General features: G+C 59.2%; 44 protein-coding genes (1 of these 44 only partly in view). 29 read left to right on the top strand and 15 right to left on the bottom strand.

Annotated features, from left to right (window positions below; all coding sequences use genetic code 11):
- Together PMI28_RS22345 and PMI28_RS22350 are read right to left on the bottom strand one after the other, a co-directional pair.
- Positions 1–475: the 5' portion of an SDR family oxidoreductase gene (locus PMI28_RS22345; RefSeq protein ID WP_007983753.1), read on the bottom strand. 368 nt of this gene lie to the left of the window's left edge; 475 of the gene's 843 nt are visible here — the first part of the coding sequence; its start codon is at positions 473–475; the stop codon falls past the left edge of the window.
- Positions 476–662: 187 nt separating this feature from the next.
- Positions 663–1,646: an aldo/keto reductase gene (locus PMI28_RS22350; protein ID WP_033063137.1), complete on the bottom strand. Its 984-nt coding sequence runs from the start codon at positions 1,644–1,646 to the stop codon at positions 663–665.
- 936 nt (positions 1,647–2,582) lie between these two features.
- On the opposite strand from PMI28_RS22350, the gene bcsQ reads away from it, so the two are divergent.
- The 12 genes from bcsQ (at position 2,583) to PMI28_RS22410 (ending at position 23,638) form a co-directional block, all read left to right on the top strand.
- On the top strand, positions 2,583–3,743 hold the full coding sequence (bcsQ, locus tag PMI28_RS22355) for a cellulose biosynthesis protein BcsQ (protein WP_007983751.1): 1,161 nt from the start codon (positions 2,583–2,585) through the stop codon (positions 3,741–3,743).
- Positions 3,740–5,971, top strand: a complete 2,232-nt coding sequence (gene bcsA, locus PMI28_RS22360; RefSeq protein WP_007983750.1) for a UDP-forming cellulose synthase catalytic subunit — start codon at positions 3,740–3,742, stop codon at positions 5,969–5,971. Before bcsQ ends, bcsA begins: the two co-directional genes overlap by 4 nt.
- Positions 5,972–6,012: 41 nt before the next feature.
- Positions 6,013–8,271: a cellulose biosynthesis cyclic di-GMP-binding regulatory protein BcsB gene (bcsB, locus tag PMI28_RS22365; RefSeq protein ID WP_007983749.1), complete on the top strand. Its 2,259-nt coding sequence runs from the start codon at positions 6,013–6,015 to the stop codon at positions 8,269–8,271.
- A gap of 7 nt (positions 8,272–8,278) precedes the next feature.
- The gene (bcsZ, locus tag PMI28_RS22370; protein ID WP_081501389.1) at positions 8,279–9,520 is read left to right on the top strand and encodes a cellulose synthase complex periplasmic endoglucanase BcsZ; all 1,242 of its coding nucleotides are present in this window, start codon (positions 8,279–8,281) and stop codon (positions 9,518–9,520) included.
- Positions 9,496–13,356: a cellulose biosynthesis protein BcsC gene (locus tag PMI28_RS22375; RefSeq protein ID WP_007983747.1), complete on the top strand. Its 3,861-nt coding sequence runs from the start codon at positions 9,496–9,498 to the stop codon at positions 13,354–13,356. The genes bcsZ and PMI28_RS22375 overlap by 25 nt, the downstream gene beginning before the upstream one ends.
- Before the next feature lie 17 nt (positions 13,357–13,373).
- Positions 13,374–14,042: an SGNH/GDSL hydrolase family protein gene (locus PMI28_RS22380; protein WP_033063136.1), complete on the top strand. Its 669-nt coding sequence runs from the start codon at positions 13,374–13,376 to the stop codon at positions 14,040–14,042.
- A complete protein-coding gene (locus PMI28_RS22385) occupies positions 14,039–14,713 on the top strand; it encodes an alginate O-acetyltransferase AlgF (protein WP_007983745.1) in 675 nt (224 codons plus the stop codon). The genes PMI28_RS22380 and PMI28_RS22385 overlap by 4 nt, the downstream gene beginning before the upstream one ends.
- A gap of 19 nt (positions 14,714–14,732) precedes the next feature.
- Positions 14,733–16,142 carry an MBOAT family O-acyltransferase gene (locus PMI28_RS22390; protein WP_007983744.1) on the top strand — a complete coding sequence of 470 codons (1,410 nt, stop codon included), beginning with the start codon at positions 14,733–14,735 and terminating at the stop codon, positions 16,140–16,142.
- 216 nt (positions 16,143–16,358) lie between these two features.
- Positions 16,359–17,489, top strand: coding sequence for an alginate O-acetyltransferase AlgX-related protein (locus PMI28_RS22395; protein ID WP_007983743.1), 1,131 nt, complete (start codon positions 16,359–16,361; stop codon positions 17,487–17,489).
- A 273-nt stretch (positions 17,490–17,762) separates the two neighbouring features.
- Positions 17,763–19,016, top strand: a complete 1,254-nt coding sequence (gene mexE / locus PMI28_RS22400; RefSeq protein ID WP_007983742.1) for a multidrug efflux RND transporter periplasmic adaptor subunit MexE — start codon at positions 17,763–17,765, stop codon at positions 19,014–19,016.
- Positions 19,017–19,028: 12 nt separating this feature from the next.
- Positions 19,029–22,217 carry an efflux RND transporter permease subunit gene (locus tag PMI28_RS22405; protein WP_007983741.1) on the top strand — a complete coding sequence of 1,063 codons (3,189 nt, stop codon included), beginning with the start codon at positions 19,029–19,031 and terminating at the stop codon, positions 22,215–22,217.
- Entirely contained in the window at positions 22,217–23,638 is a 1,422-nt protein-coding gene (locus PMI28_RS22410; protein WP_007983740.1) for an efflux transporter outer membrane subunit, read from the top strand. Before PMI28_RS22405 ends, PMI28_RS22410 begins: the two co-directional genes overlap by 1 nt.
- Positions 23,639–23,813: 175 nt before the next feature.
- Here the strand turns inward: PMI28_RS22410 and PMI28_RS22415 are convergent, their stop codons facing one another.
- From PMI28_RS22415 to PMI28_RS22425, 3 genes are read right to left on the bottom strand one after another with little or no spacing between them, the layout of a single operon-like run.
- On the bottom strand, positions 23,814–24,779 hold the full coding sequence (locus PMI28_RS22415) for an HlyD family secretion protein (protein ID WP_007983738.1): 966 nt from the start codon (positions 24,777–24,779) through the stop codon (positions 23,814–23,816).
- Between the two features lie 4 nt (positions 24,780–24,783).
- Complete coding sequence (locus PMI28_RS22420; protein ID WP_007983736.1) at positions 24,784–24,984, bottom strand: DUF1656 domain-containing protein; 201 nt, start codon at positions 24,982–24,984, stop codon at positions 24,784–24,786.
- The gene (locus tag PMI28_RS22425) at positions 24,974–27,109 is read right to left on the bottom strand and encodes an FUSC family protein (RefSeq protein WP_007983734.1); all 2,136 of its coding nucleotides are present in this window, start codon (positions 27,107–27,109) and stop codon (positions 24,974–24,976) included. Before PMI28_RS22425 ends, PMI28_RS22420 begins: the two co-directional genes overlap by 11 nt.
- Positions 27,110–27,324: 215 nt before the next feature.
- Here PMI28_RS22425 and PMI28_RS22430 point away from each other — a divergent pair, with 215 nt between their 5' ends.
- Positions 27,325–28,380 (top strand): tetratricopeptide repeat protein, encoded by a 1,056-nt coding sequence (locus PMI28_RS22430; RefSeq protein WP_007983732.1) that lies wholly within the window; start codon positions 27,325–27,327, stop codon positions 28,378–28,380.
- Between the two features lie 218 nt (positions 28,381–28,598).
- Here PMI28_RS22430 and PMI28_RS22435 read toward each other — a convergent pair whose 3' ends face one another.
- From PMI28_RS22435 to PMI28_RS22460, 6 genes are all read right to left on the bottom strand, one after another.
- Positions 28,599–31,511, bottom strand: a complete 2,913-nt coding sequence (locus PMI28_RS22435) for an RHS repeat-associated core domain-containing protein (protein WP_007983730.1) — start codon at positions 31,509–31,511, stop codon at positions 28,599–28,601.
- Between the two features lie 118 nt (positions 31,512–31,629).
- Complete coding sequence (locus PMI28_RS22440; RefSeq protein ID WP_007983728.1) at positions 31,630–32,007, bottom strand: response regulator; 378 nt, start codon at positions 32,005–32,007, stop codon at positions 31,630–31,632.
- A 77-nt stretch (positions 32,008–32,084) separates the two neighbouring features.
- A complete protein-coding gene (locus PMI28_RS22445; RefSeq protein ID WP_007983726.1) occupies positions 32,085–33,266 on the bottom strand; it encodes a hybrid sensor histidine kinase/response regulator in 1,182 nt (393 codons plus the stop codon).
- Positions 33,260–33,853 (bottom strand): chemotaxis protein CheB, encoded by a 594-nt coding sequence (locus PMI28_RS22450; protein ID WP_007983724.1) that lies wholly within the window; start codon positions 33,851–33,853, stop codon positions 33,260–33,262. The genes PMI28_RS22445 and PMI28_RS22450 overlap by 7 nt, the downstream gene beginning before the upstream one ends.
- The gene (locus PMI28_RS22455) at positions 33,850–34,683 is read right to left on the bottom strand and encodes a CheR family methyltransferase (RefSeq protein ID WP_007983722.1); all 834 of its coding nucleotides are present in this window, start codon (positions 34,681–34,683) and stop codon (positions 33,850–33,852) included. Before PMI28_RS22455 ends, PMI28_RS22450 begins: the two co-directional genes overlap by 4 nt.
- Complete coding sequence (locus tag PMI28_RS22460) at positions 34,683–38,174, bottom strand: response regulator (protein ID WP_007983720.1); 3,492 nt, start codon at positions 38,172–38,174, stop codon at positions 34,683–34,685. The genes PMI28_RS22455 and PMI28_RS22460 overlap by 1 nt, the downstream gene beginning before the upstream one ends.
- Positions 38,175–38,431: 257 nt before the next feature.
- Here PMI28_RS22460 and PMI28_RS22465 point away from each other — a divergent pair, with 257 nt between their 5' ends.
- The 15 genes from PMI28_RS22465 (at position 38,432) to PMI28_RS22530 (ending at position 53,681) form a co-directional block, all read left to right on the top strand.
- Complete coding sequence (locus PMI28_RS22465) at positions 38,432–38,794, top strand: response regulator (protein WP_007983718.1); 363 nt, start codon at positions 38,432–38,434, stop codon at positions 38,792–38,794.
- 75 nt (positions 38,795–38,869) lie between these two features.
- Positions 38,870–40,162: a glycosyltransferase gene (locus PMI28_RS22470; protein WP_007983715.1), complete on the top strand. Its 1,293-nt coding sequence runs from the start codon at positions 38,870–38,872 to the stop codon at positions 40,160–40,162.
- A gap of 101 nt (positions 40,163–40,263) precedes the next feature.
- On the top strand, positions 40,264–41,154 hold the full coding sequence (locus tag PMI28_RS22475) for a hypothetical protein (protein ID WP_007983713.1): 891 nt from the start codon (positions 40,264–40,266) through the stop codon (positions 41,152–41,154).
- Between the two features lie 279 nt (positions 41,155–41,433).
- A complete protein-coding gene (locus PMI28_RS22480) occupies positions 41,434–42,300 on the top strand; it encodes a hypothetical protein (protein ID WP_007983711.1) in 867 nt (288 codons plus the stop codon).
- Positions 42,301–42,373: 73 nt separating this feature from the next.
- Positions 42,374–43,273: an AraC family transcriptional regulator gene (locus PMI28_RS22485; RefSeq protein ID WP_007983709.1), complete on the top strand. Its 900-nt coding sequence runs from the start codon at positions 42,374–42,376 to the stop codon at positions 43,271–43,273.
- A gap of 153 nt (positions 43,274–43,426) precedes the next feature.
- On the top strand, positions 43,427–43,846 hold the full coding sequence (locus PMI28_RS30480) for a hypothetical protein (RefSeq protein WP_007983707.1): 420 nt from the start codon (positions 43,427–43,429) through the stop codon (positions 43,844–43,846).
- A gap of 231 nt (positions 43,847–44,077) precedes the next feature.
- Positions 44,078–45,388, top strand: coding sequence for an ABC transporter substrate-binding protein (locus tag PMI28_RS22490; protein ID WP_007983705.1), 1,311 nt, complete (start codon positions 44,078–44,080; stop codon positions 45,386–45,388).
- 156 nt (positions 45,389–45,544) lie between these two features.
- Entirely contained in the window at positions 45,545–46,471 is a 927-nt protein-coding gene (locus tag PMI28_RS22495) for a carbohydrate ABC transporter permease (RefSeq protein ID WP_033063135.1), read from the top strand.
- Positions 46,472–46,479: 8 nt separating this feature from the next.
- Complete coding sequence (locus tag PMI28_RS22500; RefSeq protein WP_007983702.1) at positions 46,480–47,310, top strand: carbohydrate ABC transporter permease; 831 nt, start codon at positions 46,480–46,482, stop codon at positions 47,308–47,310.
- Between the two features lie 171 nt (positions 47,311–47,481).
- Positions 47,482–48,585 (top strand): ABC transporter ATP-binding protein, encoded by a 1,104-nt coding sequence (locus tag PMI28_RS22505; RefSeq protein WP_007983698.1) that lies wholly within the window; start codon positions 47,482–47,484, stop codon positions 48,583–48,585.
- 16 nt (positions 48,586–48,601) lie between these two features.
- Positions 48,602–50,074 (top strand): mannitol dehydrogenase family protein, encoded by a 1,473-nt coding sequence (locus PMI28_RS22510; RefSeq protein ID WP_007983695.1) that lies wholly within the window; start codon positions 48,602–48,604, stop codon positions 50,072–50,074.
- Positions 50,075–50,219: 145 nt separating this feature from the next.
- The gene (xylB, locus tag PMI28_RS22515; protein WP_007983693.1) at positions 50,220–51,725 is read left to right on the top strand and encodes a xylulokinase; all 1,506 of its coding nucleotides are present in this window, start codon (positions 50,220–50,222) and stop codon (positions 51,723–51,725) included.
- Between the two features lie 6 nt (positions 51,726–51,731).
- Positions 51,732–52,676, top strand: coding sequence for a carbohydrate kinase family protein (locus PMI28_RS22520; RefSeq protein ID WP_007983690.1), 945 nt, complete (start codon positions 51,732–51,734; stop codon positions 52,674–52,676).
- Between the two features lie 249 nt (positions 52,677–52,925).
- On the top strand, positions 52,926–53,195 hold the full coding sequence (locus tag PMI28_RS22525) for a DUF2790 domain-containing protein (protein ID WP_007983688.1): 270 nt from the start codon (positions 52,926–52,928) through the stop codon (positions 53,193–53,195).
- Between the two features lie 90 nt (positions 53,196–53,285).
- The gene (locus PMI28_RS22530) at positions 53,286–53,681 is read left to right on the top strand and encodes a hypothetical protein (protein WP_007983685.1); all 396 of its coding nucleotides are present in this window, start codon (positions 53,286–53,288) and stop codon (positions 53,679–53,681) included.
- Here the strand turns inward: PMI28_RS22530 and PMI28_RS22535 are convergent.
- Positions 53,678–53,944 (bottom strand): DUF1652 domain-containing protein, encoded by a 267-nt coding sequence (locus tag PMI28_RS22535; protein ID WP_007983683.1) that lies wholly within the window; start codon positions 53,942–53,944, stop codon positions 53,678–53,680. The genes PMI28_RS22530 and PMI28_RS22535 overlap by 4 nt on opposite strands.
- Positions 53,945–54,228: 284 nt before the next feature.
- On the opposite strand from PMI28_RS22535, the gene eco reads away from it, so the two are divergent.
- Positions 54,229–54,711, top strand: coding sequence for a serine protease inhibitor ecotin (gene eco / locus PMI28_RS22540; protein ID WP_007983681.1), 483 nt, complete (start codon positions 54,229–54,231; stop codon positions 54,709–54,711).
- A gap of 54 nt (positions 54,712–54,765) precedes the next feature.
- Here eco and PMI28_RS22545 read toward each other — a convergent pair whose 3' ends face one another.
- The 3 genes from PMI28_RS22545 to lpxO form a co-directional block, all read right to left on the bottom strand.
- Positions 54,766–55,917 carry a PQQ-dependent sugar dehydrogenase gene (locus PMI28_RS22545; RefSeq protein ID WP_007983680.1) on the bottom strand — a complete coding sequence of 384 codons (1,152 nt, stop codon included), beginning with the start codon at positions 55,915–55,917 and terminating at the stop codon, positions 54,766–54,768.
- 84 nt (positions 55,918–56,001) lie between these two features.
- A complete protein-coding gene (locus PMI28_RS22550) occupies positions 56,002–56,349 on the bottom strand; it encodes a hypothetical protein (protein WP_007983678.1) in 348 nt (115 codons plus the stop codon).
- 148 nt (positions 56,350–56,497) lie between these two features.
- Entirely contained in the window at positions 56,498–57,397 is a 900-nt protein-coding gene (gene lpxO, locus PMI28_RS22555) for a lipid A hydroxylase LpxO (protein ID WP_007983676.1), read from the bottom strand.
- Between the last annotated feature and the right edge of the window lie 274 nt (positions 57,398–57,671).

Raw genomic sequence — 57,671 nt, 5'->3', positions numbered from 1 at the left:
AGCCTTCGAGACCAAACTTCGCCGCCGCATAGGCCGTGCAGAACATGCCGCCAGCGATGCCCGCCGTGGAGGAAATGGTTAGCAACAGACCAGAACGCTGCTTGCGCATTACCGGCAGTGCTGCGCGAGCGACATTCATCGGACCGAACAGCAGCGTTTCGATCTGGCTGCGCACCTGTTCCGGGCTGAGCTCTTCGAAGAACCCTGCATAGAAGTTACCCGCGTTGTTGACCAGTACATCAATCCGTCCGAACTTGCCGATGGCTGCCTCGACGGCGTCTTGGGCGTCATCGGGACGGGTGACATCAAGCTTGATGGCCAACAGGTCTTCATGTTCACCGATTGCCGCCAGCACTTTCCTGGCATCACGGCCGGTGGCAACGACGGCATGGCCGGCAGCGAGTGCCGCTTTGGTGATGTCTACACCCAGTCCGCGGCCAGCACCGGTGATGAACCAAACTTTTTTCTCAGTCATGTGATTGTTCCTTTTCTAACGAGTGCCTATTGTGTCGAGCCTCTCCCTTTGGTTGCTGCATTAATTGGCGTATTCATTGCCTAAAATGACGGATCTTGTGTCAGTCCAACTCTCTTCGCTCTGACCTCTCGCAGCAGTTCTTCACGGCTCGTGTAGGGGTTCAGGCGATAAGCTTTCATGGCGTCGCTCACTCCGTCTCATCGACAACGCGCATCTGCATTTCATTCATGCGACCGCCGTGCACCTTGAGCCTGGACAGCGCCGTTTGGATCTCACTCAGGTCTGCGGACGTCAATTGAACGCTGACAGATGCCAGGTTCTCTTCCAGGTGATTCAAACTGCGCGTACCTGGAATCGGAACAATCCAGGGTTTCTGGGCCAGCAGCCAAGCCAGCGAGATCTGCGCGGGAGTGGCGCCCTTGCGTTTCGCAAACGCCTTGAGGAAATCAATGATCGGAGTGTTGGCAGCCAGATTCTCAGGGCTGAAACGGTCGAATCCGGCTCGCAGGTCCGTCTTCGGATCGAGCCGGGCTTGACCATTCAAGGTTCCGGGCAAATAGCCCATTCCGAGCGGCCCCCAGGGCACGAAACCGATCCCGAGCTGCTCGCACGCTGCAAGCACGCCGTTTCGTTCCACGTCTCGCTCCATCAGCGAGTACTCGGTTTGAACAGCCGTCACCGGCTGGACTGCGTGCGCCCGACGAATCGTGCTGGCGCTCGCTTCGGAGAGGCCGAAATGCAACGCCTTGCCCTCCTTGATCAGTTCCCGGATCACACCCGCGACCTCTTCGATCGGCACTGACGGGTCGACTCGGTGTTGGTAGTAGAGATCAATGTGGTCCGTGCGCAGGCGTTTGAGCGAACCTTCAATCACTGCTCTGATATGTTCAGGACGGCTGTTGAGACCGCCAGCTTCGATGTCGAAACCAAACTTGGTGGCAATGACCACTTGATCACGAAAAGGGGCGAGCGCCTCGCCGACCAGATCTTCGTTGGTATGCGGGCCATAGACTTCAGCCGTATCAAAGAAGGTGACGCCCTTTTCATAGGCGCTGCGAATCAGCTTGATGCCTTCAGCTCTGTCTGCCGGCGGGCCATAGTTGGCGCTGATGCTCATGCATCCCGAGCCCAACTCAGAGACAACCAGATTGCCGAGTTTGCGCTGCTGCATGACATGTCCTCCATCAAAGGTGCCATGAGTGCGGTCCGATGTGGTGGCCCACGACAACGGGCTGACGGCCAATCCAGTGCCAACGATGGCCGAGTTGATCAGCACGTCACGACGACTGAGGGTTCGTAGATTCTGGGAGCTTGATCCAGGAGTCTCTCTATCCTTTTCCATGGGGAGTCCTATTCGGTAGATCCAATGCTTGAAGTATGCGTCGACCAATAGCCCAAAGAGTTGCCCGATCTAGCTCTTTCATTGCCTGATTCAATCACCGATTCAAGAATTTCAAGCGTCTTGGTCGCGCTCGTGAAGCTCAACTCATCCATCAAATCGGGCAATCATTGAGGTTGTTGGGCTCACTTTTTTAGAATGAGCCCTAACTCACTCCGTCGGCGGAACCACCTGTGCGTCGAAAATACTCAACGAACTCTTGTCCAGCGTCTGGATAAACTTTTTCAATATAGAAAAGGAAAACCATAAGAGCGTTTCTTCTCCCGAGTTGTCTTGTTTCCAATCGCCTTCAATTCCAAAACAGCAAATAACACAGCGAACAAAGGTGGAGAGTGCAGGATCCGATTCTCGATACTTTTTTCTATAGGCCAGAGCTGTGTAAAGGGAGCTATTGCCTGAGCGCAGGGCTTATCAGCGAAGCATCTCTGTCCCGGTGTTTGTGGAACGAGTGTCCAAGTGCGCGTGGAATTTGCAAGTAGAGTAACTAATGAGCGCATTCTAACATTCACACTTTCCACGAATAACACAGTGCCTTAATAACGCTCCGGCAAGCACAAACAAGCATCAATGACTTTTTATAACATTCGTTGACACCCAGACGCAAACTCCCTAAAGTGCTGGCACTCTGCCAACACCAAGACGACACATCAACTTTGTCAAGTTAATGGAATGCTGAGTTTCTGAGTTATTTCATTCCTGGTACAACGCATGAAATATGTAGACGATATTACGAAACTCTTTACACGTTTTGGCGCCAACGCGGAGAGTTACCAGGAAATACAACCGAATTATAAAGATTTCAAAGACGACCCGGTTACACCAGCGGTGGCTGAGCCAGAGTCGTCGGCGGCATTGTCCTCCCCAACACCTCCTGTGTTTCTGCTGGACGAGCCACAGCCTTCCTTATTGATTGGCGTGCCGGTCGAGCCGGTGAAGAATGTTGTCCTCTCGCTACCTTCGCCCAAATCCCCTTCCCCGACCGAGCCACCTGCGAGTTCTGCTACGGGTGACCGTCAGCAATTGAGCGACCTGTTGCGTGAACTCAGCCAGGTTCGTCGAGACACTCTGTCAGAAACGACTCGCAAGCGGACCAAGGCGAAGGTCATTGCTATCGTTTCGGCGAATGGTGGCGTGGGTAGAAGCACCATCGTTGCTGGTCTCGCGAAAACACTTCGGCGCCCTGGCGGGCGAACCATCGCGATTGATCTGGACCCTCAGAACGCGCTGTCCAGCCACTTGGGTATCACCAGCCAGGCTCCCGGGCTGATTCAGCTCAAGGAACAGGACGCAGACTGGGGCGCTCATCGCCTGCCAGGCTTTAGCAATAGCGAATGCCTGCCCTTCGGCACTGGCGAGGTGAACGATCGCCGATTGCTCAAGCAGATGATGCTTGAAGATTCTGACTGGTTGAATCAGCACCTTGCGTCAATGAACCTCAGCGAAAACGATACCGTGATCCTGGACACTCCTTCGGGTGAGACCGTCTATTCGCAACAGGCACTCGACGCCGCCGATCTGGTGCTGGTGATGACGGTGGCCGACGCGGCCTCCTACCTGGCGCTGGACAGCATGACCCAGTGGCTGGAAACCAGCCGACGACGCGCGCAGCGGCAACGGTATGTGCTCAACCAACGGGATGACTCGCGTTCGTTCAGCAGGGACATGGGCGTGTTGTTTCTGCGGCGGCTCGGCGCCAACCTGATTGGGACGATTCGCCTCGATCACCAGTTCAACGAGTCGCTGGCCCATGGTCGGGACTTACTGCAATACGCACCTGAGAGCATTGGCTGTCAGGACATTCTTTCGCTGTCAGGCGCGGTCCATGCCCTGCTTTTCGCGGAGAATTCCAGCCAGCAGGACACGCCATGACCGTCCAGCTGAATCAGCTGCCTGCAAAGACTTGGTGGTTGCAGGGGCTACTGGATACTTTCCAGGCTCGCGTCAGTCGATGGCCCCTGATTTGGCGCCAGGGCCTGAAGATCTCAGGCGGGATGATCGCAGCGTTATTGGTGCTGGGTATCCTCACTGCGCCGCAGAATCTGTATTCCCAGGCCGTGTTTGCCGCTGTCTGTTTTGCCGCCAGCCTGATCATTCGCAAGCAAGCCGGGCGTCTGGCGATCCTGACCCTGATCACTCTCTCGCTGATCGCTTCGTTGCGCTATATGTACTGGCGCCTGTCCGACACCCTGGGCTTCGACACCTGGCAGGATGCCGTATTTGGCTACGGGCTGGTGCTGGCCGAACTGTATGCCTTGCTCGTCCTGGTCTTCGGCTATGTGCAGACCGCCTGGCCGCTGCACCGCAAACCGCAGTTTCTGCAACAGCCACCCGCTGAATGGCCGACCGTAGATGTCTTCATTCCCACCTATAACGAAGCATTGGGTATCGTCAAACTGGTGGTGCTCGCCGCTCAGGCCATCGACTGGCCCGAGGGCAAACTGCGGGTGCACGTGCTCGATGACGGACGCCGGGAGGAATTCAAGGTTTTCTGTCAGCAGATTGGTGTCAACTACATCACTCGCGACAACAATCAACATGCCAAGGCCGGCAACCTCAACGAGGCGCTCAAAGTCACCGATGGCGAGTTCATTGCCATATTCGACGCCGACCACGTGCCTACCCGCTCCTTCCTGCAGATCACGATGGGCTGGTTTTTCAAGGACCCGAACCTGGCGCTGCTGCAAACGCCGCACTTCTTCTATTCACCCGATCCGTTCGAAAAAAACCTCGAGACCTTTCGCTCGGTGCCCAATGAAGGTGAGCTGTTCTACGGTCTGGTGCAGGACGGCAACGACCTGTGGAACGCGGCATTCTTCTGTGGGTCCTGCGCGGTCATCCGGCGGACTCACTTGCTGGAAGTCGGAGGCATCGCCACCGAAACCGTGACGGAAGATGCGCACACGGCACTCAAGCTCAACCGCCGCGGTTTCAATACGGCTTACCTCGCCATTCCACAAGCGGCGGGACTGGCCACCGAAAGCCTTTCCCGGCACATCAGCCAGCGCATACGCTGGGCACGGGGCATGGCACAGATTTTTCGGACCGACAATCCGTTGTTTGGCAAAGGACTGAACCTGGGGCAGCGCATCTGCTACCTCAACGCCATGATGCACTTTTTCTACAGCCTGCCTCGCCTGGTGTTCTTGACCGCACCCTTGGCCTACCTGCTTTTCGACGCGCAGATTTTCCATGCGTCGGCGCTGATGGTCACGGTCTATGTGCTGCCGCATATTTTCCATTCCAGCCTGACCAACTCCGCTATCCAGGGGCGCTTCCGCCATTCCTTCTGGAACGAAGTGTATGAGTCGGTGTTGGCCTGGTACATCATGCGACCGGTACTGTTGGCCCTGATCAACCCTTCGCTGGGTAAGTTCAACGTGACCGACAAGGGCGGCACCATCGAGGATGACTATTTCAACTGGAAGCTCGCGCGGCCTTACATCGTCCTGCTGACCTTGAACATGATCGGCCTGGTGATTGGCGTGGTGAAACTGATCGGGAGTGATTCGGCCCAGGCCACTACCCTGCTGATCAACCTGGCCTGGACCGTGTACAACATCATCATTGTCAGCACCGCCGTGGCGGTGGCCACTGAGTCCTCTCAGGTACGCAACGAACCCAGGGTGCCGGCGGATCTGCCTGTGCGGGTCTATCGCGAAGACGGCACCACGTTTGATTGCATCACCCGGGACTTCTCACAAAACGGCGTGGGTCTGGCACTGCCACCGCAGGTTCAGCTCAGCGTCAATGAGACGCTGCGGGTCTGCATTCTGCGCACACCTCCCTCAAGCCTCTTTCCCGCAAAAACGATCTTCAGCAACGACAACGTGGCGGGTGTGCAATTCGAGGGTTTGACCCTGCGCCAGCAAAGTGAACTGGTGCGACTGACCTTTTCACGGGCCGACACCTGGGCCAACACCTGGGGTAACGGCCGCCTCGATGCGCCCATGTCGGCGTTGCGCGAGGTCAGCGGCATTGGCTTACGCGCCATCCTGCGCTTGTTCGTTGCAACTCTAAAAGACAGCCAGGCGCTGCTGCGCAAACGCCCGGACACTCCATCACCTATAGACTCCACCGCGGACACGCAACGATCTTGAATCCTTCCACTCGCCGGACCTTTCTTCCTCGTCACTCACTCATGCTGATCGCCTGCTCGCTAGCGGGCTGGAGCAGCTGGGCGTTGAGTGCTGCCGCCCAAATCAGCGCCACAGAGCCGGCAGTGATGCCGGCCGCGTCGTTGCCCGGGACCGATGCACCGGGCAACAGCTATACCCGCAGCCTCAAGGAGCTGGGTAAAAGCTATTCGATGACCCTTAAAGGCGTGGAGGCGACCGACAGTGTGAATTTCGATGTGCGCGCCGATGAAGTCGTCACGGCTGCGCAGGTCACACTGCAGTACAGCTACTCACCGGCGCTGCTGGCCGATCTTTCGCAAATCAACGTGCTGATCAACGATCAAGTGGCCGCCAGCCTGCCCCTCCCGAAGGAAGAGGCCGGCAAATTGCAGACCCGGACCGTGCAGATTCCACCGCAGACCATTACCGAGTTCAACCGGCTCAGCCTGCAGTTCATCGGTCACTACACGATGCAATGTGAAGATCCGTTGCACTCAAGCCTTTGGGCCAGGATCGGCAACGAGAGCCAGCTGAGCCTCCAGGTGTCCTCGATTCAACAGCCCAACGACCTGTCCGCGCTGCCGCGTCCCTTGTTCGATCGTCGAGACGCCTCGCCCCTGAAGCTGCCCTTCGTGTTCGCCGGGCGCCCGGGCGGCCCTGAGCTTGAGGCCGCCGGCATTCTGTCGTCCTGGTTTGGCGCCTTGGCCAGCTACCGCGGCGCAACCTTCCCCGCCGGCCTCACCAGCCTGCCGGCCAAAGGCAACGCCGTGGTGTTTGTCAGCGGCAGCGAATCGACGACTCTGAGTGGCTTACCGATCAAAGAGGCCACGGGGCCGACATTGACCCTCATGAGCAACCCGAATGATGCTCAGGGCAAGCTGTTGATCGTCTCCGGGCGCGATGGCGCCGATCTCAAGGTCGCCGCGACCGCGCTGGCCCTCGGTGGCTCGGCCTTTTCCGGGCAGAGCGTGGTGATCGACCGGATCGACTCGCTCAAGCCACGCCGGCCATACGACGCGCCTAACTGGCTGCCCTCCGATCGCCCGGTTCGTCTGGGTGAACTGGCCAAGCCCGCTGAACTCAATGTATCGGGTTATAACCCGGGACAAATGACGGTTGCGCTGCGCTTGCCACCCGACCTGTTCAACTGGCGTGAGCCCGGCGCGCAACTCGACCTTAAATACCGCTATACGCCGCAACCGGTCTCCACCAATTCCTCGTTGCTGATCAGTTTCAACGATACTTTTATCAAGTCGATCGACCTGCCTTCGATCGAGAAGCTCGGCAACAGCGACAGCCTGCTGTCGATGCTCAAAACCGACGACAGTCTGGCCCGCACGTCGCGCATGCTGTTACCGCTCAATTCAGTCGCGCTGCAATCGCGCCTGCAATTTCGTTTCATGTATGACTACATCAAACAGGGCGAATGCCGCGACATCATCATCGACAACATGCGCGGTGTAATTGACCCGGACTCGACCCTGGACCTCAGCCAATACGAACATTTCATGGCCATGCCCAACCTCGGGGTGTTCAAGGACAGTGGCTTCCCGTTCACCCGCATGGCCGACCTTTCCGAAACATCGGTGATCCTGCCCAACGAACCAGGCCCGGCCGAACTGAGCGCCTATCTGACCCTGCTGGGCCGCTTCGGCGACTCCACCGGTTATCCGGCCACCGGCGTGAAGGTGGTCCACGCCGACCAGGTGGCCGAGCAACGCGACCGGGATTTGCTGGTGCTTGCTTCGGGCAACAATCAGCCGTTGCTGGAGCAATGGCAAAGCCATCTGCCGGCCAAGGACGAGGATGCCGCGCAGTACTTTGAACTGTCTGACCTGCCCTTGCGTCTGCGCAACTGGGTCAGCCCGGATACGAAAGTCAATCTGCGCGAAGCGCGCAGCAGCTTCAGATTTACCGCTGACGATGGCAGTGCTTATCTGACTGGATTCGAATCGCCACTGAAGAGTGGGCGCAGCGTGGTGTTTATCGCCAGCGCAAGGCCCAACGGCTTGGCCGATGTGACCAACGCCCTGCTCCGCAACGAAGAGAACGCCCAAGAGTTGCAGGGCAGTCTGGTGGTGGTCAGGGGCAAGCATGTCGAATCGCTGGTCGCCGAGCAGGATTACTACGTCGGGAGCCTGGGCCCATTGCGCTATCTGCAGTGGTACCTCTCGCAAAACGTAATCGCGTTCATGCTGTTCACTCTCCTCGGGGTCCTGCTGCTTGCTTCAATGGCCTATCTGACCCTGCGCTTACGGGCTAAACGTCGTCTTGGCCAATGAACCGCGCATGCCTGTGTCGTCCATGAGCAGTCGGGGTGTTTCGCTTCGCCAGTGCCTGCGCGGTAATGCGCGCAGGTTGAGCGCTGTGCTTGCGTTCGCCCTGCTGGCGCCGGCGATAGCGGCCGCACAATCCTGCGAGCCGCCGGCCTGGCCACTGTGGCAAAGCTATGCAACGCGCTTCGTCCAGGCCGACGGCCGGGTTCTGGAATCGAGCCTTGAGAACAATCACAGCACTTCTGAAGGGCAGGCCTATGGCATGCTCTTCGCACTGATCGGCAACGATCAGCCACGCTTTGACAAACTCTGGCGCTGGACATCAGCCAACCTCGCAGGCTCCGCCACCGCCACCCGCCTGCCGGGCTGGTTATGGGGGCAAGGCAAGGACGGTCAGTGGCGCCTGCAAGACGCCAATTCAGCCGCCGACGCCGACCTGTGGATCGCCTACGCCCTGCTCGAAGCCGCACGCCTGTGGCATCGGCCGGACTATCACCAGGACGCCCTGCACCTGATGGCGACGATCGAAGCGCAATTGGTCGTCAAGCTGCCCGGACTGGGCCCGATGGTATTGCCCGGACCACAAGGTTTCGTCCAGCCGGACGCTCTCTGGCGCCTGAACCCCAGCTACCTGCCACTGCCACTGTTACGGCGGCTGGCCAAGGAAGCCCCCGCCGGGCCCTGGCAAGCGATTGCCAACAACACCGCGACGATGATTGCCCAATCAAGCCACCACGGTTTTGTCGCTGACTGGGTCGGTTATCAAGGCACTTCAGCGCAATCGGGAGTCTTCGTCAGCGACCCGATCAACGGCGACACGGGCAGCTACGATGCCATTCGCGTGTACCTCTGGCTGGGCATGAGTGATACCTCCGAACCGCTGGCAGCGCTCCTGCTCAAACGGCTGGACGGCATGGCCCGCAGCACTGTCGCGACAGGTTCCCCCCCGGAAACTGTTCAGGTTCTGCACGGCAGTGTTCAGGGTCAGAGCCCTTTCGGATTCCGCGCTGCGCTGATTCCGTACCTCCAGGCCAAGGGGCACCCCCGTTTGGCCGATCAGCAACGGCACCGCGTGGAACTCGCCTTGCGCGAGGCGCTGGCCAGGCCTGATGCCGACGCAGGTCCGCCGCGTTACTACAACTTCATGCTCAGCCTTTTCGCGCTCGGCTGGGCAGATAACCATTATCGATTCCGGGAAGACGGAACGCTGAAACTCTCCTGGGAGACCGCATGCACGCGCACCACCGCACGCTAGCCATCGCCGTCATGAGCGCATGGACGGCTGCTGCCCACGCTCAAAGTCCGACGCCACAGACATTGCTCGTCGAACAAGGCCAGTACTGGCAGTCGCGCAAGAACCCTCAACGCGCTGCGGAGGTCTGGCAAAAAGTCCTGCTGCTGGACCCGGTCCAGGTTGACGCACTGTATGGCCTGGGCCTGATTGGCGTGCAACAGGGCAACTCACAACAGGCGCAGCAAAATCTCGCCCGCTTGCAGGCCATCCAGCCTCCGCCTCGGCAGGCACTGCAATTGGCACAGGACATCGCCCTGGCCCAGCCGCAGAACCAGCAGCGTCTGGAGGAGGCTCGGCGCCTGGTCGATGCCGGTGAGCGCGACAAGGCGACCACGGTGTTTCGTTCGCTGTTCGATGGCCGTCCACCTCAAGGTACGATTGGCCGCGAGTATTACAACAACCTCGCCTTCAATCAGGCTGACTGGGCTGAAGCACGCAGCGGCTTTCAGCGGCTGCAACGTGAAATGCCCAACGATTCGATCGTCGCGCTGTTTTACGCCAAGCATCTGATCCGCCGTGAAGACAGCCGTGCCGAGGGCATTCGCGCTTTGGCCGCGCTGACCCAGCGTACCGACATTGCCGGTGATGCCGATGAAAGCTGGCGCCTGGCGCTGACCTGGATCGGCCCACCCAATCTCGCACAAGTGCCATTGTTCGAGACGTACCTCAAGACGCATCCGGATGATGGCGAAATCCGGGCGCAGATGAACAAGGGCAAGCAACAGGCAGCAACGACGGCCGGCAAGGAATGGCAACCGCCCGCCGACGTCGCGCACGGCCTGAAGGCGCTCAAAGAAGGTGATCAGGTCACCGCCGAACAGGCGTTTCAAGCGCGTTTGAACACCCGGCCCGACGATGTTGACGCGCTGGGTGGCCTTGGGGTTATCCGCCAGCAACAACACCGACTGGCCGAAGCGGAAAAGCTCCTGGGTCAGGCCACGCGACAACGCGACGGCAGCCATTGGCAAGCCGCGCTGAATGAAGTGCGCTACTGGTCGGCATTGCAACAGGCCCGCGACGCCCAGGCCAAAGGCCAGGCAGGCCAGGCACAGGTCTTGGTAAACCAGGCGCTGCAGCTCAATCCAAACGGGGCGGACGCCCGCCTCGCCCTGGCGGACATTCAGGCCAACGCGGGGCAGTTCGATGACGCTCAGCGTAACTATCGCCAAACGTTGAACCTGCGCCGCGACGACCCTCAAGCACTGGAAGGGCTGGTCAATGTGCTGCTCAAGAGCGGCAAGAACGATGAAGCCCTGCAACTGATCAACAGCCTGCCAGCCACCGGACAGACCAGGATCGGCCAGTCCGCACGCCTGCAAGCCTTGCGCGCGACGCAACTGGCCGCCCTCGCCGAACAACGCAACGACCTGCCCGCTGCGCGCAGCGCCTTGCAAGACGCGCTGCGCTACGAACCGGACAACATCTGGACGCGTTTCGCCCTGGCCCGCCTGAACCTGGCGATGGGCGAACCGCAAAAGGCGCGGGACCTGATCAACGCCATGCTCCAGGCCCACCCCGACAATGCCGATGCGCTTTACGTCAGCGCTTTGTTATCGGTGCAGATGGGTGAGTGGAAAGCCGCCCAGACAACGTTAGGACGCTTGCGCCCCGACCAGCGCACCGCGGACATGGAAGCGCTGGCCGCCGACGTCAGCTTCAACCTGCAACTCAGCCAGGTGATCGAATTGGGCAAGCGCGGACAGCGCCAGGAAGCCCTGACCTTGCTCGAGCGCATTCAACCGATGACCAACAACAGTCCAGACCGCACGGCGAGCCTGGCCTCGGCCTATGTCGACATCGGCGAACCGACCCGTGCGCTGGCCCTCATGCGCGGCCAGTTGCAAAACACCGCTGCGCCCTCGGCGGACTTCATCCTGCAATACGCCGCTGTGTTGCTTAAATCCGGAGAAGACGCACAGGTCAACGAGATTCTGCGCGATCTTCAGAGCAGGCCCCTGAACGCGCCGGCTCGCAAGCGTTTCGACGACCTGCTCTATCTCTATCGCATCCGCCAGGCTGATCAGTTGCGTGAGCGAGGCGATCTGGCCAACGCCTATGACACGCTGGCGCCCGCACTGGCGCAACGTCCCGGTGACAGCACTGCCGTCGCGGCCCTGGCGCGGATGTACGCGGCCAACCGCGACACGGCAAAAGCCCTCGATCTCTACAAACCGCTGTTACAACGTCAGCCAAACGACCCGCAACTGCTGTTGGGTGCCGCCGACGCGGCGGTGTTGGCACATGACGCGGCCTTTGCCGAACAGGCATTGCAACAGCTGCTCAAGACCGAATCCGGCAATCCTCAAACGCTGACAGAGGCTGCCCGCCTCTACCAGAACATGGGCAAGACCGGCACGGCGACCGATCTGCTGCGCAAAGCCGTGGCCATTGAACAGAGCGAGAAACGCAGAAGCCAGGGCGCCCAACTGGCAGGTTCAACAGTGGCGCCCAACCCTTTTGCCGGGGTGTCGGGCTCACGTAACGAAGCCAGTCGCGACACCTTGCTGGCAGCCATTCCGCCACCGGTACAAGAGAAGCCAGGCCGCATGACGTCCCACACCTCTTTTGTCATCGGCGCTTCGCCAAAACCGCAGCAAGCGAGCAATCCATTCGAGTCGCAACAGCCGCGCGCAGCACTCGTGAGCGAGGACATCAGCCCCGCGCAACTGGCGCTGAATAAAATCCTTCAAGAGCGCAGTGCCTACGTCACCCAGGGCGTGAGCATTCGCAGCAACAACAGTGAGTCGGGGTTGAGCAAGCTGACCGATATTGAAACACCGCTGGAAATCAATATTCCGCTGGATGAAAGCCGAATCGCGCTGCGCGTGACGCCCGTCTCGCTGAACGCCGGCAGCGTCAGCAGCGAAGCGCTGTCGCGTTTCGGTAACGGTGCGCAGAGCGGCAATGCCGGTTCGCAAAAAGCCGAAGGTGTTGGCCTTTCCGTCGCCATTCAACGGCCTGCTGACGGGCTCAAAGCCGATCTTGGCACCACCCCGCTCGGCTTCAAGTACTCCACCGCGACGGGCGGCATCAGCATTGATCGCCCCGTGAGCGACACCTCCAATGTCCGCTACGGCGTGAGCGTTTCCCGGCGCCCGGTGACGGACAGCGTCACCTCGTTTGCCGGCACCACGGACAAACGCAGCGGGCAGTCCTGGGGGGGTGTGACCGCCAACGGCGGACGCGGCCAGTTGAGCTTTGACGACAACGAAGTCGGCGCCTATGGCTACGCCTCCTGGCACCAGCTATTGGGCAACCATGTCGAGTCCAACAACCGCAGTGAGCTGGGCAGCGGTGTGTACTGGTACCTGCAAAATGCAACGGACAGCAAGCTGACCGTCGGCCTGAGCATGACCGGCATCAGCTACGCCAACAACCAGGACTTTTTCACCTATGGCCACGGTGGCTATTTCAGCCCGCAGACATTCTTCGCCCTCGGCGTGCCAGTGACCTGGGCACAACGCTCCGGACGCTTGACGTACCAGGTCAAGGGTTCGGTCGGCGTACAGCATTTTGAACAGGACAGCGCCGACTATTTCCCGACCGACAAAGCCCTGCAGACGGCCTCGGGCCTGCGCTACGCCGGGCAAAACAAAACCGGGATCGGCTACAGCGTCGCCGCGGCGGCTGAATACAAGTTCGCGTCGAACTTCCTGCTGGGCGCCAATCTGGGCCTGGACAACGCCCACGACTACCAACAACTCAGCGGTGCCCTGTCTTTGCGCTACCAGTACGAGGAGATCAGCGGCCCCATGAGCCTGCCGGTCAGCCCGTACACCTCGCCTTATTCCAACTGATCATTCTGGAGCTTTCGATGCCCACTTCTGCCCTTGCCGGCCTGACTCTTCTTGTTCTTGGGGAGAGCCACATGAGCCTCGCGGACCATTTGCTGGAGCCGCTGCACGACAACCTGACGCGCCAGGGCGCCCAGGTCCACTCCATCGGTGCCTGCGGCGCCAGCGCCGGCGACTGGCTGATCAGTAAAAAAGTCGACTGCGGCGCCGAGCGCAAAGGCAACGACAAGATCGTGATCAAGGGGCGCGAGGCAACCACCACACCGATCCAGGACCTGATCGCCGCTGACAAGCCCGACCTGGTGGTGCTGGTCATCGGCGACACCATGGCGTCCTATGACAAGCCAGTGTTTCCAAAGGCTTGGGCATGGCAAAGCGTCACCGGCCTGGCCAAGGCCATTGCGGCCACCGGGACCCGTTGCGCCTGGGTAGGCCCGGCCTGGGGTAAAGCCGGTGGCATGTACCAGAAAAATGATGCCCGCACCCAATTGATGTCGCAGTTTTTGGCCGCGAACGTGGCGCCTTGTACCTACATCGATTCGCTGGCGCTCTCCAAACCCGGGCAGTGGATCACCACCGATGGGCAGCACTTCACCGTCGCCGGTTATCAATCCTGGGGCAATGCGATTGGTGGTGCGTTGGCCAAACTGCCCGCCGATACCGTCAGCAGCACAGGAGCCGGCAAATGAGCCGATCCGCATGTGGCTGGGCGCTGTTCGCGCCCTTGATGCTGAGCCTGCACGCCCAGGCCGCCGACATTGCCCTGTACCCGACGGGCCCGGATCAGGACTCGGCCTTCCTGCGCTTTATCAACGCCGCCGACCGCCCCTTGCAGCTGCTGGCCGAAGGCTCGCGGGCCAGCCTCAGGCTCGAGGGTTCGAATGCCGTGTCCGACTACCTGCCCGTCCCAGCCAACCAGCCGATCAAGGGCACCCTGGAACTCAACGGCAAAAGCCAGCCGCTGGACATCCAGGTGGCGGCAGGCGAATTCGCCAGCGTGATCGCACTGCCGGACAGCGCTCAAGGTATCCGCCAGGTCGTCATCCGTGAGCAACCCGACGACTTCAATAGCCTGAGAGCCTCGCTGGCGTTTGTCAGCGCTGATCCAGCATGCACCCAGGCCGGTTTGCGCGCTGCGGGAAAAAACGCCGACCTGTTCAAGGAAGTGGCCGACGGCAGCGTACAACGCCGAGCGATCAACCCGGTCAGCCTGTCGGTTCAATTGGTCTGCGCCCAAACCAACGTCGGTGCCCCGCTTGACCTGGGCCAGCTCAAGGCCGGCGAGCGCTACAGCGTTGTGCTGCTGCCGGGCGTAAATGGCCCGTACCTGCTGCTGGCGACTGACGTCCTGGCCCACTGATCCGGATCGCGCCACCACCATGGTTTTTGCCTCTCTCGAGTTTCTGACGTTGTTCCTGCCGCTGTTCCTGTGCGCCTATGCAGTGTGCCCAGCGGCGTGGCGCAACGTCACGTTACTGATCGGCAGCTGGCTGTTCTATGGCTGGTTGAGCCCACGGTTCCTCGCGGTGCATGTGATCCTGACGATCACGGCGTGGACCGGTGGCCTGCTGATAGACGCCTTGCGGGAAGAAGGCAAAGGCCGCGTGCGGCTACTCGCGACGCTGATCGTGCTCAACACGGCGGTGCTGTGCTGGTACAAGTACGCCAACATCGTTGCCGGCACGTTGATCGATATCATCACCGGGTACGGCGTCCTGCCCCCGGACTGGCAGCGGATCATCATGCCGGCCGGGCTGTCGTTCATCGTCTTGCAGGCGATTTCCTATCTGGTGGATGTGCATCGCCGTACCGTGCCGGTTGAACGCAGCTTCATTGACTACGCCACTTACATTTCGATGTTCGGCCATTCGGTCGCAGGCCCCATCATTCGCTATGACTGGGTTCGGCGTGAGCTGAATCAACGTTACTTCAACCTGCAGAATTTCTCGCTGGGCGCACGCCGGTTCATGGTCGGGATGTGCATGAAAGTCCTGGTGGCCGACACCCTTTCGCCGGTGGTTGACGTGGCATTCAATGTGCAGAACCCAAGTTTCTCTGATGCCTGGATCGGCTGCCTGGCCTACTCCCTGCAACTGTTCTTCGACTTCGCCGGCTACAGCGCAATGGCCATTGGTCTGGGCCTGATGCTGGGTTTTCACTTCCCCGAGAACTTCGACCGTCCGTATCTGGCCAACAGCATCCAGGACTTCTGGCGCCGCTGGCATCTATCGCTGTCCAGTTGGTTACGTGACTATCTGTACATTTCGCTGGGCGGCAATCGCAACGGCACCTGGAAAACCTACCGCAACCTGTTCCTGATCATGGCCATCGCCGGCCTCTGGCACGGCGGTGATAGCTGGAATTATCTGCTGTGGGGCAGCGCCCATGGCATTGCGTTATGTGTGAACCGTGCCTGGAACAGCTCCACCCTGCCCCCGGTACCGCCGGTGCTGTCCCATGGGCTGACACTGCTGTTCGTCTGCCTGGCCTGGACACTATTCCGCGCCCCCGACTTTCACAGCGCGCTGAACCTGTATGCCGGACAGTTCGGCCTGCAGGGCATCGCCCTCGGTGACGAACTGTCCGTGACCCTGCGCCCGGTACACGGCCTTGCGGGTTTGCTGGGTGTGTTCGGTGTCGTCGCACCGTTAATGCGCCCTTACTGTGAGAAACAACTGGGCGGCATTGCGTTTTACACCGCCGCCCTTTGGCCCGTCGGCGGTTTCGTGCTGTCGTTCGCACTGATCGCCAGTCGCGAAACCGTACCCTTCCTGTACTTCCAATTCTGATGACGACGCCAAAGCACACCCCGCCCCCCGTAGCAGCTGACGAGCCTGCGAGGCTGCGTTCGAGGACCAAGTCCTCGCAAATCCTGCGCACACTGTTTGCATGGAAGAACTCGTTGCTTGATTTAACGACTGCTTCGCAGTCGAACGCAGCCTCGCGGGCTCGGCAGCTGCTACGGACACGGTGCTACGCCGTATTTCAATGTTGTGGAGATACCTATGCCCACTCAGCCAGATGATCTGGCGACACGCAGCAGTCGGTTGGCAGGCTTGGCGCTGCTGATATTCCTGTTCGTCGGACTGCTGTCCTCTGGCGGTCTGATCGTTTCAGGGCAGATCTCGCTATTACCCGATAAAGTGCTGACCCCGCAGTTTTTTGACGGCGATATCACACACCGGATTGCCAAGGAACTGTCAAACGCTCAACTGCCCACGACCTTCGCCGAGCTGGAGCGCGGTGTCAGCTGGCTGCTCCTGAGTGACACCGGGCCAAGGGTTCGCTCGGGTTGTCCTGACTGGTTATTTTTGGCTGATGAGCTCAAGATCAATCATCAAGCACAGCGCAATGCCGATGCCAAAGTCCAGGCAGTGATTGATCTGAAGCAGCAGCTCTCGCAACGAGACATCAGCCTGCTGGTGGTCATCGTTCCAGACAAGAGCCGCATCGCTTACGAGCAGCGTTGCGCACTGCAGCGCCCAGCCGCTCTCGAAGGGCGCATCCAGGCCTGGACCTCGAAGCTGGACATGGGTGGCGTGTCGAATCTGGACCTCACCGGTGCGCTGACGCCACTGGGGGCCAGTGCCTGGTTGCGCACCGATACGCACTGGAGTGAATCCGGCGCGAAGGCGGCGGCCAATGCCATCACACAGCGCCTGAAGACCCTGGGCATCAGCGCAACGCCACGCAGGTCGTTCGACGAAAGTCATGCCCCGCTCGCGGTGCGACCTGGCGATCTGGTCCATCTGGCGGGCATCGACTGGCTGCCGCTCAAATGGCAGCCCGCCCCCGAAATGGTCGCCCAAACCAGCACCCACGAACTTCCTGTTGCGTCAGTCGCCAGCCCTGACACTGAGGCAGACCTCTTTGGCGATGCCGACCTCCCCAACACCGCGCTCATCGGCACTTCATTCTCGCGCAACTCCAACTTCGCCGGGTTTCTGCAGCAGGCACTGGGCGCCCCCGTGGGTAACTTCGCCAAAGACGGCGGAGCGTTCTCTGGCGCTGCAAACAGCTACCTCAACAACCCGGCCTTCAAAGAAACGCCGCCAAAGCAGATCATCTGGGAGATCCCGGAGCGGGACCTGCAATCGGCTTACATCGACCCCATTGTCTTTCGCCCGTTGCGATAGGCCATGCTCTGCCGTGTAGCAAACGACGACGTGATCGTCAGAATTCTTCATGACGCCATGGAGTCACTCGGTTTCGAGTCGAACTTTTGCATCCAATGCAACACACAATTGTCATCAAACCAGTTGATGGCGACCAAACGCAGGGCGCAGTCTAGAGGGCTGGCTTGGTCCTTATATCATTCCGAATGATAGTTACCTTTGGCCCATTCGATTCGTGAGATATAAGCTCGCCGCGCATTATTCGCCAATCTCAACACATTGGCGGATGCATCCATGGAACAGTCACTCAAACATTTGCGCTTCCCGTTGGCTTTGTTGGCCGTCGTGGTGATCAGCGCTTGCGGCAAGGCCCCGGAAACCGCCGCCACGATGCCGGCAGCCAAGGTCAGCGTGGCCAAGGTGCTGGAGCAACCGGTCAACGAGTGGGACGAATTCACCGGGCGCCTGGAAGCCCCGGAAACTGTCGAGATTCGTCCACGGGTCTCCGGCCAGATCGATGAAGTGGCGTTCACTGAAGGCGCGCTGGTCAAGAAAGGCGACCTGCTGTTCCAGATCGACCCGCGTCCGTTCCAGGCTGAGGTCCGCCGCCTCGAAGCACTGGTTGCACAATCGCGCGCCAATGCCACCCGCAGCGAAAACGAAGCCCAGCGTGGTGAACGCCTGCGCACCAGCAATGCCATTTCCGCCGAACTGGCCGATTCGCGTACCAGCGCCGCTCAGGAAGCCCGCGCCGCCGTCGGTGCCCTGCAAGCGCAACTGGACCTGGCCAAGCTGAACCTGAGCTTCACCCGCGTCACCGCACCAATCAGCGGCCGCGTCAGCCGTGCCGAAATCACCGCCGGCAACCTGGTGACCGCCGACACCACCCCGCTCACCAGCGTGGTTTCCACCGACAAGGTCTACGCCTATTTCGATGCTGACGAGCGTGTGTTCCTCAAGTACACGCAACTCGCTCGCCAGGGCAAACGCGGCGACACCACTCCGGTGTACATGGGCCTGTCCAACGAAGACGGCAACCCGCACCAGGGCCAGATGAACTTCGTCGACAACCAGGTCAATCCGAAAACCGGCACCATCCGTGGTCGCGCGGTGTTCGACAACAGCGATGGCAGCTACACCCCGGGCCTGTATGCACGTCTGAAACTGGTGGGCAGCGGCACCTACAACGCCATGCTGATCAACGATGAAGCGGTCGGTACCGACCTTGGCAAAAAGTTCGTGCTGGTGATGGATGCCGACAACAAGACCGCCTACCGCGCAGTGGAACTGGGTCCGAAGCTTGAAGGCTTGCGCATTGTGCGCAACGGCCTGAACAAGGACGACACCATTATCGTCAAGGGCCTGCAACGGGTACGTCCTGGTTCACCGGTCACGCCTGAAGTGATTCCGATGGCCAGCGAACAAACCCTCGCGGCACTCGCACAACAACGCCAAGCGCTGGAAGCCAGCAACCTGCCCCAAGTCGCGCCTGTCAAGGTTGCACCGGGTACGGCTGTGAAACTGGCCGCCACGACCCCACGCGGTTAAGGGATTTCCAAGATGAATTTTTCCCAGTTCTTCATTTCGCGGCCGATCTTCGCAGCGGTTCTATCGCTGCTGATCCTGATCGCCGGTGCGATCTCGCTGTTCCAGTTGCCGATCAGCGAATACCCGGAAGTGGTGCCGCCGACCGTGGTGGTGCGCGCCAACTTCCCGGGTGCCAACCCTAAAGTCATCGGTGAAACCGTGGCCGCTCCGCTGGAGCAAGCCATCACCGGCGTCGAGAACATGCTGTACATGTCCTCGCAATCCACCGCCGACGGCAAGATCACCCTGACCATCACCTTTGCCCTGGGTACCGACCTGGATAACGCACAGGTGCAGGTGCAGAACCGCGTGACCCGGACCGAGCCGAAACTTCCCGAGGAAGTGACGCGCATCGGTATCACCGTGGACAAGGCATCGCCCGACCTGACGATGGTTGTGCACTTGACCTCGCCGGACAAGCGCTACGACATGCTGTACCTGTCCAACTACGCCCTGCTCAACATCAAGGATGAGCTGGCGCGCCTGGGCGGTGTCGGCGATGTGCAGTTGTTCGGCATGGGCGATTACTCGCTGCGAGTGTGGCTCGACCCGAACAAAACCGCTTCACGCAACCTGACTGCAACCGACGTCGTGACCGCGATTCGCGAGCAGAACCGTCAAGTGGCGGCCGGTGCATTGGGTGCGCCTCCTGCACCGAATGCCACCGCATTCCAATTGTCGGTCAACACCCAGGGTCGTCTGGTTTCCGAGGAAGAGTTCGAGAACATCATCATTCGCTCTGGCGACAACGGTGAAATCACTCGCCTCAAGGACATCGCCCGGGTTGAGCTGGGCTCCAGCCAGTACGCCCTGCGTTCGCTGTTGAACAACCAACCGGCCGTGGCAATCCCGATCTTCCAACGCCCGGGCTCCAACGCCATCGAGATCTCCAACGAAGTGCGGTCGAAAATGGCCGAGCTGAAGAAGAGCTTCCCCGAAGGCATGGACTTCAGCATCGTCTATGACCCGACGATCTTCGTGCGCGGCTCCATCGAGGCGGTGGTTCACACCCTCTTCGAAGCACTGATCCTCGTGGTACTGGTGGTCATCCTGTTCCTGCAAACCTGGCGCGCCTCGATCATTCCGTTGGTGGCGGTGCCGGTATCGCTGATCGGTACTTTTGCCGTGATGCACCTGTTCGGTTTCTCGCTCAACGCCCTGTCGCTGTTCGGCCTGGTATTGGCCATCGGTATCGTGGTGGACGACGCCATCGTGGTGGTGGAGAACGTCGAGCGGAACATCGAGCTCGGACTGACGCCGGTCGAAGCCACCAAACGCGCCATGCGTGAAGTGACCGGCCCGATCATTGCGACGGCGCTGGTGCTGTGCGCGGTGTTCGTCCCTGCGGCATTTATCTCCGGCCTGACGGGTCAGTTCTACAAGCAATTCGCCCTGACCATTGCCATCTCGACAGTGATCTCGGCCTTCAACTCGCTGACCCTTTCGCCAGCACTGGCCGCGGTATTGCTCAAAGGTCATGACGCGCCGAAAGACCGTTTCTCCAAGGTGCTGGACAAGATCTTCGGTGGCTGGCTGTTCCGTCCGTTCAACCGCTTCTTTGAAAAAGCCAGCCACGGTTATGTCGGCACGGTTGCCCGTGTGATCCGCTCAAGCGGTATCGCCCTGCTGCTGTACGCCGGCCTGATGGTCCTGACTTTCTTCGGTTTCTCCAGCACACCGACCGGTTTCGTACCCGGCCAGGACAAGCAATACCTGGTGGCCTTCGCGCAACTGCCGGATGCGTCGAGCCTGGACCGCACCGAAGACGTGATCAAGCGCATGTCCGAGCTGGCCCTGAAACAGCCTGGCGTGGAAAGTGCCGTGGCCTTCCCTGGCCTGTCGATCAACGGCTTCACCAACAGCCCGAACGCCGGCATCGTGTTCGTGACCCTGAAACCGTTCGACCAACGTAAAGACCCGAGCATGTCCGCCGGTGCGATTGCCGGTGCCTTGAACGGCCAATACGCGAACATTCAGGAAGCCTACATGGCGATCTTCCCGCCGCCGCCGGTACAAGGCCTGGGCACTATTGGTGGTTTCCGCCTGCAAATCGAAGACCGGGGCAACCTGGGCTACGAAGAGCTGTACAAGGAAACCATGAACATCATCGCCAAGAGCCACAGCGTGCCGGAACTGGCCGGCCTGTTCACCAGCTATACGGTGAACGTGCCGCAGGTCGATGCCGCCATCGACCGGGAAAAAGCCAAGACCCACGGTGTGGCCGTCAGCGACATCTTCGACACCCTGCAGATCTACCTGGGTTCGCTGTATGCCAACGACTTCAACCGCTTTGGCCGCACCTATCAGGTCAACGTTCAGGCCGAACAGCAGTTCCGCCTCGAATCCGACCAGATCGGCCAGCTGAAGGTGCGTAACAACAAAGGCGAGATGATCCCGCTGGCGACCTTCATCAAGGTCAGCGACACCTCGGGCCCGGACCGCGTGATGCACTACAACGGCTTCATCACCGCTGAAATCAACGGTGCGGCAGCCCCCGGCTACAGCTCCGGCCAGGCCGAAAAAGCCATCGAGAAACTGCTCAAGGAAGAACTGCCGAACGGCATGACCTACGAATGGACCGACCTGACGTACCAGCAGATTCTGTCCGGCAACACCGCGCTGTTCGTGTTCCCGCTCTGCGTACTGCTGGCGTTCCTGGTACTGGCGGCTCAGTACGAAAGCTGGAGCCTGCCGCTGGCGGTGATCCTGATCGTACCAATGACCCTGCTGTCGGCCATTACCGGGGTGATTGCCTCCGGTGGTGATAACAACATCTTCACCCAGATCGGCCTGATCGTACTGGTGGGCCTGGCCTGTAAGAACGCGATCCTGATCGTCGAGTTTGCCAAGGACAAGCAACTGGAAGGCCTCAACCCGCTGGCTGCGGTTCTGGAAGCCTGCCGTCTGCGTCTGCGGCCGATCCTGATGACCTCCTTCGCGTTCATCATGGGTGTTGTGCCGCTGGTGTTCTCCAGCGGTGCCGGTGCCGAAATGCGCCACGCCATGGGTGTAGCGGTGTTCTCCGGGATGCTCGGCGTGACCTTCTTCGGTCTGTTGCTGACGCCAGTGTTCTACGTACTGATCCGTAACTTTGTCGAGCGCGGCCAATCGCGCAAAGCCGCCAAGGCGCAGAAACTGGATAAGCAGCTGGAGTCTCATTGATGAGTTTGAAAGCCTTTCTGCCGAGCCTGCTGGTACTGGCCCTGAGTGCCTGTGCCGTCGGCCCGGACTACAAGACCCCAGCCACGGAACCGGCGAACATCACCACCGCCACCGACGGCGCGGCCGGTCAGAAAAACTTTGACCGTTCGCGTTTCGAAGGCATCTGGTGGCAGCAGTTCGAAGACCCGACGCTCAACCAGTTGGTGACCGAATCGCTCAAGGGCAACCGTGATTTGCGCGTCGCCTTTGCCCGCTGGAAAGCGGCCCGGGCCATCCGCGATGACATCAGTAACGACAACTTGCCGGTCGTCAGCAGTCGTGTCAGCAGTGACTTGGGCAAGGGCCAGATTCCCGGCCAGACCACCGACCGGGTCAACAGCGAACGCTACGACCTCGGCCTGGACATGGCCTGGGAGATCGACCTGTTTGGTCGTATCCAGCGCAACCTGGAATCAGCGAATGCCGAGCAACAGTCGCTTGAAGCCGATCTGTATCAGCTGCAAGTGACCATGATTGCCGAACTGGTGGATGCCTACGGTCAACTGCGCGGTGCGCAACTGCGGGAAAAGATCGCCCTGGCCAACCTGGAAAACCAGCAGGAGTCGCGCAAGATCACCATCAACCTGCGTGATGCCGGCGTCGGCGATCAGCTCGATGTCGAACGTGCCGATGCCCGCCTGGCGTCGGTCGAAGCCAGCGTGCCGCAATTGCAGGCTGAGCAGGTTCGGGAGAAGAACCGTATCGCCACTTTGCTCGGTCAGCGCCCGGACAAATTGGCCGTGGACCTGAGCCCGAAAGACTTGCCGGCGATTGCCAAGGCCTTGCCGATCGGTAATCCGGGTGAACTGCTGCAACGCCGGCCGGACATTCTCAGTGCCGAACGCAAACTGGCGTCGGCCACGGCGCGGATCGGCGTGGCCAAGGCGGATCTGTTCCCGCAAGTCAGCCTCAGCGGCTTTCTTGGCTTCACCGCCGGGCGTGGTTCGCAAATCGGTTCCTCGGCGGCCAATGCCTGGGCGCTGGGCCCGAGCATAACCTGGGCGGCGTTCGACCTGGGCAGCGTGCGCGCCCGTTTGCGCGCCGCCGATGCCGATGCCGAAGGCGCCCTGGCGACCTACGAGCAGCAAGTGTTGCTGGCCCTGGAAGAATCGGAAAACGCGTTCAGCGACTACGGCAAACGCCAACAGCGCCTGATCTCGCTGATTCGTCAGAGCGAGTCCAGCCGTTCGGCCGCCGACCTGGCGGAGATCCGCTACCGCGAAGGCACCGCCGATTTCCTCGTATTGCTCGACGCCCAGCGTGAACGCCTGGCCGCCGAAGACTCCCAGGCCCAGGCTGAAGTCGACCTGTATCGCGGCATCGTCGCGATCTACAAGGCCCTCGGCGGTGGCTGGCAGCCGGAGACGGTCGCGAGCAATTAACCCGATGGCTTAAAGCCCCTTTGGTTGGCCGCAACCAACCAATTCCTTCGCCCTGCGTCTCATTCGGTCGCGGGGCTTTTTTTGCCTATCAAAAACAACACATCCCACACAGGGGGGTATTAAGCAATTTCAGCTGCTACAGATCGCATTACCGCTTAACTGACTGGTATTAGGGTTAATGCGGGTCTTTTGATTTGTGGTTTTCCTGGACGGTCACGGTGGCCGTGGTCCCCGCCCTGAGCTTGTCTTTACCGGCATAGTCGGTGTCGATCTGGATCCGCACCGGCACCCGCTGCGCCAGTTTGATCCAGGTGTAACTGGGGTTGATGTTGGCCAGCAGGCGGCCGCCCGGCAGGTTTTCCCGGTCGGCAATGGCGAAGGCAATGCTCTGCACTTTGCCGCCGAACGTCTCGCCACTCATCAATTCGATTTTGACCCGGTCGCCCTCCCCGATCCGCGGCAACTTGGTTTCTTCAAAGTAGCCACTGACATAGAACGAGTCGCTGTCCACCAGCGCCAGTAATGGCCCACCGGCCGAGGCGTAGTCGCCCTCCCGGGTAAGAAGATTGGTGACGTAGCCGGTCACCGGGGATACAACATGGGTACGCTGCAAATCGAGTTCAGACTGGGTCAATGCCGCGATGGCCAGTTGCACGTTGGCCTGGGCTAACACCAGATTTGCCTGATTACGCAGTAAATCAGCCTGGGCAACCGATACATCGGTGTTGGCTTTTTCCCACTCTTCCCCGGAAATCGCCGAACGGTCCTTGAGCGTACGCCGCCGCTGCTCTTCGCTCTGTCGTTGTTTGAGCAATGCTTCGCTGGCGGTAATAGTCGCCTGGGCCTGCCCAAGTGAGGCTTTGGCCACCTCCACCGCGCGTTTGGCATGCTCCACCGCAAGGGTGTAACGCGCCGGGTCGATCTCCAGCAGGGCCTGGCCCTTGTCCACGTGTTGGTTGTCCTGCACGGCCAGGCTGACGATTCGCCCCGAAACATCGGCGGACAAGGTCACCACATCGGCACGCACCCTGGCATCCCGGGTCCAGGGGGCGCGGGTGTAATGCTCCCAGGCGAACCAGCCCAGGATGAAGGCCAGAAGTACCACCGCAACTGTCGAGAGTCGGGAAAGGATGTTCTTCAAGGCATCAGGCTCCCATCACCAGAATCAATGTAGCGCAGACGCAGGCGTACAACGCGCCTTCAAACAACGCTTCGTGCCAGACAAACCGCAGCACTCCGAGGCGGCGCAACGTCCAGTCCAGCAACAGAAAAATCGGCAGGCCCAGCAGCAGTGCCTGGGCAATCGGGGGCAGATAGGCACCACCCACTTCCAGATCAATGGGCAAGGACGGGATCTCCTTCAAGGCCTGAGGCTTCAAAATAACGGCGATAACGTTCGACGAACGACACTACGATCAACAGCGCTACACGCATGCGAAACACTGACCACAAGTGTTCATGGACATTGGTATGCAAGGCATCCAGTTCGTCGCCCAAGGTGTGGAGGCTGTCCAGCACCTGAGTCACTTCGATTCCGGGCCGGCCGGCGACCAGTCTCCCGGTGTCCCGGACCGTCGAAAACAAGCGGTTTTGCACTGGCGGGCTCAGCAGTGCGTTGTTCTGCCCTTGTTGCCTGAGCTGGCTCAAGGCAATGCCCAGTGCCATACAGGCCAGGCTGACTTGAAACAGCTCACGCGATTGTGGCTCCTGGGTCGCCGGCAGCAACCCCAGCATCATGGTCAGGCGATCAACCATGCGGCTTTCGAAAGCAAACTGCTGTTCATCGCTCGCCGAGGTTTTCAGCAAGGCGTGCACCTGCTCGCAGTTTTCTCTGTAGAGCCGGCGCATGCGTAAATCCGGCCTGAACGGAAAGATCAGCGCATAGACACTCAACGCCAGCACGGTCGCGCAGGTGTAGGCCCCGGCAAACTCAAACCACTGGATGGCGGTGTTTTGACCAATCCCCACGTTCAACGGGCCGAGCAACAGAAAAGTCGTGAGCCCCAGGCCTATGCCGGTACCTGTGGTGGGTGGACTGGCCAGCCCCACCGCGACGGCGTAGAGCAAAGGCGCCAGCAGCAAGGCAAGCATCTCGAAGTTGCTGATCATCGGGACAAACATGAACTGAAGAAGCGCCGAGGCCACCAATGCCAGCCCGAATCCCCTTGCATAGCTTTGAACCGCCAGCAACGGCCGTGGAAACGTCGACATCAGCGAGCAAAGGATTCCCAGCAGCACCATTCCGCCTCGCGCACCGTCCCAGCCGGTTTCGATCCAGATCAGGCCGGCAATCAACAGCGCGGAAAAGGCCCGGACGGCATTCATGGTCGCCAGGGTAAAATCCAGATGCAGCGGGTTTTCACGCCCGCGAAACACACTGCTGGCGGGCCGCCCGCTCTGGATCGCATCGCTCAATTCCAGAATCTGCTCCAGTTGCTGCAGCAGACGCGCTTGCTCCCAGCGCAGCGACCAGGCCAGCGAGCGCAAGGTGGCCGGCAGCGGCTCGGTCAATTGTTCGGCCCTGTACGCCAGCTCATCGAAGCGTTTTTGCAGCGACGTGAAGTGATGGCGTTGTTCACTGGACAGCGAACGCCCCTGCTGCGCCAGTTCATCGAGAAAGGCCAGTTCTTCGGCGCGTAATCGTTGAATTTCCTCGGGCAACTCGCCCTCCCAGCGCTCGGTCAACAACAGCCGCTGATGGCGCAGAGCGGTCAGCCGTGCGGTCAACAACACCAGTTCATTGCCCAATAGTTGCACCAGGCCGTTGGCACTGCGTAACCGTGGCGCATCGAAGTACATGTGCCGACGCACGCCCTCCAGGCCGCTGATCTGGCCCAACAGCTGCATTTGCCGGTGCTGGAAATCCGCTTCGCTTTCTTCGGTGCGGATGACGGCGCTGGCATGGGTAGCCAGCAACCGGGTGATTTGATCGATCCTGGCGAAATAATCCCGGGCCACGGCTTCCGGCCTGGCAGTGAGCAGGCTGACCACGCACACGCAGGCGACGGCCAGCAAGGTTTCGGTGAGGCGCGTCACCGCCAGCAAAAAGGTGCCATCCTGATCGGGAATCGCCAGCAACGCGATGACCACGGCGGTGTAGCCACTGAGCACGAATGCCCCGGAACTGGTGTAGCGCAACAGCGTGCCACCGGCGGTGCACAGCGCCAGCCACAGGGCCAGGGTGGTGATGAAAGGCAGCGGTGCCTGCGGAAAAATCGCCATGATAGCCACCGCGACAACCGCGCCCATCGTGGTGCCGATCACCTGGCCAAAGCTGCGCGCCAGCACCATGCCACCCAGTGGCTGGCTGATGATGACCACGGCCATGATCGACCATTTGGGCTGATCCAGATCGAACAGGAACGCCAGGTACAGGGTCAACAAACCGGCCGCTATGGTTCGCAGGGCAAACAGCAACACCCCGGGTCCGGGGTTGAGCATGGCCTTGAAGTACTGCAGCAACGCTTGCATGGGAACGCTCGTCGAGACACCTCCAGCAAGCGTAGTCACTGCAGCGGTGCCAAGAGAGGTTTTGCTGTCGACACAGCCTGTAGGCCCATTCTTTGCCGGCTGAAGGTTTTTTCAACCGTTTGAATCGAGCGTAAACGTCGTCAAGGTTTGACTCAACGCGTTGCCTGACCGAAGCTTGCGCCTTTGCAAAAGCTCGCCAGCTTCCGGATTCCTGCATGCCCAAGTCCCGCCGCTATCTGTTTATCAGCCTCTTTGCCCTGCTCGTCATCGGCCTTGCGTGGTTTTCCCTTCGCGATACCACCCCGGTGGTTCCCGAAGCTATCCAGCATGGCTACAGCGAAGCGCTGGCGGCAGCCCGGGCCGGCAAGCCAGGTGCCGCGCGCGTGCTCTATCAGCAATTGGCCCGTCCGGACCTGTCCCCCAAGCGTCGTGTCTGGCTGCATGCCGAGCTGCCCAATTATCCAAGCTCGGTGGCCCTGAAACTGGCGGATGCCGACTTGCAGAACGAATCGCCCGAGGTGCGTATCGCCGCGATCAAGAGCATCAGCGGCCTGGTACCGAGCGGCCAGCGCAGTTTATTGCTGGGGCCATTGCTCGACGACAGCGAACAAAGCGTACGACTGGCCGCAATCAACGCGCTGCTGGGGTTGTCCCCGGATGAACTGGGTTTGTATTTCGGGCCACTGGAGCAAGCCATCGACGCCTGGGAGCAAGTGCTCAAGAACCCACCGCAAAGCGCCGACAACCAATACCAACTGGCCCGCCTGCACCTGCACAATGCCGAGCTCAAGGAAGCGCAACTGGCGCTGGACAACACCCTGCACCTGGCGCCAGACAACCTGCCGGCGCTGGTGCTGCAAATCGAGGTGCTCGATAAACAGGGCCAGAACGACGCCGCCCGGCAGCTGTTGGCCAGGCAACTCCAGGCGCAACCCGATTCAGCCTACCTGCAACATGCCCTGGGGCTCTGGATGCTGCATCACGAGCAAAGCGAATTCGCCCTGCTCGGCCTGTCCAAGGCCGTCGAACTTGAGCCGAACAACCGGGATTACCGCTACGACCTGGCTACCACGTTGCACGGCGAGCAGGAGCTGGAAGCAGCGCAGAAACAATTGCAGGAAGTTGTTCAGCGCCATCCGAATGACCGCAAGGCCCGGGTGTTGCTGATTAATTACTGGAAGGAAAGCGGTCAACTGCAAAACGTGCAGATCCTGTTGGCGCAACTCGAGCAGATGAATCCCGATGATCCGGCGTTGCAACAAGGGCTTTAACCCCGACGGAAATTTCGTTGATTACGTGATACTCAGTGTCACCGACACCGGCCTTGGCATGCCGCAAAGCATCAACTGCGCCTTCGCCCCCTTTCACCAGCCTTCGTCCGGGTATGCCGTTAATTACCAAGCCGTTTACCTTCGATCTCTTGATGGCGAAGGTGCGGGAGATGATTTGCTACTTGTAGCGTTCGCTCATGATCAATATGCCTCAATCGCTAAACTGTGGCCAAAAACTTACGGGTTCCCACCATGTTGTCTACTGCTCGTTGGCGATAGCCATTCTGGACCCTCTGTCCTATCAACGGATCGAGTTCGGCGATCGGATTGACCGTATGCAAAATGCTATCCGCGACCGGATGTGTTTGCGTAAAACTTTCATGACCTGCACCTTCGAGGCTTACAACTACCCAGTCCATTGAATTCGAGTACGTAATATCCATAAGCACGTTGTGCCCAAATTGTTTCAATCCGGCATCAAGTTCTTCCCAGCCTGGAAAACTCAATTCGCTACTCGGAATGTAACTGGTATCCACATTACCCAGACGGCGAATAGCGGCACCAGCAATCTGCTTGATACTTCCGGTAATAAAACCTTGAAGCACAGGGTTTAGCCCGGAAACCTGCGGTAGATAGGCTCCCTCAAGAACTCCGGTAGCGAGGTTCACTCCCCCTTCGAACACCACCGACCAACCCCCTGACGGTGTGTTGTTCTGTATGGATGGTCCAACTCCTGATGTGAAGCTAGACATTCCAGCTTCGAAGGCTCGACTGGTGGTGCGAGCTAAACTCCCCAAAGGGTCAGGACTTAAATAGCCTGATGCCGCGCCCATTCCGGCACCCAGCACATATCCAGTGAATCTGATGGGAACCGTCGCAAAGCGGCTCCTCAATCGATGGTTTCTTATATAGTTTTCCGCCAAGCCGCCGCCGGCGTATCCATGGGCTACAGCGCTCATTGCAGCATTAGCGCCTCGCAATGTAGAGCCCGCTGTTGTTTCCAACAGGGTTGAGACTCCTACACTGGCGAGTTCACCTGTGGCGCTTGCTACCCCTCCCCGAACCACGTCTGCAACACGAGCACCGACCCATTGAACGGTCGACGTCCTCTGTGCAGCCTGGCCCCCCTGTTCCATTAACGATAAATCGTTACCCGCCAGCCCATGCACATCCACAAAGCGAACAGGATTGCCCCCCACCATCCGATACAGGTTCAACCCATCTATCGCTCCCGCCGGATCGGCACTCAACCAACGCTGTCGCCACGGCATGTAATACCGAAACCCGTAGTAATACAGCCCCGTCGCGTCCCGTTCCTGCCCTGAATAACGGACTGTCTTGTAGCTGGCCTCAACCCGGTCCCGACCTGCCCACCAGGCTGTGCCGCCGTAGGGATAGTAGCTTTCCTGGCTGATGATCCTGGCGTCTTGATCCAGTTCCAGTGTGCTGGATTCCTGATGATCGGCAAGACAGTAACGCAACTGATGCCGGGCACCGTCCGGTGGCGATCCCCTTTCCCAGTGCAGGATCCGCACGGTACATCTACCGCTCTGGACACTGATGACATGCAGGGTCTCATCCGGAGTTGTACGAATCTCGACCCCCGGCAAGTAGCGGGTCTCATGGATACGGATCAATGTGCCAGTATCAGCCGTACGGATTTTTCGCACACGCTGGTCATCGCCGTCATAGATATAGATCTCCGAGTCAGCCGGTTCATTCTCCCGCACCACCTGATCGACCTGACGCAAGCGGTTGCGTGCGTCCCAGTGCAGAGTCTGTCCCCGTTGAAGCACATTGAGATTGCCGCAGGCGTCATAAGCTGCATCAATTTCACTGTCCCCGGGTGATTCGATGCCATCGCTCCAAGGCAAACTTCGGTTGCTCAAGGTTGCAACGGCCGTTCGCTCGGTTCGATTTGCGCTGTCAGCGTGGTGATGCAGAACCTCCAGGTTGCCACCGGCGTCGTAGTCGAACGTCTGGAGATAGTTCTCAAGCTGGCCAGGATCCGGTGGCGAAACGAAAGCCGGCAAATGGGGGCCGCCGGGGGCATTGCATCGCTGTCGGCCGCGGGCTTCGATGAGTTGGCCGAGGGTGTCGTACTGCCAGGTATTGATCGCGGCAACGCTCTGATTGCGCGAGTAACGGATCGACTGAGTGGCGTCAGTCATACGAATCGGGTTACCGACGGGATCATAGGCATACGTCAGACTCTGCAACGGCGGCTGACTTGCCAGCTGCGCTTGCAGCGTTGCCAGCCGCCCATCCTCGGGAGCGAAAACGGCGCGTGTTACCACGCCGTTGCCGGCCTTTTGCTGCACGATTTGTCCGAAGGCGTTGTATTGAATGTCCCCCGCCAGGGTGATTTCATCATCGGTGTTGGCCAGCCTGATGCGGGTTTTGAACAACTCACCGGCAACGGTCTGACGCTGCTTTTGCTCGTTGCCCAAAACGTCAACATGCCGTACCCACTCACCAACGCTGTTAAAGCTCATTTGCGTGAGTGCTCCTTGAGGCTCGAGCAATTTGTCACGTTCGGTTTCGTTCTCCGGCCAGTCGGGTACCTGAAGGTGGGCCAGAAAACGTCGGGTTTGATGCAGAGGTGCACCGAGCACACCAAACTCGGTGAAGTACTGAGTGCCCGCACAGTCATCGTGGCGGATCAGTTGACCGCAGCGATTGTGTCTGACGGACTCCTCCAACCCGTCACCGTATGCAAAACAAGCCGTTTGCTGCTCTTCGCCCATCGCTGACTCAAAACCGCGCGCAGGGCGCAGTGATGAATCGTAGGTCATGCGCAGGTAATTACGTTTCTGATCCCAATCTTCCAGCCTTTGCCCGGCAGCACCGTAAAGACTCAACCGCCACCCGGCATCCACGCTGATGGAGAGCATGGGCAGCCCGCTCAGGGTGGTGATCGTGGTTTGATTGGCGGGCGCTGCCCCATCGTATTCATGAAGGGCAAAAAGCCGCGGGTCACGGCTGTGACTGGCGCGGTTGCGGGTACTGTAGATATGTTGGGTGATGCGTGCCTGAGGGGCTTGCTGGTCCGAACGCCGGTGATAGGCAATTTCACGTACGACGGCGCGACGCGGATCATTCACTGAGAGTGCCGGTGTATGTCTGTGCATTGCCTTCGCTCCGGATTGACATGCAAGAATTAGCCGCATGACATCCGAAACGTTTATCTGCTGATACACCACCACCGTCAACTGTCAGAAATTACAGGTACAAGAGCCAACAGCGCACTTACGAAAGCATGTCCTGCATCAGTTCCTGCAATTTATCCAGATCGAACGGCTTTTCGAGAATCGGCGCCTTGCGCGTGATCGGGCTGTCCGTCTCGCGGATTTCCTGGGCGTAGCCGCTGATGAAAATCACCTTGAGTTCCGGTCGCAGCTTCACCGCGGGCTCGGCGATCTGCACGCCGGAGATGCCACCGGGCAGGCGGAAGTCGGTGATCATCATGTCCAGGTGCGGTTTGCTCGCCAGGATTTCAAACGCCTGCTCGCCGTTTTCGGCCTGCAATACGCGGTAACCCTCGCCCGACAGATAAGCGGACAGCACCATCAGAATCGAGGGATCGTCCTCGACGACGAGTACTACATCTTGTGCATCTTCGCTCATGGGAAGCCTTTGTTCGGTCAATTGCTGCTGATACGACCGTAGGGTCGATCAGAGGTTGCGTTTATCTGGCTGTTTTCCTACAGCGGCAGACAAACGCGAAACAAGGCGCCTTCGCCAATCCTGCTCTGGACGGTAATAGTACCGCCATGGGCGGTCACAATCTGTTCTGAAATAAACAATCCCAGGCCCAGTCCGGCGACGACGTGTTTGGCCGATACCCGTTCGAACTGCTGGAATATCCGCTCCTGGTTTTCTTCGCTGATGCCGATCCCCTGGTCCTGCACGTCCACCAGCGCCCGGCCCTCCTCACTGTATACCTTCACCGAGATCGGGCCTTTGGCCCCGTAACGCAAGGCGTTGGTCAACAGGTTGGAAATGACCTGTTCTATACGAAACTCGTCCCAATTTCCGATCACCGGTTGCCCGGCATCGAGTGTGACCGACGACTCGGCGGCGTCGATCTGCGGGGAAAAATTCTGCAACAATTCCCGAACCAGCGCCGATAGATCAAAGCACGTCGGCCGGATCGACAACTTGCCGGTGCGAATGCGCGAGACATCCAGCATGTCTTCGATCAAACGTATGAGGCTTTTGATCTGCCGCTCGTCGCGGTCGACCATGGCGTGAATTTTGTCCAGGGTGAAGGCGGCGGCGTTGTCCCGGGCCAGGTGCATCTTGCGCAACTGGGTTTCAAGGATCAGGCCGTTGAGCGGCGTGCGCACTTCGTGGGCGACGATGGACATGAAATCATCGCGCATACGCACCGCCTGCTCCAGTTCCAGCTGGGTGTCTTGCAGCTGCTTGAGCAGGGTCTCCTGTTCGCGGCGACTGTGCTCCAGGGCCAGCACTTGTTCCTTCATCGCCTTGCTCTGGCGATACAGGTCGACAAACACATTGACCTTGCTCTTGACTGCGTGGATGTCCAGCGGCTTGTGCAGGAAGTCCACGGCACCGCTTTCGTAGCCTTTGAACGCGTAGTTCAGTTCGCGTCCGGCGGCACTGACGAAAACGATCGGGATGTTTTTGGTTTTTTCCGTGCCACGCATCAACTCGGCCAGCTCGAAGCCATTCATTCCGGGCATCTGCACATCGAGGATGGCCATGGCGAATTCGTGTTGCAACAGCAGGGACAAGGCTTCGTCGGCGGACAGCGCCTTGTACACGATTCGGTCTTCACGCTTGATCAGCGCTTCGAGCGCCAGCAGATTCTCCGGCAGATCGTCGACGATCAGCAGTTTGGCCTTGATATTACTTAGCATGCGATTCGTTCCAGCTCGACAAGCAAACGGCCGATGCCGCGTACAGGAAGTATGTGATCCGGCTGGAGCAGATCCAGCGCAGCCTGGGGCATGGTGGCGACTTGGGCTGATTGCGGGTCTTGCACGATGGTCATGCCACCACGCTTTTTGACCTGGACCAGCCCGCGCGCGCCGTCGCGGTTGGCACCGGTGAGCAATACCGCGGCCAGATGGGCTCCGTATGCATCGGCGGCCGATTCGAACAGGTAATCGATGGCAGGTCGCGAATGATGCACTCGAGGCTCCAGGCTCAGGGAGAAGCTGCGGTCCTGCTCCACCGACAGGTGATAACCGGGCGCGGCGAAATACAGCGTGCCGACCTCGACCGGGGTCTTGTCGCACGCCTCCAGCACCGGCAGGGCAACCCGGCGGGAAAACACGTCCGCCAGTTGGCTGCAGCGCTCATCCGGCAGGTGCAGCACGACAATCACCGGCAGTGCGAAACCCTCGCGCAGCGGGCCGAGGATGTTCAACAGCGCCTCGACGCCACCGGCGGAGGCACCGATCACGATCGCCTCGATCGCCGGCAGGTTCGTTGCACTGTTCATGATTTTCGGTAGATCCGTTCTTGTTTGACCAGCGGCTCGAACTGATTGCCGAAGGCTGAGAAATCCGGGGTTTCCTTACTGCCCAACACCAAAAAACCGCGATGGCACAGGGACTCATGAAACAGTCCAAGCGCTCGATCCTGAAGTTTTTTATTGAAATAAATCAATACATTACGACATGAAATTAATTGAGTTTCTGAAAATACACTGTCCGTCGCCAGGCTGTGATCGGCAAAGGTCACGTTCTCACGCAACGTCTTGTCGAAAATGGCGTACCCATAAGCCGCCGTATAGTAGTCGGCAAATGAACTCCGGCCACCGGCCTGCTGGTAATTCGCAGTGTAGGCGCGGACATTCTCCATCGAGAAAATCCCTTGCTTGGCTTTTTCCAGAGAGCGCGGATTGATATCCGTAGCGTAGATGATCGTGCGGTCGAGCAGGCCCTCTTCACGCAGCAGAATGGCCATCGAATACACCTCTTCACCGGTGCTGCATCCGGCGATCCAGATTTTGATCGAAGGGTAGGTCCTGAGCAGCGGCACCACTTCCTTGCGAATGGCCAGAAAGTGCGAAGGGTCGCGAAACATCTCACTGACCGGAATGGTCAGCAATTGCAGCAATTGCATGAACGCGGCGGGATCGTGCAAGACCTTTTCCTGCAACGCCGAGATGGTATTGCACTCGAACTGACTCAACGCATGGTTGACCCGGCGTTTGATCGAAGCGCCGGAGTAATCGCGAAAATCGTAGCTGTACTTGAGGTAGATCGCCTCGATCAACAACCGCAATTCGATTTCGCTGTTTCGCTCCCCTGAATAATTGCGCTCCACTAGATACGTTCCATCTTCGGTAACCAGACACGAATCAGCGAAAACAGGCGGTCCAGGTCGATGGGCTTGGCCAGGTAATCGTTGGCGCCGGCCTGCAGGCAGCGCTCCTGATCGTCCTTCATGGCCTTGGCCGTCACCGCAATGATCGGCAACTTGCGCCAGCGCGGGTCCTTGCGGATTTCTACGGTGGCTTCAAAGCCATCCATCTGCGGCATCATCACGTCCATCAACACCAGATCGATGTCTTCCACCTCATTCAATCGTTCAATCGCTTCGTGGCCGTTGCGGCCAATGACCACGACCGCGCCCTTTTGCTCCAGCGCGCTGGTAAGGGCGAAGATGTTGCGCACATCGTCATCCACCAGCAGCACCTTGCGGCCCTCGAAGACCTTGTCGCGACTGCGGGCGACCTTGAGCATCTTCTGCCGCTCATGGGACAACCGTGATTCGACTTTGTGCAGAAAAAGCGTCACCTCGTCCAGCAGCCGCTCCGGCGAGCGTGCGCCCTTGATGATGATCGAGCGCGAATACTTGCGCAGTTCGGCCTCTTCATCCCGGGTCAGGTTGCGCCCGGTATAGACGATGACGGGAGGAAAGGAGCAGATGTCTTCGGTAGACATGCGCTTGAGCAGGTCATTGCCGAGCATGTCCGGCAGCTTGAGGTCGATGATCATGCAATCGAAGACGGAGGCCCGCAGCAGGTCCAGCGCCTCCTGCGCCAGGCCAACGGCGGTGATTTCGATGTCATCGTCGCCGATCAGGCGGGCAATGCTGTCGCGTTGCAAATCGTCATCTTCAACCAGCAACACGCGCTTGACCTTCTGGGTCAGCTTCGCCTCAAGGCGGCCGAACACGTCCTTGAGTTCCTCGCGGGTGGTCGGTTTGACCGCATAGCCAATGGCGCCCATGTGCATCGCCGCTTCAACCCGGTCCTCGACCGAAATCACATGCACCGGGATGTGCCGGGTTTCGGCGTGCTCCTTCAAACGTTGCAGCACGGTCAGGCCGGAATGATCCGGAAGCCGCATGTCCAGCAGGATCGCATCGGGAATGAACGCCTTGGCCAGGTCATAACCTTCGTCGGCGCCATGGGCCACCAGGCATTGGTAACCCAGTTCATGGGCAAGGTCGTAGAGGATGTGCGCAAAGTTCGGCTCATCCTCCACCACCAGAATGCAGCGGCTGGTGAACGGACCGTTGTGGCGATCGTCGTCAAAACGCGGAATGTCGACGTCGGCAATCAATGGCGACAACGTGGGTGGCGGTACATTCGGTGCAGCCGCCACAGGAACGGCTCGCATCGGTTCGACAGGCACTTCGCCCGGTTCCACGTACTGCTGCGGCAAGACCAGAGTAAACACACTGCCCTGCCCCGGCGTGCTGCTCATGCTGATGGAGCCGCCGAGCAAGGCCGCCAGATCACGGGAAATCGACAAACCCAGCCCGGTGCCGCCGTAACGCCGATTGCTGGTGCCATCGGCCTGACGGAACGCTTCGAAGATGCTTTCGTGCTGATCCGCCGCAACGCCGATGCCGGAATCGCGCACGGTAAACGCAATGCCCTCGTTTGGCGCCATGGCGACGGCCAGGCTGACGCTGCCTTTTTCGGTGAACTTCACGGCGTTGGACAGCAGGTTCTTGAGGACCTGCTCCAGGCGTTGACGGTCGGTGAACAGCATCTGCGGCGCACCGTCCTGCATATCCACCTGGAAATCCAGCTGCTTGTCCGTGGCCAACGGCTGGAACAGGCCGCGCAGGCCATCCACCAGACGCGCCACGCTGGTGTTCTCCGGGCGGATTTCCAGCTTGCCAGCCTCGACTTTGGAAATATCCAGAATGTCGTTGATCAGGTTAAGCAAGTCATTGCCGGCGGAGTAAATCGACTCGGCGAACTTGACCTGCTCGGCGCTGAGGTTTTCCTCTGCATTTTCCGCAAGCAGCTTGGCCAGGATCAACGAACTGTTCAGCGGTGTGCGCAGTTCGTGGGACATGTTGGCGAGAAATTCGGACTTGTACTTGCTCGAACGCTGCAATTCCAGCGCGCGCTCTTCGAGCTGGATCTGCGCCTGATTGAGTTCGGTGTTCTTCAGGTCCATGGCGTCGCGCTGCTCAGCCAGCACTTCTGCCTGCTCGGCGAGTTGTTCGTTGGTCTGCTCCAGCTCCACCTGCTGGGTTTCCAGGTGCGCCTGGGATTCCTTGAGAATCCGCGACTGTTCTTCGAGCTCTTCGTTGGCGGTCTTGAGCTCTTCCTGCTGCACTTGCAGCTCTTCATTGAGCTGCTGGGTTTCAGCCAGCACTTCCTGCAAGCGCTGGCGATAGCGTGCGGCCTCGATGGACGTGCCGATGTTGCTGGCAATCAACTCCAGCAACGCGACATCGCGGTCGGTCAATGGACGCAGGAAACCCAACTCAATCACGCCATTGACCCGGTCGTCGTCGCTGGTTGGCACCACCAGCACACTGCGCGGCAAGCCTTCGCCGAGGCCGGAGCTGACCTTGAAATAATCCCCCGGCACCTCGTCCAGGCGAATCAGCCGTGCCTGTTGCGCCACCTGGCCGACAATGCCTTCGTCGCTATAAATCTGCTGCTCACGATCTTCCTGCTCACGGGAGAAGCCGTAGGTCGCGATGCGTTTGAGGCCGCCATGGTCTTCACGGACATAAATGGCTGCCACGGCGGAGCCCAGGTACTGCGCGCAAAATTGCAGAATGTTGCGACCCAGCATGTTCAAGCTCAATTGCCCCAGCACTTGCTCGGCCAGTTCGGTCTGGCCGTTGCGCAGCCAGGCCTGCTGCTCCAGGCGATGGGCGCTGGCCTGCTGGGCAGCGAGGTTGACGCTGTAGTTTTGCGAAAGGTTGAGCAAATCGCGACGCCCGACATACGCCAGCAACCCACTGACACCGGCAATGAACAACAGATAGAGGCTGATGCTCATGACCGTGGTACGTCGCACTTCTTCATTGCGCGATGTGCGCAATTGTTGTTCCGCGTCGATCACGTCCTCGAACTGCTTGCGAATTTCATCGGTCAGTCGCTTGCCACGGCCGGCCTTGACCACGGCGCGAAAGTCACCGCTGCTGCGCTGCAAATCGATCAGCGATTGCGCGTAATGGGCCCACTCCTGCTGCAGTGCCTGCAACCGCAGCAAACGGTCGGTCTGCACCGGGTTGTCGGCGGTCAGCTCGAGCAAGGTGTTGAGCGCCACGGCAATTCGCGGCTTGGCGGTTTCGTAGGGTTCGAGGAAATGTTCGTCGCCACTGAGCAGGAAACCACGCATCCCGGTTTCCAGGTCCACGGTCAACTTGACCGCTTCATTGGCGTTATTGATCACCCGGTCGGTGTGTTCCACCCACTGGATCGTCGACAGTAAATAGGTGATCAGCGAAACGAAAAACACTGCACTGATGAGGCCCAGACCCAAGGGCAGGCTGATGTTGCGGCTCAGGAGTTTACGAAATCGTTGCTCATCAACCGAGGACGCAGGGGTCATGGGGAAGGCCTTGTCGAACTGTCAGAGTGCAAGGAGTTTGCCCCAAAACTCGCACACTGATCCAATTTTCTGACATGTTATCGCGCAAGGTCCTACATTCCACTGCGCCCCCCAAAGCAGCGGGTTATCCTTGCCTGACCTGCGCCGCCATTCTTTTTTCCATCGCGTTGGGAACTTGTCGGGATCCGTCACTTACTCATGCAAGAGGCCGCTGATTTCGAGCGACTGGCAGCGCCAATTTTTTCGGGAATCTCACTATGTCATCCGCCAACGCCTCCATCATCCTCGTCGTCGAAGACGATGCCACCGTGCGCATGCTGATCGTTGATGTGCTGGAGGAGTTGGATTTCAAGGTGCTTGAAGCCGATGGCAGCGAACAGGCGCTGGAGAAGCTCAAGGACCTGAATCAACCGATTGATCTGATGATGACGGATGTGGGCTTGCCGATCATGGACGGCCGCGAACTGGCCAATGAAGCGCGTGCTTTGCGTCCAACCCTTCCGGTCCTTTTTGCCAGCGGGTATGCCGAAAGCATCGATGCACCGGCAGGAATGCATGTGATCGGTAAACCGTTCTCCATCGATCAGTTGCGCGACAAAGTTAAAAGCATTCTCGGCTAACCCTGCGCCCTGCTGTGGTTTAATGCGCACCGTTTTTCATCCCTGCCCTGTATCCGCTTCAAGGAATTCCCGTCAATGATTCAACCCCACGCAACCAAAGTCCTGGTCATTGGTTACGTCTGGCCCGAGCCCCGCTCTTCGGCAGCCGGTGGGCACATGATGCAAATCCTTGAAACGTTCCTGCAGCAAGGCTGGGACATCACCTTCAGCAGCCCCGCCGGTACCGGCGAGCACCGCGCCGACCTGGCACCACTGGGCATTCGCGAAGTGCCCATCGAATTGAACAACAGCAGTTTCGACACGTTCATCAGCGAACTCGCCCCGGATGTGGTGCTGTTCGATCGCTTCATGATGGAAGAGCAATTCGGCTGGCGTGTCGAAAAACACTGCCCGAATGCCATGCGGGTGCTGGAGTCTTCCGACCTGCAAAGCTTGCGTGATGCCCGTCATCAGCGTCTCAAGGACCGCCTGAAGGCCAGCGACGACAACAACGACTTCAGCGAAATGTTTGCGCCCGCGTTACGCGAAGAGTTCGAATTCATGGCTGATACCGACCTGGCCAAACGGGAGATCGCGGCAATTTATCGATGCGACTTGACCCTGATGGTTTCGCAGGTGGAAATCGAATTGCTGGTCGAGCAGTTCAAAGTACCGCGCAACCTGTTGCACTGGTGCCCGCTGATGGTCGAACTGCCGACCCGGTCGCCCGTTCCATTCGAAAACCGGGCGAACCTTCTGCACATCGGCAATTTTCGCCATGCACCGAACTGGGATGCCGTGCTCTGGCTGAAAACCACGATCTGGCCGTTGATCCGCGCTCAGCTGCCCACGGCGCAACTGCACATCTACGGCGCATACACGCCGCCCAAGGCCACCGCGTTGCACAACGCCGCCCAGGGGTTTCACGTCATGAACTGGGCCGAAGATGCGTTGCAAGTCATGTCGGCCACGCGGGTGTGCCTGGCGCCGTTGCGTTTCGGCGCCGGTATCAAAGGCAAGATCGTCGATGCGATGCTCTGTGGTACGCCCAATGTCACAACGCCCGCGGGTGCGGAAGCGATGTACGGCGAAGAGGCTTGGCCCGGTGCCATAACCCGGACCGCACGGGAGTTCGCCGACTGCGCCGTCCGGCTTTACAACGACAAGGCGCAATGGTTGAACGCCCAGGCTCAAGCGCAAACCCTGCTGGCCGGTCGTTACCAGCAAGCCCTTCACGGCCCGGCGTTGATCGAAAGACTGGTTGAATGCCAACAACATCTGGCCAACATCCGCAGGGACAACTTCACCGGCAGCATGTTGCGCCATCATCAACACAAAAGTACCCAATACATGGCGCAATGGATCGAGGCCAAGAATCGCCTCAACTAGCCGCCCTGTGCGATACATATCTACCGCATTGATCACCAATGAGCGGATATCCTTTGGCCTTCACCGCCCCACGGACGGGGTGACCGGCAAAAGGAATAGCCATGACGCACAACAAAACAGGATTGCTCGACAAGCAAACCTGGATGAGCAACACCCTCGACATCAATCAACTCAAACTCACCGATATCGTCTGGCCTGGCGTACATAACGCCGGCATGGACAAAAAGGCGTCGAATTACGATGCGGTGACCGGCAACTGGACCAGCTGTCAGAACGACACTTTTTCCTGGCAACTGGCCAATGGCGCCCGCGCCTTTGATATCCGCCTGGGCTACACGGCCGGCGCGGCTCGATCCGGGTTTTACTTTCACCACAACGGCTTTCGCTCGCATCGCGTCCTGGACGATATGATCGACGCGGTGCTGCTGTTCCTTGATCGAAACCCGGACGAATTCATCGTGCTGGACTTCCATCAACTGGCGGACGGCAACAAACCCTTCGACCATAAAAGGCTCAGTGACTGGCTCGTGCGTCGTCTCGGGCTTCGGGCCGTCCTTCCCGGCGACGGACTCAAGACAGTGGGAGCACTGAAAAGTGCGAGTCGGCATCGCCGTGTTGTCATGGCGGCGCCCGCCCTGGCGGAACTCGATGGCGATTACTTCTGGCCGCGAATCCCGCACAAGTGGCGTGACAGCACGTTTTCCGACACCACCGAGCTGCAACGCCACATCGCGCAAAACCTGGAAGATGCGCCCTATGAGACATTCCTCTGGTCATTGTCCGCGATCACCTACTCGCTGCTGGGCGGGCCCGGGCGTATAAAACGGCAGATCAACGACTGGTTCAACACTACGGGAAACTGGGTGACGCGTTGCAGCATCATCAGTACCGATTTTTTCGATGAATCCGAAATCGTCCGTTACTGCTGGAGCGCCACCAGCATGAAAGCGGTTTACGGCCATGCCTTGCATGAACAGGCTCGCGTCCGGTAATAGCGTTATCCATCCGGCAAGAGGCATGATCAGGGCGAGATAACAACAAAAGCACCCTGACATGACCCGCACCGCCGGAGTTTCCGATCCTTCCTATGAATTGATGGACGACCACAATGGCTTGTCCATCATCTAGAGGCGAAAAACAGCCAGCAATAACAATATCCTGAAAACACTAATTGCTTGTACAGACCCTGACCTGCAACCAAGAATAAATCGCCCGATATCAACTCTGATATTCGGGCGTTTCTTTATTCTTAAATAGCAACGGACTGCACAATGACAAATACTTACCCCCATAAAAACTGGATGTCGGCGACACCTTCCATTGACAAGTTAACCCTCTTGGAACTGGTCTGGCCCGGCGCCCATAACGCGGGAGTGGATTATGACTTCTCATACCCAATCGACGTTCAACCGGCCAGTCACTGGTTCGTCTGCCAGGATGGGCCATTTATCCAGCAGCTCAACGAGGGCGTCCGGGTACTCGACCTGCGATTTCTTTCAGAAGAGCGCTGGCTGGGTGTAAGGAAATTTCATACTTTTCACGGCTACAAACACCTCAAAGGCCGATCTTTGATTGAACTGTTCAAGAGCCTGGACTTTTTCCTCAATGAAAACCCGGATGAATTCGTCGTGCTGGATATGCACGAACTCAAAGGCTTTGATGAAAAAAATTTCGACTACAAAGGCTTTCATGAGGCCATCATCCGTGAATTGGGCACGCGACTGATTCCGCTAAAAAACCGTTATCTGACACTGGGTGCACTAAAGAAAAGGAGTCCCCTGCAAAGAATCGTACTAGCCAGCGATTGGCATCCGGACTTCAGTTCACCCCTGTACTGGCCAAAAATCAGAAGCGAATGGAGCGGCAGCGACATTACGTCACCTGAAGAGTTAAGGCAGCATATTGAAAGAACACTGAATAATCCGCCCGAGAAAAACACGCTCTGGTCATTATCCGCCACCAGTTATGGAGAACTGGCCGGTGTAAAACGAATCACCCGGGAATTGAACGAGTGGTTTGGTCCGGACTCTGGATGGGCGCCGAAGTGCAGCATCATCAGTGCCGACTTTATTGGAGCGACACAACTGGTCAGCTATTGCAGGGAAATCAACTTTTCCAGGGGACTGCGCAAGGCGTAAGGCCGGCGAACTGGAACTGTCTTGGGCGGGGGTGCATGATTGGCATCTGAAAAACAAAAAGACCACACTGGACATGACCCGCACCGCCAGAGTTACCGACCCCTCCTATGAATTGATGGACGACCACAATGGCTTGTCCATCATCTACCGCCAGCACGGTTTTCCCAGCCCGCTGGTGCGCTGGCATTTCCACAAGGAATACGAGCTGCACCTGATCGCCGCCAGTTCCGGCAAGGTGTTCATTGGCGATTACATCGGCAACTTCTATCCGCAAACCCTGTTCCTGACCGGCCCCAACCTGCCCCACAACTGGATCAGCCAGGTGGCCGAGGACGAAGTGGTGCCCAAGCGTGACATGCTGGTCAATTTCACCGACGAGTTGTTCGACAGCGGCTATCAGGTATTCGCCGAGCTCAAGACCCTGGCGCCGCTGCTCGAACGCGCGCAGTACGGCATTGAGTTTCGCTGCAAACACACCATCGCCCGGGCCATGGACTTGATGCAGCGCATTGCCGATACCAAAGGCATGACCCGGCTCGGGCACTTTTTCATCCTGCTGGAATTGCTCGCGGCCACCGACGATTACCAACTGCTCTCCGGCGCGACAACACCGCAGTTGGCCGACGAGCACAACATCGACCGCACCAACCGCGCAGTGGATTACATCTTCGCCCATTACGCCCGGGACTTGACGCTGGAAGAGGTCGCCGGGCACCTGGGCATGAAACCCACGTATTTCAGCCGCGTGTTCAAGCAGGCCACCGGGCGCTGCTTTATCGAGTTCGTCAATCGCCTGCGCATCAGCAAATCCTGCGAGCTGCTGGCCGATGGCGACAAACCGGTGACCGATGTGTGCTTCGAATCGGGTTTCAACAATATTTCCAACTTCAACCGGCGGTTCCAGCAGCTTAAGGGGATGACGCCCTCGCACTACCGGCGGCTGGCGTTACAGCGGTTGACTGAGCAAAATTGAAAGATGCTAGGGATGGGTCGATCATGGGTGCCAAATAAAAAAACTGGTAAAACCTGTTATTTCTGACAGTAGACCATACCGACAAACATGCCATATCTTGAACTGAGCAAATATCAATTCCGATATTTCATCTGCACGCTGGAGATTCAGGATATGTCTAATAATACAAAAGAAAAAATTGCCCCTTTGTCTTTTAATGAAACAGCCACACTTGCTCCCAATGAAAAGTTTGGCTGGAGCGGGTCAGGCTCCATCGGGAATGAGGCTACCCCAGAAAGCCCATATTACGCCTGGACCACTAATCGTCTGAGAAAAACATTCGACACAGTTGTCACACCCCATGCGTTTGTACAGGTCGGTGTGACGCTGAGTGCACTACAGGACAATCAAACATTACGTGTAACGCATGCAGAGGGTAACAGCGAATATGGCCCCGTCAGCAAAGGTAATTTTTCGGAATATGTTTTTATCGACGTGAAAGCTGACGCACATGGCAAGGTATCTCTGGAAGTTGGTTTAGCCAGTGGTAATAACTGTAAGATCAACCAAATCAAAGTTAGAGCCCCAAGGTAAGAATGTGAGCACTGACTGGCAAAAATAATTGCCCAGTCAGTGCTCCCGCTATGCGCAATGTGTAGCTATCAAGACGATCTAGTGCAAAAAAGTATCGATCAAGGTGCGACGGATGATTTGTCTCGCCTGCCATTGAAGGATGTAATCAGCACAGATTCTTCCTGCCATCGGAAGACACAAAAACAATAACTGTCCTTCTGTATCCCGCCGGGTGCAGAAAAGGAGTGCACGATGCAACCTTCGGTAAAAGCTCTGCTTACCCTCACCTGCATGACCCTCAGCAGCGTCAGCCTTGGCGCCCAGACCCTGACCATCGCCACCGTCAACAACAGCGACATGATCCGCATGCAAAAGCTCTCGAAAACCTTCGAGGCCGAGCACCCGGACATCAAGCTCAATTGGGTGGTCCTCGAAGAAAACGTCCTGCGCCAGCGCCTGACCACCGACATCGCCACCCAGGGCGGGCAGTTCGATGTGCTGACCATCGGCATGTACGAAGCCGCACTCTGGGGCGCCAAGGGCTGGCTGGAGCCGATGAAGGATTTGCCGGCCAGTTATGCCCTCGACGACGTGTTTCCATCGGTGCGTGAAGGCCTGTCGGTGAAGGGGTCGCTGTATGCCCTGCCGTTCTACGCCGAAAGCTCGATTACCTATTACCGTACCGATCTGTTCAAGGACGCTGGCCTGAACATGCCCGAGCACCCGAGCTGGGAGCAGATCGGTGAGTTCGCCGCCAAACTGAACAAACCCGAGCAGGAACAGTACGGCATCTGCCTGCGCGGCAAGGCCGGCTGGGGCGAGAACATGGCGCTGATCACCACCGTCGCCAACGCCTATGGCGCGCGCTGGTTCGATGAAAAGTGGCAAGCGGAATTCAACGCTCCCGAATGGAAAAATGCGCTGAACTTCTACGTCGACACCATGAAGAAATCCGGCCCGCCGGGCGCGTCGAGCAATGGTTTTAATGAAAACCTGGCGTTGTTCAACAGCGGTAAATGCGCGATCTGGGTCGACGCCAGCGTCGCCGGCTCGTTCGTCACCGACAAGGCCCAGAGCAAGGTCGCCGATCACGTCGGTTTCACCTATGCGCCGCACCAGGTCACCGACAAGGGCTCGGCCTGGTTGTATTCCTGGGCGCTGGCCATTCCGACCAGTTCCAAAGCCAAGGACGCCGCGAAAACCTTCAGCGCCTGGGCCACCTCCAGGGAGTACAGCGCACTGGTCGCGGAAAAGGACGGCATCGCCAACGTGCCGCCGGGAACCCGTGCCTCGACCTACAGTGAGGCGTACTTGAGTGCGGCACCATTCGCCAAGGTTACGCTGGAATCGCTCAAGGCCGCGGACCCGGGCAAGCCGGGTGCCAGGCCCGTGCCGTACATCGGCATCCAGTTGGTGACCATTCCCGAGTTCCAGGGCATTGGTACTCAGGTCGGCAAATCCTTCTCCGCGGCGCTGATCGGCCAGACTACGGTCGACCAGGCCCTGGCGGCGGCCCAGCAAACCACCGAGCGCGAAATGAAGCGCGCGGGTTATCCCAAGTAACCCCCGCACTTCCCTGCTCTTGCCTTGTGTGGGAGCGGGCTTGCTCGCGAAGAGGCCGGTGCATCCGCCGAATATTCGTGACTGAACCATCGCCTTCGCGAGCAAGCCCGCTCCCACATTGGATCTTCGTAGGTCTGAATGAATCGGTTTAATGCCATGAATACATCAACTGCCAAAGCTCACATGGACATTGTCCAACCGCAACACAAAAGCCGCGTGGCCAATCCCGGCTGGTTTCTGGTCAGCCCTTCGGTGGCACTGCTGCTGTTGTGGATGATCGTGCCGCTGGGCATGACCCTCTACTTCTCGATGATCCGCTACAACCTGCTCAATCCGGGTGAAAACGAATTTGTCGGCATCGAGAACTTCACCTACTTCCTGACGGATTCGGGTTTCCTGCCCGGCGCCAGCAACACGCTGTTGCTGGTGGGCAGCGTGCTGCTGATCAGCGTGGTATTCGGGGTGCTGATCAGTGCGCTACTGGAGGCCAGTGAGTTCTTCGGTCGCGGCATCGTGCGGGTGATGCTGATCTCACCGTTCTTCATCATGCCCACCGTCGGTGCGCTGATCTGGAAGAACCTGATTTTCCATCCGGTGTCGGGGATTCTCGCCTACGTCTGGAAACTGTTCGGCGCACAGCCGGTGGACTGGCTGGCGCACTATCCGCTGCTGTCGATCATCATCATTGTCTCGTGGCAATGGCTGCCGTTCGCGATCCTGATCCTGATGACCGCCATGCAGTCCCTCGACCAGGAACAGAAAGAAGCCGCACGCCTGGACGGGGCCGGGCCTGTCGCGATTTTCTGGCACCTGACCCTGCCGCACCTGGCGCGGCCGATTGCGGTGGTGGTGATGATCGAAACCATCTTCCTGCTCTCGGTGTTCGCCGAAATCTTCACCACCACCAACGGCGGCCCCGGCTACGCCTCGACCAACCTCGCCTATCTGATCTACAACCAGGCGCTGGTGCAGTTCGACGTCGGCATGGCCTCGGCGGGCGGTTTGATCGCCGTGGTCATCGCCAACATCGCCGCGATCATCCTGGTGCGGATGATCGGCAAAAACCTGACCGACAAAGCCTGAGGCCTGCCATGACTCTTCAACAATCCCGTCGCCTGCAAAGCCTGCTGCTCGGTACGTTGGCCTGGGCCATTGCGATCCTGATTTTCTTCCCGATCTTCTGGATGGTCATGACCAGTTTCAAGACCGAAATCGATGCCTTCGCCACGCCGCCGCAATTCATTTTCATGCCAACGCTGGAGAACTACCTGCACATCAACGAGCGCAGTGATTACTTCAGTTTTGCCTGGAACTCGGTGGTGATTTCCTTCAGCGCCACGGCCCTGTGCCTGCTGATCGCGGTGCCGGCGGCCTACTCCATGGCGTTCTACGAAACCCAGCGCACCAGAGGCACGCTGCTGTGGATGCTCTCGACCAAGATGCTACCGCCGGTGGGCGTGCTGATGCCGATCTACCTGCTGGCCAAGAGTTTCGGCCTGCTCGACACGCGGATCGCGCTGATCGTGATCTACACGCTGATCAACCTGCCGATCGTGGTCTGGATGATTTACACCTACTTCAAGGACATCCCCAGGGACATCCTCGAAGCCGCACGCCTGGACGGCGCAACGCTGACGCAGGAAATGCTCCGGGTATTGCTGCCCATCGCCAAGGGCGGCCTGGCGTCCACGGTGCTGCTGTCGCTGATCCTGTGCTGGAACGAGGCGTTCTGGTCGCTGAACCTGACCTCGTCGAAAGCCGCGCCACTGACCGCGTTGATCGCCTCGTATTCGAGCCCCGAAGGGCTGTTCTGGGCCAAGTTGTCAGCGGTCTCGACCCTGGCCTGCGCACCGATCCTGATCTTCGGCTGGATCAGCCAGAAACAACTGGTGCGCGGCCTGTCGTTCGGCGCCGTGAAATGAAGATCGCCCGCCAAACGCGTTCCCCTGTAGGAGCGAGCTTGCTCGCGATGGACGTGAACGATAACGCACGCTGCCTGAAAGAACTCATTGTCCGGACGTTTTTCGCGAGCAAGCTCGCTCCTACAGAAAACAGTCCGGTTTAACGAATAAAACAAGCGGAGGCCCATCACCATGGCCAATCTGAAAATCAAGAATCTGCACAAAGGCTTCGAAGGCTTTTCCATCATCAAGGGCATTGACCTTGAAGTGAACGACAAGGAATTCGTGGTCTTCGTCGGCCCGTCGGGCTGCGGTAAATCCACGCTGTTGCGGCTGATCGCGGGGCTCGAAGAAGTCAGCGGCGGCACCATCGAGCTCGACGGCCGCGACATCACCGAAGTGAGCCCGGCCAAGCGCGACCTGGCGATGGTATTCCAGACCTACGCCCTGTACCCGCACATGAGCGTGCGCAAGAACATGTCGTTCGCCCTCGACCTGGCTGGCGTAGCGAAAGCCGAAGTGGAGAAAAAGGTCAGCGAAGCGGCGCGCATCCTCGAGCTGGGGCCGATGCTGGAGCGCAAGCCCAAGCAACTGTCCGGCGGCCAGCGCCAGCGCGTGGCGATTGGCCGGGCCATCGTGCGCAACCCGAAAATCTTCCTGTTCGACGAACCGTTGTCCAACCTCGATGCAGCCCTGCGGGTGCAGATGCGTCTGGAACTGTTGCGCCTGCACAAAGAACTGCAAGCCACGATGATCTACGTGACTCACGATCAGGTCGAAGCCATGACCATGGCCGACAAAGTCGTCGTACTCAATGGCGGCAAGATCGAGCAAGTCGGCTCGCCGCTGGATCTTTATCACCAGCCTGCGAACCTGTTCGTCGCCGGTTTCCTGGGCACGCCGAAAATGGGCTTCCTCAAGGGCAAGGTCAGCCGCGTCGACAGCCGCGGCTGCGAAGTGCAACTGGACGCCGGAACACGCATCAACCTGCCCTTGAGCGGATCCCATCTGAGCGTCGGGGGTGCGGTGACGCTGGGCATTCGCCCGGAGCATCTGGAACTGGCCAAACCGGGTGACTGCACCCTGCAGGTCACCGCCGATGTCAGCGAACGCCTGGGCAGCGACACGTTCTGTCACGTCCTGACGTCGTCCGGCGAAGCCCTGACTATGCGTGTTCGCGGCGATCTGGCCAGCCGCTACGGCGAGCCCCTGAGCCTGCACCTGGATGCGCAACACTGCCATTTGTTCGATGCCAGCGGCGTGGCGTTGACCCGCCCGTTGCGCGTTGCTGCCTGACTTCAGAGTGCCTGCGATGAAACTGAACAAACAGAACCTCAACCGCCTCGCTCCCGAAGTGGTCCTGCCTGCTTACGCGCTGGGCGATACCCGCCAAGGCATCGCGCACATTGGCGTCGGCGGTTTCCATCGCGCCCATCAGGCGTTTTACACCGATGCACTGATGAACACCGGAGAAGGCCTGGACTGGGCAATCTGTGGTGTTGGCCTGCGCGCCGAGGACCGCCGCGCCCGTGACGACCTCAAGGATCAGGACTACCTGTTCACCCTGTTCGAACTCGGCGATGGCGACGACACCGAGGTGCGGGTGATCGGCGCCCTTCGCGACATGCTGCTGGCCGAGGACGATGCCCAGGCATTGATCGACAAGCTGGCCAGCCCCGAGATCCGCATCGTCTCGCTGACCATCACCGAAGGCGGTTACTGCATCGACGATAGCAACGGCGAGTTCATGGCGCACTTGCCGCAGATCCAGCATGACCTGGCGCACCCCGACACCCCGAAAACCGTGTTCGGCTTCCTCTGTGCCGCATTGGCCAGGCGCCGCGCTGCCGGCAGCGCGGCCTTCACCCTGATGTCCTGCGATAACCTGCCGCACAACGGCGCCGTCACCCGCAAGGCCCTGCTGGCCTTCGCAGCCTTGCACGACAGCGAACTGCGCGACTGGATCGACGCCAACGTCAGCTTCCCCAACGCCATGGTCGACCGCATCACGCCGATGACCAGCAACCGGCACCGTCTGCAACTGGCGGACCAGCATGGGCTGGACGATGCCTGGCCGGTGGTCTGCGAGCCTTTTGTGCAATGGGTGCTGGAAGACAAGTTCGTCAACGGGCGCCCGGCCTGGGAAAAGGTCGGCGTGCAGTTCACCGACGACGTCACACCCTACGAAGAAATGAAGATCAAGCTGCTCAACGGCAGTCATCTGGCGCTGACGTACCTGGGATTCCTCAAGGGTTACCGCTTCGTCCACGAGACCATGAACGATCCGTTGTTCGTACGCTACATGCACGCCTACATGGACCTGGACGTGACGCCGCAACTGGCCCCAGTGCCGGGAATCGATCTGAGCGAGTACAAGAACACCCTGGTGGCGCGTTTCTCCAACCAGGCGATTGCCGATCAGCTTGAACGGGTGTGTTCGGATGGCTCGTCAAAGTTTCCGAAATTCACCGTACCGACCATCAACCGCCTGATCGCCGATGGCCGCGAGACCAAGCGTGCAGCACTGGTGGTGGCGGCCTGGGCGTTGTACCTCAAAGGCGTGGATGAGCATGGCGAGACCTACGCGATTGCAGACCCGCGTGCAGCATTCTGCCAGGCGTTGGTGGCCGATGATGTGCTGATTACCCAGCGGTTGCTGGCGGTCGAGGAGATTTTTGGTACGGCGATTGCGCGCTCGCCGGAGTTTGTCGCGGCGTTCGAGTGGTGCTGCAACAGTTTGCGCGAGGTTGGGGTGTCGCGGACGCTGGAACGAGTGTTGGCGTAAGTCCTGCGGTGGAGCTGCTGCCGTCTTCGCGAGCAAGCCCGCTCCCACACTGAAGTGCTGGCGAACACAATTACTGTGGGAGCGGGCTTGCTCGCGAAGGCGGCCTGACAGGCGACATTTATGTTGAATGATCCAAGGATCCACTATGCCAAACCAACAACTCTTCCTCGGCATCGACTGCGGCACCCAAGGCACCAAAGCCATCATCCTCGACACGGTCAGTGGTGAAGTGCTTGGCCAGGGAGCCGCCAGCCACAGCCTGATCAGCGGCCCCAATGGCCGCCGCGAACAGGACACCCAGCAGTGGCTGGAAGCCTTCGCCACCGCCACCCGCCGCGCATTGCTCGCGGCCAAAGTCGATGGCCAGTCGATCCTCGGCATTGGCGTGTCCGGCCAACAACATGGCCTGGTGCTGCTCGACGATCAGGGCCAGGTGCTGCGTCCGGCCAAGCTCTGGTGCGACACCGAAACCACGCCGGAGAATTACCGACTGCTGGCCGATCTGGGTGGCGAAAAGGCGTCGCTGGAACGCCTCGGTGTGGTCATCGCGCCGGGCTATACCTTATCCAAACTGCTCTGGACCAAAGAGCAGCACCCCGAGGTGTTTTCCCGGATCGCCCACATTTTGCTGCCCCACGACTACCTCAACCATTGGCTCACTGGCCGCAGTTGCAGCGAATACGGTGATGCTTCGGGTACCGGGTATTTCAACGTGCGTACTCGCCAGTGGGATCTGCAACTGCTGCGCGACATCGACCCGAGCGGACGCCTGCAGGCCGCGCTACCGGAGCTGATCGATGCCCACCAGGCGGTCGGCACGATTCTGCCGGGCATTGCCGAACACCTGGGCATCAATCCCCGGGCGCTGGTGTCCAGTGGCGGCGGCGACAACATGATGGGAGCCATCGGCACCGGCAACATCCAGCCCGGCGCAATCACCATGAGCCTCGGCTCCTCGGGCACGGTGTACGCCTATTCAGACAGGCCGAACGTCGCCCCGGATGCTGCGGTCGCCACCTTCTGTTCTTCCAGTGGCGGCTGGCTGCCATTGATCTGCACCATGAACCTGACCAATGCCACTGGCCTGATCCGCGACCTGCTGGACCTCGATATCGATCAGTTCAACGAACTGGTTGCCCAGGCGCCGATCGGTGCCGAAGGTGTGAGCATGCTGCCGTTCTTCAACGGCGAGCGGGTACCCGCCCTGCCCCATGCCAGCGCCAGTCTGTCGGGCCTGACCATGACCAACCTGACCCGGGCCAACCTGTGCCGCGCAGTGGTCGAAGGCACGACGTTCGGCTTGCGTTACGGACTGGACCTGATACGCCGCAATGGCTTACAAAGCCGCAACATTTGCCTGATCGGCGGCGGATCGAAAAGCCCGGTCTGGCGGCAGATTGTCGCCGACACCATGAACACGCCCGTGATCTGCACCGAACAAAGTGAGGCTGCGGCCCTGGGTGCAGCGATTCAGGCAGCCTGGTGCGTATCCAGGGAAAACGGGCACGAACACAGTCTGGCGGACTTGTGCGAGCGCTGCGTGAAACTCGACCCGGCCAGTGCAACCCTGCCGGTGGCCGACAATGTGCAAGCCTGTCAGCAGGCTTATGAACGCTATCAACAGCATGTCGCAACCCTATTTAAAGAGTGAACAACTATGTACCTGGTGTGTGGCGAAGCGCTGTTCGATTTTTTCAGTGAAAACGACGCCAGCGGTCTGGCGTCCAAAGTGAATTTCAAAGCCATCGCCGGTGGCTCGCCGTTCAACGTGGCGGTGGGATTACGCCGGTTGGGCGTGGACGCGGCGCTGTTGGCCGGGTTGTCCACCGACTACCTGGGCCGGCGCCTGTTGCAGGTGCTGCAGGATGAAGGTGTGTGCCAGGATTACCTACTGGATTTTGCGGCGCCGACCACCCTGGCGATGGTCGCCGTGGGGGCCAATGGCTCGCCGCAGTACAGCTTCCGTGGCGAAGGCTGCGCGGATCGCCAATTGCAACCGGAGCACCTGCCGGCACTCGGGCCTGAGGTACGCGGCCTGCATATCGGCTCGTTTTCCCTGGTGGTACAGCCGATTGCTGACACCCTATTGGCATTGGTGCGCCGGGAAAGTGGAAGGCGCCTGATCAGCCTCGACCCGAACGTGCGCCTGAACCCGCAGCCGGACATTGAGCTGTGGCGTAAACGGATCGCGACGCTGGTTGAGCTGGCCGATCTGATCAAGGTCAGCGACGAGGATTTGCATCTGTTGTATCCCGGCCAGGACCCGGTGCGGGTGATCGAAGGCTGGTTGCAGCACCGCTGTCAGCTGGTGTTCCTGACCCGGGGTGGCGAAGGCGCGAGTGTATTCAGCCGGGTTCACGGCTCGTGGTCGGCTCCCGCCCGTCCGGTGAAAATCGCCGACACCGTGGGCGCGGGCGATACCTTTCAGGCGGCGCTGATTGCCTGGCTGACCGAGCAGCATCTGGATTCGGTCGAAGGCGTGAAGCAACTTGGCCGCGAACAGATCGACAGCATGCTGAAGTTCGCGGTTCAGGCGGCGGCGCTGACGTGCAGCAAGACCGGGCCGGAATTGCCTTATCGCCAGCAGTTGGATCTGCGCTGAATCCGAGGGTTTCTTCGCGAGCAAGCTCGCTCCTACAGGGATGACTTTCTATCAGGCGCCCGATGGTCTTAACTTATAACCAAGACCACGCAGTCGCGACAGACGGCGTTCAGCCGGGTTAACCCTCGCTTAACTGTGCGGTCCAACACTTCACTGGACCGCACGCCCTCAGACAGTTCTGACGCCCAGTGCGGCAAGTTCGACAGGCAACACATCGAACTGACTTTCCGTCCGCACCGGAGATCGCTAATGAACACTCGCACCCTGCTGGTTACCGCCGCCCTCGCCTGCACCGCGTTTGCCGGTCTGGCTCAAGCCAGTGACAACACCACAACCTCTGAAGCCGTGCCCTATCACTACGGCATGCCGTTACATATCAGCAAAGTGATTTCACTCACCGAGCCGAGCACCCTGGAGTGCAAAGTGGTGAGCGCCGACATGAAGTACATCGATGACACGGGAAAACCCGCAGAAATCACCTACCGTAAACTTTCCGACGCCTGCGAGAACCAAAGCTGACTGAAACGTCTGATTTGACACTTGGCGGTATTCCTTTGAGGGCTGCGGCGCTATGCTCTAGCGCCCCCTCACTGCCCGCAAGGATAGGCCATGCAGTTTTCGTTTCGCACGTTGTCGATGTTTACCGCCGTCTTGTGTCTTTTACTGAGCCTGCTCTGGGGCTTGACGCCTCAATGGCTACTGGCGTTCTGGGGTATTGAATTTTCATTCGCGGCGGGATTGGTCGCACGCCGCACCGCCGTGCTGTTTGCGGCGTTTAGCGTGATCTCTTGTCTGGTTCGCAACGCCCCCCCTTGTGCAACCCGCAATGCGCTGAGCCTCGGCTTCGTCGTCGGCTGTTGGGGATTGGCCGTGCTGGGTTTTACCGAATGGCTCGCCGGCCATGTCGGGCCTGGCATGTTGCTGGCGGTCGGGGTTGAACTGGCGCTGGGCCTGGCGTTCTTCCAGACCCGGCGCGTGTCGGTGGAGCTCGAAACCGCAGGCTAAAGCGCTTTGCCCAGCATCGAGTGGGGCTCGACTTCTACGTGATGCTGTCTGGAGCGCAGTTGGCCAATCAAATCGTTTATTTCCCGACAACCATTGAGCCCGGAGGCATCGATGCCGGTGACCAATAGATCGAGGTGATCGGTTTGCCCGTCGGCATAGACCTTGACGGTCATCATCAGATCCGGTGACAACGTGCACTCGCAACGTTCGGGTAAAAAGCTGCTTTCGATGATTTTGCGAAGTTCCAAGGCAGAAAGAAACATGACGACCTTCTCCTTTGTGAGACTGCCAATCAACTATCAACGCTCACTCATATGAAATCCCGGCAAGCTTCTAGGGCACCTACAGCATAAAGCATGTCCCGGATTTCGCTGTGCAGCTCATCGGCAATTTAAGGGTTTCGGCAAGTCACCGGTAAAACCTGCCATGCGGTTTGCAATGAACGCCCCTGGGGCGACCCTGCCATTTGCATATTGGGCGTTGCAGGTTTGCATTCACTGCACACGACAGTGAAAATGCCGCCCTTCACTTCAAGCAAGGAGGCATCATGAGTTCTTTGACCGTTAACGCGAGCGCAGTGCTGTTCGCACTGGGGCTTGCTGGCGTGGCGCACGCCGCCAAACTCGAAGAAACCGCGCCCTATCCGAAGGCCGAAAGCGGGTTTACCCGCCAGGTGATTCACCTCGCGCCACAGTCCCGGGAAAACGACTTCCAGGTTGAAATCCTGGCCGGCAAGACGATGACTGTAGACTGCAATCACCCTCGTCTGGGCGGCATTCTCGAGGAGAAAAACCTCGAGGGTTGGGGCTACCCGTTCTATCGTCTGGAAAAAGTCATTGGCCCGATGAGCACGCTGATGGCCTGCCCCGACGGCACAAGCAAACAGGATTTCGTACCGGTGGTCGGCGATGGCTTCCTGCTGCGTTACAACAGCAAGCTGCCGCTCGTGCTGTACGTGCCCAAGGACATCGAAGTGCGCTACCGGATCTGGTCGGCGTCGAACAAGGTCGAGAAAGCCATTCAGGAATAACCCGGCCATCCAGCGCGGCGCGCTCGGCCACATGCCCCAGGCTCTTGATTACTGTTATTTCAAGCCGACTTTATACAACCCGCCGTCTTCCTCATCGGTCAATACATACAAGTAACCATCCGGCCCCTGCCGCACATCGCGAATGCGCTTGCTCAGCTCCCCGAGCAAGCGCTCCTCGTGCACCACCTTGTCACCGTCGAACTCCAGGCGGATCAGCTCCTGGCTGACCAACGCGCCGATAAACACGCTGTGCTGCCAGGCCTTGAAACGGTCGGCATCGTAGAACGCCATGCCGCTCAGGCCCGGGGATTTTTCCCAGACATGGTTCGGGGCAACGGTGCCTTCAACGGTATCGCCCCTGGCTTCGGGAATCGGTAGACCGGAGTAGTTGATGCCATGGGTCGCCAGCGGCCAGCCGTAATTCTTGCCACGCTCGATGATGTTGATTTCATCGCCGCCCCGAGGGCCGTGCTCGTTTTCCCACAGCGTGCCGTTCCACGGGTTGAGCGCCGCGCCTTGCGGGTTACGCTGCCCGTAGGACCAGATTTCCGGGCGCACGTTGGCCTGGCCGACAAAGGGGTTGTCCTTGGGCACCGTGCCGTCCGGGTAGATTCGCACCACTTTGCCTTGCAGCTTGTCGAGGTCCTGGGCGGTCGGACGGTCGTTGTTTTCCCCCAGGGTCACGAACAGATAGCCGTCGCGGTCGAACACCAGTCGCGAACCAAAATGGTTGCCGACCGAGAGCTTTGGCTCCTGGCGCAGGATCACCTGGAAATTCTTGATCGCCGTCAGATCGTCGGAGAGCCGGCCGCGCCCCACCGCAGTACCGGCCTTGTTACCCTCACCACCACCCTCGGCATAGGACAGATAGACCATCCGGTCCTGCTTGAAGTCTGGTGACAACGCCACGTCCAGCAAGCCGCCCTGCCCTTTGGCCCAGACCGTTGGCACGCCATTGAGCGGTGCCGACAGCTTGCCGTCGGCGGTGACCAACCGCAGGTTGCCGGCTCGTTCGGTCACCAGCATGTCTTTACTATCCGGCAAGAATGCCAGTGCCCAGGGGTGCTCCAGCCCCGTCACGATAGGGGTGACCTCCAGGGTGCCTTCTTCGCTTTTCATCATCTGGCCGGGTGCGGCAAGCGCGGGGACAGTGGCGGTGATCAATACGCTGGCACAGAGGGTTGCCAACAAGTCTTTGCGCAACATGCGGGATTCCTTTTCTGTGGAACATGGGGGTCTGTGGAACATGGGGGTCTGAGGAACATGGCTGGCAGATGTCATGCCTGCAGCTCAACGGTTGCCGGTGCCGGCGTCTCGTGGGGGAGGATTGGGAACGAATTTCGGTGGGCTGGCGGGAGCAGTCCGGTCGGGATAGCGATTACCGATGCCACCGTTGTCCAGCGTTGGCGAGCGCGTCACCGGCACGGTATTCGGCCCGCGTATTACCGGGGCACTGGGTTGAGTGCCTTGCATGCTGTTGGGATTGGCCCGGCGAATCGGACTGTTGTATGGGTTGTTGTTGGTGCTGCCCGGCAGGTTCTGGGCCAATTGCAACGAAGCAGACGCATCGGCCTGGGCCAGTGGGCCCAGTACGCCACTCAAGGCCAGCGCAATGGCGCCAATCACGTATCGGTTCATGGGGTGCCTCTCAACGTCGCGTGGATAAGGACTTCGATACCACGCTACGCCCGGGGTTCGGATTTGTTAACCAAAACCTCCCCGGCAAGATGTAACACGACGTTGATCCAGCCTGCTCGCGAAGGCCTGGCACGCTACACCAAAAAAATCAGAGCAGAATGAAGACCACCAGCAACCCGGCAAAGATCGACCACTTTTCGAGGTAGTAAAGCTTGCGGTTGCGTTTTTTCAGTTCCTTGCCGCGCAAGCGAATCCTGTAGATCTTGCTGAACAGTCGGTTGAGCCCGCCCGTCCTGTCTCCAACCTCGTTCGGCGCGCCTGCCGCCGACATGATATTGCGGCTGAACCAGCGGTTGAATGCCGCCGCCCAGCGATACCTCATCGGCCGCTCGACGTCGCAAAACAGGATGATGCGATTCTGCTGCGTGGTGTTTTCTGCGTAATGAATGTAGGTCTCATCGAACATCACCGCTTCGCCATCGCGCCAATGGTAGTTCTGGCCATCGACATTGATGTAGCAACCGGCAGCGTTGGGAGTTTCCAGCCCGAGGTGATAACGGTACGAACCGGCGTACGGGTCGCGATGGCGCACCAGTCTGGAGCCCGGTGGCAACTCGGCGAACATCGCCGCCTTGATCGAGCCAATGCCTTGCACCAGTTCGGTGGTCCGTGGGCAAAGCTTCATGGCCGACGGATGGCTATCGCCGTACCACTTGAGGTAGAAGCGCTTCCAGCCGCTCTTGAAAAACGAGTTGAAACCCAGGTCATCGTATTGGTTCGAACGCTTGATCGCCCCGGAGTGAAGCAGGCTCTGGCCTTCAGCGCGGATTTCCTCCCAATGCGCCTGCAACGGACTCAGGTCGGGGAAGTCGGCCGGGTCGAGAAACGGCTTGTTCGGGATTTTCGAAAACAGATAAAGAAAACAATTGATTGGCGCCAGAAACGTCGAGTGATCACTCAACTGGCGACCCAGCTTATGGCGCACTTGACCACGCAGATGGACATACGCAATAGAGACAACGTAGACAACGGCAATGATGAGTTTCACGGAAATCGTCACAGATCGGAAGTAAACAAACTGCGCCCTTTACCGGCATACCGGTCCCTGGGTCTAGTGCAGCGACTGAATACGAAACGGCGGCCCCGTAGTGCCTACAAGCCATGCCGATGGTCGGCAGACAACTGATGGATGGCATTTTAGCCACAGTTTGTAACCAATAGTTAACCTGCAACGGTGAAAATGTGTTCGCAAAAACTGCCAAAGCGTTGCAGAGGCCTCAACGCCCTATCGTTTAAAGAGCCAGACCAGTACAATCGCCGCC

The organism is Pseudomonas sp. GM48, from assembly GCF_000282335.1.
In the GTDB taxonomy this organism is placed as follows: Bacteria; Pseudomonadota; Gammaproteobacteria; order Pseudomonadales; family Pseudomonadaceae; genus Aquipseudomonas.
This window is presented reverse-complemented; position numbering and strand designations above follow the sequence as displayed.

Coding starts and splice junctions, on each gene's coding strand:
- PMI28_RS22550 (WP_007983678.1), bottom strand. CDS start 56,349: ATGAACCGATACGTGATTGGCGCCATTGCGCTGGCCTTGAGTGGCGTA.
- PMI28_RS22530 (WP_007983685.1), top strand. CDS start 53,286: ATGCAGTTTTCGTTTCGCACGTTGTCGATGTTTACCGCCGTCTTGTGT.
- PMI28_RS22385 (WP_007983745.1), top strand. CDS start 14,039: ATGAGCCGATCCGCATGTGGCTGGGCGCTGTTCGCGCCCTTGATGCTG.
- PMI28_RS22465 (WP_007983718.1), top strand. CDS start 38,432: ATGTCATCCGCCAACGCCTCCATCATCCTCGTCGTCGAAGACGATGCC.
- PMI28_RS22425 (WP_007983734.1), bottom strand. CDS start 27,109: ATGCAAGCGTTGCTGCAGTACTTCAAGGCCATGCTCAACCCCGGACCC.
- bcsQ (WP_007983751.1), top strand. CDS start 2,583: ATGAAATATGTAGACGATATTACGAAACTCTTTACACGTTTTGGCGCC.
- PMI28_RS22450 (WP_007983724.1), bottom strand. CDS start 33,853: ATGAACAGTGCAACGAACCTGCCGGCGATCGAGGCGATCGTGATCGGT.
- PMI28_RS22410 (WP_007983740.1), top strand. CDS start 22,217: ATGAGTTTGAAAGCCTTTCTGCCGAGCCTGCTGGTACTGGCCCTGAGT.
- PMI28_RS22475 (WP_007983713.1), top strand. CDS start 40,264: ATGACGCACAACAAAACAGGATTGCTCGACAAGCAAACCTGGATGAGC.
- PMI28_RS22480 (WP_007983711.1), top strand. CDS start 41,434: ATGACAAATACTTACCCCCATAAAAACTGGATGTCGGCGACACCTTCC.
- PMI28_RS22485 (WP_007983709.1), top strand. CDS start 42,374: ATGACCCGCACCGCCAGAGTTACCGACCCCTCCTATGAATTGATGGAC.
- PMI28_RS22500 (WP_007983702.1), top strand. CDS start 46,480: ATGACTCTTCAACAATCCCGTCGCCTGCAAAGCCTGCTGCTCGGTACG.
- PMI28_RS22505 (WP_007983698.1), top strand. CDS start 47,482: ATGGCCAATCTGAAAATCAAGAATCTGCACAAAGGCTTCGAAGGCTTT.
- PMI28_RS22460 (WP_007983720.1), bottom strand. CDS start 38,174: ATGACCCCTGCGTCCTCGGTTGATGAGCAACGATTTCGTAAACTCCTG.
- PMI28_RS22350 (WP_033063137.1), bottom strand. CDS start 1,646: ATGCAGCAGCGCAAACTCGGCAATCTGGTTGTCTCTGAGTTGGGCTCG.
- PMI28_RS22380 (WP_033063136.1), top strand. CDS start 13,374: ATGCCCACTTCTGCCCTTGCCGGCCTGACTCTTCTTGTTCTTGGGGAG.
- PMI28_RS22445 (WP_007983726.1), bottom strand. CDS start 33,266: ATGCTAAGTAATATCAAGGCCAAACTGCTGATCGTCGACGATCTGCCG.
- PMI28_RS22470 (WP_007983715.1), top strand. CDS start 38,870: ATGATTCAACCCCACGCAACCAAAGTCCTGGTCATTGGTTACGTCTGG.
- mexE (WP_007983742.1), top strand. CDS start 17,763: ATGGAACAGTCACTCAAACATTTGCGCTTCCCGTTGGCTTTGTTGGCC.
- PMI28_RS22495 (WP_033063135.1), top strand. CDS start 45,545: ATGAATACATCAACTGCCAAAGCTCACATGGACATTGTCCAACCGCAA.
- bcsA (WP_007983750.1), top strand. CDS start 3,740: ATGACCGTCCAGCTGAATCAGCTGCCTGCAAAGACTTGGTGGTTGCAG.
- PMI28_RS22395 (WP_007983743.1), top strand. CDS start 16,359: ATGCCCACTCAGCCAGATGATCTGGCGACACGCAGCAGTCGGTTGGCA.
- PMI28_RS30480 (WP_007983707.1), top strand. CDS start 43,427: ATGTCTAATAATACAAAAGAAAAAATTGCCCCTTTGTCTTTTAATGAA.
- eco (WP_007983681.1), top strand. CDS start 54,229: ATGAGTTCTTTGACCGTTAACGCGAGCGCAGTGCTGTTCGCACTGGGG.
- PMI28_RS22535 (WP_007983683.1), bottom strand. CDS start 53,944: ATGTTTCTTTCTGCCTTGGAACTTCGCAAAATCATCGAAAGCAGCTTT.
- bcsZ (WP_081501389.1), top strand. CDS start 8,279: ATGCCTGTGTCGTCCATGAGCAGTCGGGGTGTTTCGCTTCGCCAGTGC.
- PMI28_RS22430 (WP_007983732.1), top strand. CDS start 27,325: ATGCCCAAGTCCCGCCGCTATCTGTTTATCAGCCTCTTTGCCCTGCTC.
- PMI28_RS22510 (WP_007983695.1), top strand. CDS start 48,602: ATGAAACTGAACAAACAGAACCTCAACCGCCTCGCTCCCGAAGTGGTC.
- xylB (WP_007983693.1), top strand. CDS start 50,220: ATGCCAAACCAACAACTCTTCCTCGGCATCGACTGCGGCACCCAAGGC.
- PMI28_RS22490 (WP_007983705.1), top strand. CDS start 44,078: ATGCAACCTTCGGTAAAAGCTCTGCTTACCCTCACCTGCATGACCCTC.
- PMI28_RS22440 (WP_007983728.1), bottom strand. CDS start 32,007: ATGAGCGAAGATGCACAAGATGTAGTACTCGTCGTCGAGGACGATCCC.
- bcsB (WP_007983749.1), top strand. CDS start 6,013: ATGCTGATCGCCTGCTCGCTAGCGGGCTGGAGCAGCTGGGCGTTGAGT.
- PMI28_RS22545 (WP_007983680.1), bottom strand. CDS start 55,917: ATGTTGCGCAAAGACTTGTTGGCAACCCTCTGTGCCAGCGTATTGATC.
- PMI28_RS22520 (WP_007983690.1), top strand. CDS start 51,732: ATGTACCTGGTGTGTGGCGAAGCGCTGTTCGATTTTTTCAGTGAAAAC.
- PMI28_RS22375 (WP_007983747.1), top strand. CDS start 9,496: ATGCACGCGCACCACCGCACGCTAGCCATCGCCGTCATGAGCGCATGG.
- PMI28_RS22435 (WP_007983730.1), bottom strand. CDS start 31,511: ATGCACAGACATACACCGGCACTCTCAGTGAATGATCCGCGTCGCGCC.
- PMI28_RS22405 (WP_007983741.1), top strand. CDS start 19,029: ATGAATTTTTCCCAGTTCTTCATTTCGCGGCCGATCTTCGCAGCGGTT.
- PMI28_RS22390 (WP_007983744.1), top strand. CDS start 14,733: ATGGTTTTTGCCTCTCTCGAGTTTCTGACGTTGTTCCTGCCGCTGTTC.
- PMI28_RS22525 (WP_007983688.1), top strand. CDS start 52,926: ATGAACACTCGCACCCTGCTGGTTACCGCCGCCCTCGCCTGCACCGCG.